The following is a 41738-nucleotide window of genomic DNA, read 5'->3' as shown; positions in this document are numbered from 1 at the left end:
TTCACCCGCTTTATCGTTACTTATGTCAGCATTCGCACTTCTGATACCTCCAGCAAACCTCACGGTTCACCTTCAGCGGCTTACAGAACGCTCCCCTACCCAGCAACATTAATATGTCGCTGCCGCAGCTTCGGTGCCTGGTTTAGCCCCGTTACATCTTCCGCGCAGGCCGACTCGACCAGTGAGCTATTACGCTTTCTTTAAATGATGGCTGCTTCTAAGCCAACATCCTGGCTGTCTGAGCCTTCCCACTTCGTTTCCCACTTAACCAGGACTTGGGGACCTTAGCTGGCGGTCTGGGTTGTTTCCCTCTTCACGACGGACGTTAGCACCCGCCGTGTGTCTCCCGTGATAACATTCTCCGGTATTCGCAGTTTGCATCGGGTTGGTAAGTCGGGATGACCCCCTAGCCGAAACAGTGCTCTACCCCCGGAGATGAGTTCACGAGGCGCTACCTAAATAGCTTTCGGGGAGAACAGCTATCTCCCGGTTTGATTGGCCTTTCACCCCCAGCCACAAGTCATCCGCTAATTTTTCAACATTAGTCGGTTCGGTCCTCCAGTTAGTGTTACCCAACCTTCAACCTGCCCATGGCTAGATCACCGGGTTTCGGGTCTATACCCTGCAACTTCGCGCCCCGTTAAGACTCGGTTTCCCTGCGGCTCCCCTAAACGGTTAACCTTGCTACAGAATATAAGTCGCTGACCCATTATACAAAAGGTACGCAGTCACACCCGAAGGTGCTCCCACTGCTTGTACGTACACGGTTTCAGGTTCTCTTTCACTCCCCTCGCCGGGGTTCTTTTCGCCTTTCCCTCACGGTACTGGTTCACTATCGGTCAGTCAGGAGTATTTAGCCTTGGAGGATGGTCCCCCCCTGTTCAGACAGGATACCACGTGTCCCGCCCTACTCGTCGAGCTCACACTGCCAGCGTCTTCGGATACGGGGCTGTCACCCTTTACTGCCGGCCTTTCCAGACCGTTCCCTGACGCTGACACTGCTGATGCTTCTGGGCTCCTCCCCGTTCGCTCGCCGCTACTGGGGGAATCTCGGTTGATTTCTTTTCCTCGGGGTACTGAGATGTTTCAGTTCCCCCGGTTCGCCTCCTGCCCCTATGAATTCAGGTCAGGATAGTGCAACGGATTGCACTGGGTTGCCCCATTCGGGTATCGCCGGTTATTGCGGTTCCTATCACCTTACCGGCGCTTATCGCAGATTAGCACGCCCTTCATCGCCTCTGACTGCCTAGGCATCCACCGTGTACGCTTAGTCGCTTAACCTCACAACCCGAAGAAGTCTTCGGACTGGAGTTTTGAGAGACTCCTCAATAGTTGTCATTTGACATCTACTGAGTGTTTCAAATTTTCAGCTTGTTCCAGATTGTTAAAGAGCTGGTATTGCTAAACCGGCTTTCAAGCCCGCTTAACAATACCGTTGCTGGCGCCGCTTTTCACCCGGCGCCTGAGCAAAGTGGCGTCCCCTAGGGGATTCGAACCCCTGTTACCGCCGTGAAAGGGCGGTGTCCTAGGCCTCTAGACGAAGGGGACTTCAAGTCGCTTCGCAGACGCTGCTCGTCTTACATTCATCAGACAATCTGTGTGAACACTCACAGTTCACCCTCATAGGTTAAGGAGGTGATCCAACCGCAGGTTCCCCTACGGTTACCTTGTTACGACTTCACCCCAGTCATGAATCACAAAGTGGTCAGCGCCCTCCCGCAGGTTAAGCTACCGACTTCTTTTGCCACCCACTCCCATGGTGTGACGGGCGGTGTGTACAAGGCCCGGGAACGTATTCACCGTAGCATGCTGATCTACGATTACTAGCGATTCCGACTTCATGGAGTCGAGTTGCAGACTCCAATCCGGACTACGACAGACTTTATGAGGTCCGCTTGCTCTCGCGAGGTCGCTTCTCTTTGTATCCGCCATTGTAGCACGTGTGTAGCCCTACTCGTCAGGGCCATGATGACTTGACGTCATCCCCACCTTCCTCCGGTTTATCACCGGCAGTCTCCCTTGAGTTCCCACCCTAACGTGCTGGCAACAAAGGATAAGGGTTGCGCTCGTTGCGGGACTTAACCCAACATTTCACAACACGAGCTGACGACAGCCATGCAGCACCTGTCTCAGCGCTCCCGAAGGCACGCCTCTGTCTCCAAAGGCTTCGCTGGATGTCAAGAGTAGGTAAGGTTCTTCGCGTTGCATCGAATTAAACCACATGCTCCACCGCTTGTGCGGGCCCCCGTCAATTCATTTGAGTTTTAATCTTGCGACCGTACTCCCCAGGCGGTCGATTTAACGCGTTAGCTCCGGAAGCCACACCTCAGGGGCACAACCTCCAAATCGACATCGTTTACGGCGTGGACTACCAGGGTATCTAATCCTGTTTGCTCCCCACGCTTTCGCACCTGAGCGTCAGTCTTCGTCCAGGGGGCCGCCTTCGCCACCGGTATTCCTCCACATCTCTACGCATTTCACCGCTACACGTGGAATTCTACCCCCCTCTACGAGACTCTAGCCCACCAGTCTTAGATGCCATTCCCAGGTTAAGCCCGGGGATTTCACATCTAACTTAATGGACCGCCTGCGTGCGCTTTACGCCCAGTAATTCCGATTAACGCTTGCACCCTCCGTATTACCGCGGCTGCTGGCACGGAGTTAGCCGGTGCTTCTTCTGCGGGTAACGTCAATCGCAAAGTGTATTCAACTTCACGCCTTCCTCCCCGCTGAAAGTACTTTACAACCCGAAGGCCTTCTTCATACACGCGGCATGGCTGCATCAGGCTGCCGCCCATTGTGCAATATTCCCCACTGCTGCCTCCCGTAGGAGTCTGGGCCGTGTCTCAGTCCCAGTGTGGCTGGTCATCCTCTCAGACCAGCTAGGGATCGTCGCCTAGGTGAGCCCTTACCCCACCTACTAGCTAATCCCATCTGGGTTCATCCGATGGCGTGAGGCCCGAAGGTCCCCCACTTTGCTCCCCAGAGGTTATGCGGTATTAGCCACCGTTTCCAGTGGTTATCCCCCTCCATCGGGCAGATCCCCAGACATTACTCACCCGTCCGCCGCTCGCCGGCAGGAAAGCACGCTTTCCCCCGCTGCCGCCCGACTTGCATGTGTTAGGCCTGCCGCCAGCGTTCAATCTGAGCCATGATCAAACTCTTCAATTCAAAGTTTGCTGCTCAAAGAATTAAACTGTTAGTTCGTAATGAATTAACTGTTCAGTCACTCTTCAAGACTTAATCTTTTTGCCTTTCGGCTTTCGACGGTGTCTTGCGAGTGCCCACACAGATTGTCTGATTAATTTGTTAAAGAGCATTGGAACCGAACCTCGGTTCCGAGGTTGCGTATCTTACGCTTTCCTCTCAGCGTGTCAAGCCTTTATTTTCGTGGCCTGTCACTCCTGTCATCCCGACTTATTTGTGTGTTTGTCGTGACAACGGATGCGCATTATAGGGAGCATTCGAATTTACGCAAGCGTTTTTTATAATTTCTTTTCCAAGTGAATAAAATTCAAACAAAAGAGTCATTTTTGCCTATTTTTTATCACATTTGGTAGTTCTGCAAAGCTATTAATGACCACATCGGCAGCCTGTTCTGCTTCTGGTGTTACAGGTTTCCCTGTGCGTACAAGCACCTTAATCCCGACATTAGCGGCACTTGCTGCTTGCATATCTTCTATTTTGTCTCCCACCATATAAGAAGCCGCCATATTAATATGCAGTGCTTTTTGCGCATCAAGTAACATACCTGATTGTGGTTTGCGACAATCACAGTTCTTTTTATAGTGTTCATCACTTGCTTCTGGATGATGTGGACAATAGTAGATACCATCAAGATCAATGCCTCGGTCCGCAAGTGACCAATCCATCCATTCTGTTAATTGTAAGAACTGATCCTCTGTGAACATTTCCCGGGCAATTCCCGATTGATTTGTTACTAATACCAATGCATAGCCCATTTTTTTCAATTCCAACATGGCTTCAATCGTGCCGTCAATAAATTGAAAATTATCTATTTCATGGACATACCCATAATCTATGTTGATCGTGCCGTCACGATCTAAAAATACGGCGGGAATACCTTGAGTCACCTGATTGCTCCAAGAATGTACTGAATAGACAGTATCGCATGATTTGTTAGTGAATGAGAATGCAGCATTCAATTTATTCCTAGTTGACTTAGACGTCTAGACGCCTTAACATCCACTTTAATTCATGACTTGTTGCAAATGCTTTCAAGTTACTCACTTTTATATCTCTAAGAAAAACATAAAAATGATAAGACTGACTCAGATAAATAAAGTATTTCAACAAGGAACGCGCAGTATAAAAGCACTTTCTGATATCAATCTGCATGTCCCACAAGGGCAAATTTATGGTGTGATTGGTTCCTCTGGAGCCGGAAAGAGCACTTTGATTCGCTGTGTGAATATGCTTGAACGCCCTACTTCCGGTCAGGTACTCGTTGATGGGCAGGATTTATCTTCTCTTTCAGAACGTGAACTGACTCGTGCCCGTCGTCATATTGGAATGATTTTTCAGCATTTTAATCTGCTGTCATCCAGAACAGTATTTGACAATGTGGCACTACCTTTAGAATTGAACAACACGCCAAAAGCAGAAATAAAAACGAAAGTTGATGAATTACTGGAATTAGTCGGTCTTTCTGAGAAACGTGATGCTTATCCTGCCAACTTATCTGGTGGTCAGAAGCAGCGCGTCGCCATCGCCCGAGCTCTGGCAAACTCACCAAAAGTACTTTTATGTGATGAAGCTACCAGTGCACTAGATCCAGCAACAACGCGCTCTATTCTGGAATTATTGAAAGATATTAATCGTCGTTTAGGATTAACTATTTTGTTGATTACCCATGAAATGGATGTCGTTAAACGCATTTGCGACCAAGTTGCCGTCATTAGCGGTGGGCAGTTGATTGAACAAGATGTGGTTAGCGAAATATTTTCTCATCCTAAGACGCCTGTCGCTCAAGAGTTTATCAAGTCCACACTACATTTGGATATTCCTGAGGACTATCAGCAAAAATTACAATCTGAATCAACCCCGGATAGCTGCCCATTATTGAAACTAGAATTTACGGGTAAATCTGTTGATGCTCCACTAATTTCCATGGCAGTACGCCGTTTTAATATCGATATCAGTATATTGAGCTCTCAAATGGACTATGCCGGTGGTGTTAAATTTGGCGTTATGCTGGCTGAATTGGATGGCGAAAATAGCAGTATTGAATCAACAATTACGTTCTTAAAAGAGCATCATGTGAAAGTAGAGGTTCTCGGTTATGTCTGAAGGAATGATTTTATTATTGGCTAAAGGAGTCTGGGAAACTCTGGTGATGACTTTTGTTTCCGGTTTTTTTGGTTTTGTGATTGGCTTACCTGCCGGTGTGCTTTTGTATGTTACTCGTCCTGGGCAGATCATAGAAAATGGTACTTTGTACCGCACGCTTTCTGCACTGGTAAACATAACGCGTTCAGTTCCATTTATTATTTTGTTAGTGTGGATGATCCCTTTTACTCGGCTGATTGTGGGAACTTCAATCGGGTTACAGGCAGCGATTGTTCCTTTAACTGTTGGTGCGGCACCTTTTATTGCTCGTATGGTAGAAAATGCATTATTAGAAATTCCATCCGGGTTAATCGAAGCAGCACGAGCAATGGGCGCAACGCCATTCCAGATTGTCAAAAAGATTCTGCTACCAGAAGCATTACCTGGTTTGATCAATGCAGCCACAATTACCTTAATTACATTGGTTGGGTACTCTGCTATGGGTGGCGCTGTTGGTGCTGGAGGATTGGGGCAGATTGGTTATCAATATGGTTATATTGGCTACAATGCAACCGTGATGAACATCGTATTAGCATTATTAGTTGTCTTAGTATTCTTAATCCAATTAGGTGGCGACCGTTTAGTTAAGGCCGTAAATCGTAAATAATTCAACAATTGTGCTGATTAACGGCACCTATACCCGATAGTTTTCAGATAGCAGTAAACAAAACTGCAACTTAAAATCTAAAAGGTATATTACCGGGCTTACATCCAAAAGCCTCATTATAGTAGTACGCAATAACTTGATAAGACAGGTTATAAATCAGTATTCGATAGGGGTAAAAATATGTCAGTGAAATTGAAATCCATTGCTGTAATCGGGACATTATTGGGAACACTCGCACTTGCAGGTTGCGGTCAAGAACAGAGAGACCCAAACCACATTAAAGTGGGGGTCATTGCAGGGCCTGAATTACAAGTTGCTGAAGTTGCAAAACAAGTAGCGAAAGAGAAATATGGCCTTGATGTTGAACTGACAACATTCAATGACTATGTTCTGCCGAATGAATCACTGAGCAAGGGAGACATTGACGTCAATGTTTTCCAGCACAAGCCTTACTTAGACCAGCAAACAAAAGAGCGTAACTATAAACTGGCCATTGTTGGTAATTCTTTTATCTATCCAATGGCAGCTTACTCTAAAAAGATCAAATCACTGGATGAACTACAGAATGGTTCTCAGATTGCTATACCAAACGATCCAACCAACCAGGGGCGTGCTCTGCTGTTATTACAAAAACAAGGTCTAATCAAATTGAAAGATGGTGTCGGCCTGCTGCCAACTGTTCTGAATATTACCAGTAATCCTAAGCAGTTGGATATTGTTCAACTGGAAGCACCACAATTACCACGTTCACTGGATGACCAGAAGATAGCTTTGGCGCTTATCAATAATACCTACGCAGGACAAATTGGTTTAACACCAGAGCAAGATGGGATCTTTGTTGAAGATAAAAATTCACCTTACGTAAATATCATCGTCAGTCGTGAAGATAATAAAGATGCTGAAAATGTTCAAAAATTTGTGAAAGCTTATCAATCACCTGAAGTCGATCAGGAAGCTCAAAAAGTTTTCAAAGGTGGCGCAATAAAAGGTTGGTAACCTTTCATATTTAAGCAATCAAGATTAAAATTCTGGGGCGGATATTTTTATCCGCCCATTTTTATTGGAGAAAGGAGAGCTTTTTATCATCGTTTCACCAATATTCAATCATCCCACATACTGATTCAATCAGAATAAGGATTCATCTCAATGCGTATGTTACCTGTCTGTTTCTTGGTGCTTTTTATGGTTGGGTGTACTTCCCTGCCAACTCAGTTTGATAAAACTGATAAGCCAGATTCAGAGACGGAAAACTATTCAATCAGAAAAAACCAGAGTGCAACTTATGTTCGGTTATATACAAAACCAGACGAACTATTAGGCTCGCCATTTAAAGATCTCGGTATCGTTGCGGGGGAATCCTGCCGAAATACACTACAAGATCCTCCAGCAAGTATTGCTGTTGCACGACAGAAGATGCTGGCAAAAGCCTCTAGCCTGAATGCCAATGCCGTTCTACTGCATCAATGTGCAATCCTGTCTGATCAGGGGTGCTATCAAATTGCTATCTGTGAAGGCTCAGCGCTGAAAACCACTAATTAGACATTATCACGTTATTTATTAATAAAAGTATCCGGTACTGAAAAGGCTTATGGCAGATTTTCATTTTACTCAAATAGGAACGATTCACTCTCCTTACAAAGAGAAGTTTGCCATTCCCCGTCAGCCGGGTTTGGTAGAAGATGGCACAGGTCAACTCGAATTGCTCGCTCCTTATAATCAGGCAGATGCTGTGCGTGGTTTGGAACAATTCAGCCATCTCTGGATTGTTTTCATTTTTCACCAAACGATGAACGGCGGCTGGAACCCGTTGGTTCGTCCTCCCCGCTTAGGTGGCAATGCTAAAATGGGCGTATTTGCTACCCGCTCAACCTTCCGCCCCAATCCGATCGGTATGTCTTTAGTTGAGTTGAAAAGCATTGATTGTCAAAACAATCGTGTACTGCTGCAACTGGGTAGCCTGGATTTAGTGGATGGAACTCCCGTGCTCGATATCAAACCCTATCTACCTTTTGCTGAATCACGCCCTGATGCCAAAGCAGGATTTGCTCAGGATGTACCAGATGCAGATATGGATGTTTGTTTTTCGCCAACCGCAGAACATCAACTTTTATGTCACCAGGCAAGTTATCCTCATTTACGACGTTTTATCAGCCAAGTTTTGGCTCAAGACCCGCGTCCTGCCTACCGTAAGAAAGAGCAGGAAAAGCGAGTATATGCAGCTCATATACTGGATTTCAACGTGCGCTGCTGGTTAACGACACCATAACGGAAGTGGTTTCTATCGAACCGCGCTAAAACTCCTTTTGACATCGCAAACTCACTGGTAGACTAGCGGCTTACTTTATTTTCTGGGCTGGGTGGTCCTATCTTATTTCGCCATCCAGAAGCAACTTGCTATCCAATGGAAACTTACTATGCGTACTAGCCAATATCTGCTCTCTACTTTAAAAGAGACGCCTGCTGATGCAGAAGTAGTCAGTCATAAGCTGATGCTTCGTGCCGGAATGATCCGTAAACTCGCTTCTGGTCTTTACAACTGGATGCCGACCGGTGTCCGCGTGTTGAGAAAAGTTGAAAACATTGTTCGTGAAGAGATGAATAATGCTGGAGCAGTTGAAGTTTCCATGCCGGTAGTTCAGCCAGCAGATTTGTGGCAGGAAAGTGGCCGTTGGGTACAATATGGCCCGGAATTACTACGCTTGGAAGATCGCGGCGCCCGTCCTTTTGTTCTGGGACCAACCCATGAAGAAGTCATTACTGATCTAATCCGGAACGAAGTAACTTCCTATAAGCAACTTCCATTAAATCTGTTCCAGATCCAGACCAAATTCCGTGATGAAGTTCGTCCGCGCTTTGGCGTAATGCGTTCACGGGAATTCATCATGAAAGATGCTTACTCTTTCCACACCAACCAAGAGTCTCTGCAAGAAACTTATGACAAAATGTATGATGCCTACAGCAAGATCTTTACCCGCATCGGGCTGGATTTCCGCGCAGTTCAGGCAGACACGGGTTCTATCGGTGGTAATGCTTCCCATGAGTTTCAGGTTTTAGCAGCCAGTGGTGAAGACGATATCGTTTTCTCTACAGAATCTAACTATGCAGCGAATATCGAACTGGCTGAAGCGGTCATGCCATCTCAGGAACGTTCAGCGCCAACAGAAGATATGCGTCTGGTGGATACACCAAATGCAAAAACCATTGCCGAGTTAGTAGAACAATTCAATCTGCCGATTGAGAAGACGGTCAAAACACTACTCGTCCATGCCACAGAAGAAAGTGGACGCAAACTGGTGGCATTACTGGTTCGTGGTGATCATGAATTAAATGAGATCAAGGCAGGAAAACTGCCATTGGTGGCCAGCCCACTCGTGTTCGCTACCGAGGAAGAAATTCGTGCTATCGTCAACGCTGGCCCTGGCTCTTTAGGCCCGGTGAATCTGCCTATCCCTGTTATCATTGACCGCAGTGTATCCGTTATGAGCGACTTCGGTGCAGGTGCCAACATTGATGATAAACACTATTTTGGCATTAACTGGGAGCGTGACCTGCCTCTGCCAGAAATCGCAGATATTCGTAACGTGGTTGACGGTGATACCAGCCCCGATGGTCAAGGGACATTACAAATCAAACGTGGTATTGAAGTTGGTCATATCTTCCAACTCGGCACAAAATACTCGGATGCCCTGAAAGCAACCGTACAGAACGAAGATGGTCATAACCAAGTTGTTACAATGGGATGTTACGGTATTGGTGTGACCCGTATTGTCGCGGCTGCCATTGAGCAGAATCACGATGATCGCGGTATTATTTGGCCAGATGCAATTGCACCATTCCAGGTAGCAATTTTGCCAATGAACATGCACAAATCCTATCGTGTCAAAGAAGTTGCCGAAAAACTGTATGCTGACTTACGTGCCAGCGGTATTGATGTGATTTTCGATGACCGTAAAGAGCGGCCAGGCGTGATGTTTGCAGATATGGAACTGATTGGTGTGCCACATACTCTGGTTATCGGTGATCGCAATCTCGATAATGACGAAATCGAATATAAATACCGCCGCAATGGTGACAAACAGATGCTGAAACTGGAAAACGTGGTTGAATACCTGAAAAGTAACATTAAACCATCTTAATTCTGATTAAGCATCCAGCCTGCCTTCAGGCAGAATCAGTAACAAAAAACCTGCGTACTCAATGCGCAGGTTTTTTATATGTGACAGAAGAGATCACTTCTTACTTTTTAGTCTGGCAAGAAGAGGATTTATCAAAACGGATTTTACCTGTCTGAATTAATGCATTATCAAATAATCCATCTTCCATTGAAGGACGAAGCGTATAATATCCTTCCACTTCCACATAAACAGGCTTTTCACCTTCCACGCCCGTTGCGCTGTAACCTCGTTCCAGTTCGATATTTTCCGATGCATCATAAAACTTTCCGCTGTGGCATTCGATAAAAGTAGCACTGTCAGCAAAATAGCGATATTCACCTGCCAGTTTCTTCGGAGTCACCTTTGCCAGCTTATAATTTAATTCTGACTGGATCGGTTCGCCTTTGATATCCAGCATAACCAGATCCTCTCCTGTCATCTGGTAATAGGCTTTTTCACCCTCATCACTGGTTAAATTTATCTTTTTACCATTGACGACCCAATGCCCTGTTTCAAAAAAGGGTTTTTCTTGTCCTGATCCCAAATAAGTTTGTCCCAGAATATATGTGCCGTCATTTGAAAGCTGTAAGGTAGTCTCAATACCGGCACAATCGGCGCAAGGTATCACACCGTTAAACACTTTCTCATTGATTCGAAACTGATTCTGAGGTGTCGAATCATTCTGATGAGTAGGATTATTCTGACACCCAATCACTGTAAGCACTCCTGACGCTACAAGAGCAAGTAATATATTTTTATTCATCACCATTCCCATTCAATAAACCTAGCAGATATACCATCTTTATAACATCAGTCTGGTATAAGATATGAAGTTTTCTTAATCAGGTTGACATTACTTTACCGTATCTCAAAATTCACAGTGAAAAGCCAAGTAATAATGGCGTAATTTTGTTGCGTAATGGTAGAGTAAGGATTTAACCTACTGACTTTTTCAATGTAACTCAACAGACTTATCCAGTAATCAAGGAAAAGTTACTATGCTATAGTCGAAGGTAGCATTTTTGCATTTGAGTTTAGTCAATCACGGGCGGCACGATAACCGCCACTAACATAGTGGTGAGCAAATATGTCTATAGATACTGAATATCAACCAATTAACTGTGATGATTACGATAGCCTTGAGCTAGCTTGCCAAAACCAGCTTCACTTACACATCCAGCTACGGGATGGTGAAATATTTGAGGGAAAAGCTAATAAATTGATTTTGAGAAAAAAAGTCGAATATATTCTCGTAGAATCAAATGAAGAAACCCGTGAATTAAGATTAGATCACATTATCAGTTTCAGTAATCCAAAAATTGGAACAATTGTTATTGAACATTCTTCATTATAAGTAGCGCGTAGAACACGTTTACTACACAACAAAGGCTGACTACATAACAAAAAGTCCTCGCACTAAGTGAGGACTTTTATCGTTGAAAAAGTAAATTCCCTTATGTAAATCAAACATAAAAAATTTCTCTTGCCATTTTTCATGGTATTCGCAAGCTCCAACATAACCTAATTATAAAACGAATCATTCAATAGTATCCCAGGAACCTTTTCCTTTTCATAATCACTGGAATAACATAACCCCCAATATTTCCCCCACCCAAGCGTGCCTAACGCATCTCCCTTTCCGTTAAATATCCGATCAGTGCTATTTAAATGGACAGTAATGTATGTTTTAAGTATAAGGCTAGAAATACTAAAAGTTGCTTATAAAGATTATTTGATTCAATCAGAACAAACGCGTGACATATTTCATCAATCTTATTTTGTTCCAACTTATCTTTTATTGCTGTAGAAAACACCTGTAAAATTTACAACTTAATTTCATTCTCATTAATTTCAACACTCATAACAACAACCTTAATAAAAATAAAAAGCCAAATAAATCATATAATTATTTTCATGGCAGAGTTATATATAAAATATTTCTCCCAAAAAATTGGGACATCATCTTATTACCCGATATTCTTTATTATTCACTCATCTGAGAGTAAATTGGGTTAAATTTGTAGTAAGATTTATTTTTATAATAAATAACTCCACAAGATCAAAATTATTTGAATTTATAATTGACCATATCTCTTAAAAATTATCCTATACTTTAAAATTTAGTACACACTCGTATAATTTCAACAAGAGATTACATTATTCCTAATGTAATCTCCTAAAACCGCAATTCAGACTTCTACCGATGAGTAACTAAGTACGAGGTAAGTTAGTACGAGGTAAAATTTTCTGCCACTGAACTGAAAAACCCATATCTTCAGCCAAAGGTTGCCCCTCTTTCGTCACAAAAACCCCCAATGCTGCAATGAGCTTATCATCGTAGTAGAGCAATGGCGTTCTTTCCCTGAGCCAAGGTGCCACACCGAGCTCCTGCCATAACTTTTTACTATGGCGGGAATGCTGCCGCCCCACGATACTGATATTTCCCTGAACCCCAAAGCGGATTGTAACCCGCTCGTTATTCTTAGGTGCTCTGATGTTAACCGTATCTCCTTTACTCTTCCCATTTTCGGAAAGGAAAAGTGTTCCCAGACCATCTGGTAATGGCAATTCCTGTTCTGTATTCCATTCGATAACCATACCAGCAAGTGATTGATATTGAGAAACTAGCCATAACTGTTGTCGATAACGACGGATATCAAACTGCCCTAACCTGAAACAAGGTTCTGCATCCTGTCGGGAAAGTGCGACTTCTGACCAGATCCGTTGAAGCTGTTCACGAGCAGGCATTTTCACTCCATGCCGATTGAGCCACCGACGTAGTAATGCGTTACGTTTAGCCACAGAATATGTTTCCAAAGGGGGAATGGCTATCGCTCCCTCTGGAGTTATCAGCGAATTTAATAAATCATCAAGCAATTCATCCAGCAATTGTTCTTGCCCGCCACACAAACTTGCACTACGGGAAACCGCTTGTGAAAAGTGTGGCCAACGCTGGTTGAGCAATGGCATGATATTCAAACGCAAGAAATTGCGATCATACCGATCATCCTGATTACTATCATCTTCAACCCATTTCAGCCCTTGTTCTTGCGCATAGTTCTCTAAGTCTGCACGGCTGACATTCAGTAATGGGCGCATGAGCGTTGTCCCAGCAAATGACATAGAGGATGGCATGGAAGATAAGCCAGCCGGTCCACTTCCCCGTTTTAACGCCAACAAAAATGTTTCAGCCTGATCATCAAGGTGTTGTGCCGTTACCAGAATCTCACCCTGTTGCAATTTATGCCGAAAAACCTGATAGCGGGCATCACGAGCCGCAGCTTCCACGCCTTTTTTTCGGCTATCCAGGCTCACTCTTTCGGCATGGAAATCAACCTGCCAGTCAGCACATATCTGGCGACAATGAGCAACCCACCCATCCGCTTTTTCGTTTAAGCCATGATGGATGTGGATCGCCCTTAATGTGATAGGATTCTCTTTATCACAGCCCGCTTGTGAAGATTGCTGGCGCAGACGAACCAGCAAATGCAGCAACACGGTAGAATCCAGTCCACCACTAAACCCAACCAAAATTTTTTTATGTGTCCCTATCTGATCCGTCAATGCAATCATCAGAGGCTCATGTGTACTATTCATTGTGGATAAAACTCTTTTTTTAATTCGGAATATCAATCCTTAATCAAATCATCCGACAATTTATTTTTCGTCGAAGTTTCATTCTTTGCACTGATACAAAGTACCCCGGATAGAATAACAAGCCCTAATCCAACCACATAGGCTGGAACGAATTCATCACCAAAAAATGAAATCAACCACATCATCGACAATATTGGTGATAAAAATAGGATCGAGGCAATTTTCGGTGAGTCAGGGCTGCTCATGGCCTTGAACCAGATAATATAGGAGATCCCATTCAATAAGATGCCATTTAGCAGTGTTGGCATCAGTGAATCTCCCACAGGCCATTGGAATCTGCTAAATGCGAATAAAAATACGAGAGATACTATAGTTGAGTTAGCGAAAACCCAAAACGTACTAATATAAGGATCAATAGCAAAGTATTTTGATAAAACAGACAGTAACGCAAAACAGAACGCTCCGCTAAATACCAGTAATAGGGCCTGTGGGTGTTGAACAGAAATTTGAGTGATATTACCTTGAGTAAAGGTGATGATAACTGCGATGAAACCCATTGTCATACCTATCATCTGCTTAATAGATAATTTCTCTTTGAACAGAAGAAATGACAGTCCAATTATCATCAACGGCCAGCTATATTGAATGACCAAAACAGCAACACCATTTTCGATGGAATAACCATAGTAAAGCAGTAAATAAAAGAAACAGTCCAAAGCCCCTAATATGAGGACCTTAATCATTACAGGAAAAGGAATAAATAAAAGTTGCTTCCAGTTTCTCCCCATCATAACCGCAACCAGAAAGACAGCCAAAACAGACAATACATTTGACCAGAATAAAAATTGGAAATGATCCATCTCTTTCTGACCAAAACGCGATATAGATGGAATAAAACTCCAGATGAATACACAGGAAAACGCATAAATAATATATTTATATTTGGCCATCGAAAATCCAACTTATTATTTTTAATTACCCTGTAAATGAGATAATTTATCTCAACATGTGATAAGAATGATAATATCATTCAATATAGTTTCTGCTGTTTTTTTTACCATACTCAATAAAACAGGTGGAAATAATGAAGAATAATCACCCTCCAATACTTCCACCTGTAGAAGACACCTATAAAAGAATTACCTGCAAAAAGGTATATAAAATTATACTCAATCAGGTTATCAGCAATAGCCGTATTGCATTAAACGTTCATAACGACGGTTCACTAATTCTTCACTGCTGAGCTCACTCAATTCAGTAAGATCAGCCAGTAATTGTACTTTCAGCGTATCTGCTATTACTTCGTAGTTACGATGTGCACCACCTAATGGCTCCGGGATCACTGAATCAATCAGTTTCAGCTCTTTCAGGCGAGGAGCTGTATTTCCCATCGCTTCCGCTGCCAAAGGGGCTTTATCAGCACTTTTCCATAAAATGGAAGCACAACCTTCCGGCGAGATGGTGGAAAACGTACTGTATTGCAACATGTTCACTTTATCACCAACACTCAGTGCCAATGCACCACCGGAGCCACCTTCACCGATAATCGTACAGATAACAGGCACAGACAAACGGGACATTTCACGCAGGTTACGAGCGATAGCTTCTGACTGCCCACGCTCTTCTGCTCCCACCCCCGGATACGCGCCCGGAGTATCAATAAACGTGATGATTGGCAATTTGAAACGCTCTGCCATTTCCATCAATCGCAGAGCCTTGCGATACCCTTCTGGCGATGGCATACCAAAGTTACGACGGATCTTTTCTTTTGTCTCACGGCCCTTTTGATGCCCAATCACCATCACCGGACGACCGTTAATACGCGCTAATCCACCGACTATCGCTTTGTCATCTGCATAAGCACGATCACCCGCCAATTCTTCAAAATCAGTAAAAATGCGCTGAATATAATCCAGTGTATAGGGACGAAGAGGATGACGTGAAAGTTGGGAAATCTGCCATGCTCCCAGATCAGAGAAAATTTTGCGGGTCAGCTCTACGCTTTTTTCCCGCAGACGCTGGACTTCTTCATCCAGATTGATATCTAGCTTTTCGTCTTGACGGCTAACTGCGGTGAGCGAATCGATTTTCGCTTCCAGCTCGGCAATCGGCTGTTCAAAATCCAGAAAATTCAGAATCATAACGTTCCTATTTTAGTCAAATTCTAATTCTACCTGCTCGCTACCCAGCAGAGTTCGTAAATCTGTCAAAAGGGTATCCGTTGGAGTTACCCGCCATGTTGCCCCAAATCGTAAACGGGCACGGGCATCCACCCGCTGGTAATAAAGATGAACCGGTATCGTACCTGAACGGTGTGGCTCCAATGTTCCACGGAGGCGGTTCAATAATTGTTCATCAATTTGCCTGTCTGACAACGAGATAGCAAGCCCACGTGCAAATTTTTCACGGGCCTCACTGATATCCATTAATTCCCGGGCTGTCATTTTAAGCCCACCACTGAAGTCATCAAAGCTGACTTGTCCGGTTGTGATTAAAATTTTGTCCTTCTCCAGCAAGTGCTGATATCTTTCCAAGGCATCAGAAAACAACATGACTTCCAGCCGCCCTGAGCGATCATCCAATGTGCAGATACCGATACGATTACCCCGTTTGGTCGTTACAATTTTGGATGCCAGCACCAAACCTACCACCGTTGTAACTTGCCCACGAGGTGTTGGATTCACATCTTTTAGACGTAATCCATTTGTATATCGTTCAATTTCTTTTAAATAACCGGTGATCGGATGACCGGTCAAATATAGCCCCAGAGTCTCCCGTTCACCATCCAACACCACTTGATCCGGCCATTTTGGCGTACTGGCATATGAACTCTCAACCTGTTCAGGTTCTTCTGCCAGCACGCCAAACATATCCGTTTGCCCAATGGCTTCGGCCTTGGCATGTTGATCCGCTGCTTTCAGAGCATCTTCCAATGAGGACATTAAGGCTGCACGGTGTGGCCCTAGCCTATCGAATGCCCCTGACATAATCAGTTTTTCCATCACCCGGCGGTTCAGTTTTTTGATATCAACACGGGCACACAGTTCAAACAGTTCTTTAAAATGTCCACCTTTCTGACGAGATTCAATAATGGCTTCAATCGGTCCTTCACCAACACCTTTGATCGCGCCAATGCCATAAACAATTTCGCCTTCATCATTGACGTGAAAATGGTATAAGCCGCTGTTAATATCAGGAGGCAGAACTTTCAGACCCATACGCCAGCATTCATCCACCAAGCCAACGACTTTCTCTGTATTATCCATATCAGCTGTCATTACAGCAGCCATAAATTCTGCCGGATAATGGGCTTTTAACCATAATGTCTGATAAGAAACCAACGCATAGGCAGCAGAGTGAGATTTGTTGAAGCCATAACCTGCAAATTTCTCCACTAAGTCGAAGATTCTCATTGCAAGTTCGCCATTTATCCCCTGTTTTACCGCGCCATCTTCAAAGACTGAGCGCTGTTTAGCCATTTCCTCCGGTTTTTTCTTACCCATCGCACGGCGTAGCATATCTGCCCCACCGAGGGTATAACCTGCCAATACCTGAGCAATCTGCATCACCTGTTCCTGATACAAGATGATGCCATAGGTTGGCTCCAATACAGGCTTTAAGGACTCATGTTGCCATTCAACATCTGGATAAGAAATTTCTTCCCGCCCATGTTTACGGTCAATAAAGTTATCCACCATGCCTGATTGCAGTGGCCCTGGACGGAACAGTGCTACCAGAGCGATCATGTCTTCAAAACAGTCTGGGCGCAGACGCTTGATCAAATCTTTCATGCCACGGGATTCAAGCTGGAACACAGCCGTTGTTTCAGAACGTTGCAGCATGTCAAAACTTTTCTGGTCATCCAGTGGAATTGCGGCAATATCAATTGGTTCCAGATTTTTCTTGGCGCGACGTGCATTTACCATCTCAAGTGCCCAGTTGATGATGGTTAATGTTCTCAGTCCGAGGAAGTCAAACTTCACCAATCCGGCATATTCCACGTCATTTTTATCAAACTGGGTAACCGGGTTCTGACCCTCTGGATCGCAGTAAATAGGAGCAAAATCAGTGATTTTAGTCGGCGCAATAACTACCCCGCCCGCATGTTTACCTGCGTTACGAGTGACCCCTTCCAATTTACGCGCCATGTCAATCAGCGCTTTGACTTCTTCATCCGCTTCGTAAATTTCAGGTAACTGAGGCTCTGCTACAAATGCCTTTTCCAGCGTCATTCCCGGATCAGGAGGAACCAGCTTTGATATGCGATCAACAAAGCCATAGGGATGCCCAAGTACTCGTCCAACATCACGAATTACCGCTTTTGCCGCCATCGTACCAAAAGTGATGATCTGTGACACTGCATCCCGCCCGTACATATCAGCAACGTGTTCAATAACCTGATCGCGTTTTTCCATGCAGAAATCGACGTCAAAGTCAGGCATGGAAATACGCTCTGGGTTAAGGAAACGTTCGAACAGTAAGTCAAATTCAAGCGGATCGAGATCAGTAATTTTCAAGGCATAAGCGACAAGAGAACCCGCACCAGAACCACGCCCCGGCCCTACTGGTACACCGTTATCTTTCGACCACTGGATAAATTCCATCACGATCAGGAAATAGCCCGGAAAGCCCATCTGGTTGATCACTTTCAACTCAATATCCAGACGCTCATCATATTCTGGGCGCTTTTCTGCCCTGATTACCGGATCAGGATAAAGGAATGCTAAACGCTGCTCTAAACCCTGTTTTGATTTTTCAATCAGATAGTCTTCCGTGCTCATTCCCCCTGTCGGGAACTTTGGCAAGAAATATTCACCAAGACGGATCGTAACATTACAGCGTTTCGCAATTTCTACGCTATTTACTAATGCTTCAGGGATGTCAGAAAAAAGCTCACACATCTCCTGCTCACTACGCAGATATTGCTGGGGACTGTAATTTTTCGGACGCTTGGGATCAGAGAGCGTATAGCCGTCATGAATGGCAACTCGAATTTCATGAGCATCAAAATCTTCACTTTCCAGAAAACAGACATCATTAGTTGCTACAATCGGCAGATTTTTTTCTGCTGCTAATTCAACAGCAGCATGAAGATAAGTCTCTTCATCCTGACGTCCAGTGCGGATGAGTTCCAGATAGTAGCAATCTGGAAAGTGTTCCTGATAAAAATCAAGGCATTGCTCAACTAATACATGGTTGCCACGCAGCAAAAACTTGCCGACATCGCCCATACGTCCGCCAGACAACAATATTAGTCCCGCTTTATGTTTTACCAGCCACTCTTGTTTGATGGTTGGGCCAATTGCGCCATAACCTTTCTGATAGGCTTTGGAAATCAGTAAGGTCAGATTCTGATAACCTTCATTATTACGGGCCAAAATGGTCAGATGGGCATATTCATCGCCCAATTGATCACTTTCCATGTAGAAATCAGCCCCAATAATGGGTTTAATACCTGCACTATGAGCACTGCCATAGAATTTCACCAGGCCACACAGATTAGTAAAATCCGTGATTGCAAGTGCAGGCATACCAAGTTCAGCCACTTTTTTTACCAGTGGTCCTGTTTTGGCTAAGCCATCAATCATTGAATAATCGCTGTGAACACGTAAGTGCACAAAACGTGGTTCTGTCATAGTCTGCCCAGATACTTATTCCAGATTTTATCCAAGAGCCAGCGCACGTTTGACTGGCGCAAAACTTCTACGATGGTGTTCGGTCGCCCCCAACAGAGACAGTTTTTCCAAATGCAGAGCGGTAGGATAACCTTTGTGTTTCGCAAAACCGTACTCAGGGAACTGTTTATCCAGTTCGGTCATTTCCCTATCTCGTGTTACTTTTGCCAAAATAGAAGCGGCACTGATTTCCGCTACCAGACTATCCCCTTTGACTACCGACTGTGCTGACATCGACAATGCAGGGCAACGATTTCCATCAATCAAAACATAATCAGGCTGAATAGCCAGACCTGCAACAGCCCGCTGCATAGCAAGCATTGTGGCATGAAGGATATTGAGCTGGTCAATTTCTTCTGGCTCAGCGCGTCCAAGGCTCCAACATAACGCTTTTTCTTTGATTTCCAGATAAAGCGCTTCACGACGTTTTTCTGTCAGTTTTTTTGAATCCATCAAGCCTGCTATGGGGTTAGCAGGATCAAGAATAACTGCCGCAGTAACCACTGCACCTACCAGCGGGCCACGCCCAACTTCATCAACACCGGCAATCAAATTCGCCTGAGGATAAACAAAATTCATTATCTTCTCGCTAACTCCAGTACCGCCTGTGCCGCCTGCTCATCAGCATCACAACGAATACTTTCATGCAAATGCAGGAAGGTCTGCTTCAACGCTTCCACCTCAGCACCACCACGCAAGAGTGGCAGCAATGCCTCTGACAGCGCTTTGGGCTCGCATTCATCCTGTAGTAACTCTTTGACTAACTCTTCACCTGCCAACAAATTAGGCAGGGAAACATAGGGTGTTTTCACCAAGCGCTTTGCCAACCAGAATGTAAAAGGTTTCATTCTATAGCCCACTACCATTGGGCATTTAGCCAGCATACATTCCAGTGCTGCTGTACCGGATGCCAGTAAGGTCGCATCGCTGGCAATCATCGCTTCGCGGGCTTTACCATCTAATAAATGAATGGATAACTCCGGTGCAATTTCATCTTTTATACGCTGGAATTGCTCACGCCGTTTAGCATTTACCAATGGAACCAATACATGCAAATCAGGCAAATCCTTCCTTAGCAATTGTACAGTTCTGAGAAAATCAGCACTCAGCATTTCTACTTCGGCATGGCGGCTACCCGGCAAAAGCGCCAGGCAATGAGCATCTAACGGGATATCTAACGTTTCCCTGGCGGCAGTTTTATCGGTTTGCAGCGGCATTGCATCTGCCATTGTATGCCCAATAAACCGGCATGGAACATTAAATCGATCATAGAACGCTTTTTCAAACGGCAAAAATGCCAGTACCAGATCTGTCGCACGACCGATTTTGAACACCCGTTTCTGACGCCATGCCCATACCGATGGGCTGACGTAATGGATAGTTCTAATCCCTTGCTGTTTCAGCCAACCTTCCAAGGTGATATTGAAATCAGGAGCATCAATACCAATAAAGACATCTGGTTTCAACTCAGTAAAACGCGTCGTTAAATCTTTACGAATTTCCAACAAACGGGATAAACGCCCCAAAACCTCAACGATCCCCATGACCGCCAGTTCTTCCATCTCATACCAGACTTCACAACCTTCGGCTTGCATAAGAGGACCTGCGACCCCCACAAAACGGGCATCAGGGATTTTGGCTTTCAATGCACGGATCAGTCCCGCACCAAGGATATCACCGGATGTTTCTCCGGCGACTAAACCAATTATCAGTGGACGTTGATTATTGGCAGAAGAAAAGGTAGTCAAAGGAGTGTCCTTCATCTACTTAACGAATGATGCCACGGCTGGATTTTGCTGAACTCGCCAGAAAATCACTGAATACTTTCACATGTGGGTTGTTTGCAGCCTGGATTTCAATCTCTTTTCTGGCTTCTTCCAAGGTTTTTCCACTGCGATAAAGTTCCTTATACGCATTACGGATAGCATGCAGCGATTCTTTATCAAATCCACGACGTTTCAGACCTTCAATATTCAAACCGAAAGGCGTGGCATGATTACCCTGTGCAATAACATAAGGAGGCACGTCCTGAGCAACGCCAGAACAACCACCCACCATAACATGGGAACCAATCTGACAAAATTGATGAACTGCCGTCATTCCACCGATAATCACGTAATCACCAAGAATAACATGCCCCCCCAACGTACCGTTATTAGCGATGATACAACGATCACCGACAATACAGTCATGGGCAATATGGGCATTAATCATTAGCAAATTATCACTGCCAACTTTGGTTACACCGCCACCCTGGACAGTGCCACGGTGAATCGACACACTTTCACGGATACGGTTACGATCACCGATTTCAACACGAGTAGGTTCACCCTGATATTTGAGATCTTGGTTAACTTCACCAATTGAGGCAAATTGATAAATCTGGTTATCACGACCAATTTTAGTTATCCCGTTGATTACAACGTGGGATTTCAATTCAGTCCCTTCACCAATTTCTACCTGCGAACCGATATAACAAAATGGGCCAATGTGAACATTGGCACCAATAACAGCTCCCTTTTCAACAATAGAAGAGGGATGGATAGTAGCAGTCAAATCAATCATGCATTAAGCCTCACGGCGTCGGGCACACATCATTTCAGCTTCGCAAGCCACTTCTCCATCGACTTTTGCTACACCTCTGAAACGCGCAACACCACGGCGTTCTTTAATAAATTCTACTTCCAAAATCATCTGGTCACCCGGCAAAACGGGGCGTTTAAAACGCGCACCATCAATAGTTGCAAAGTAATACAATTCTCCCGGCTTCAGTGTACCAACACTTTTGAATGCCAGAATTCCAGTTGCCTGAGCCATTGCTTCAAGGATCAATACGCCAGGAAAAACCGGCTTACCTGGGAAATGCCCCTGAAAGAATGGCTCATTAAACGTTACATTTTTAACTGCTCGTAGAAACTTGCCTTCTTCAAAATCCAGGACACGGTCTACCAGCAAAAAAGGGTAGCGGTGAGGCAGTAAATCCAAAATTTCTTCAATTTGCAGAGTATGATTATCACTCATCTAAATACTCTTCCTGTCTGTATTCCAATCGTAGTATCAAAAAATGTGTTATTAAACAATATCGTCAAAACATACAGCATTAACGACACGGCCTGCGTCAACTCCCGGAGGAGTTATCAGACAGGCCGTAAAAATAAAAGTACAACCAAAACGTTTGTATGATTACTTGCTGTCACCTTCAAGCTGGCGTTCCACAGATTTAAGCCGCTTATTCATTTCGTTAATATTCATTACCAAAGCAGTAGCCTTACGCCAAACTTTATTCTGCTGTACTGGTATACCAGATGAATATACACCCGGCTCAGTAATAGGGCGTATCACCATGCTCATACCAGTCACAGTTACTTTATCACAGATTTCCATATGTCCGTTTATGACACTGGCTCCACCAATCATACAATAACGACCAATTTTCAGGCTCCCCGCCAGAATGACACCACCCGCTATTGCAGTGTTATCACCAATTGTGACGTTGTGAGCAATTTGGCATTGGTTGTCAATGATAACACCATTACCGATGACAGTGTTATCCAGAGCACCACGATCTATAGTAGTACAGGAACCTATTTCAACACGATCACCAATCATTACCGTGCCTAACTGAGGGATTTTAATCCAATTACCGCGATCATTGGCATAACCAAAACCATCAGAGCCTATAACAGCCCCTGACTGAATGAGGCATTGTTCACCGATTTCAACATTGTGGTACACAGAAACATTGGCCCAAAGGCGAGTTCCTGTACCAATACGCACATTTTTGCCAATAAAACAACCTGCACCAATGATAACGTTATCACCAAGCACAACACCTGATTCGATAACTGCATTTGCCCCAATTGCAACATTTCTGCCCAATGTTGCTTCTGGAGCAATCACTGCTGATGGATGGATATCCTGCGCAGGTCGTGGCGTTGTATCCATGATTTGCGCCATACGTGCATAGGCAAGATAAGGATTATCAACCACCAGCGCTGCAACCTTACAATGAGGTAAATCGGCTTCGCGCAGCACGACAGCAGCGGCCTGACACTCTGTAAGTTTCTCGGTGTAACGGCTATCCGATAAAAATGTAATTTGTTCGCTATTTGCTGAATACATAGGGGCAATACCAGTGATGACGATATTGCCATCACCATGCAATTGCGCATTCAACTGCTGAGCAAGGTCAGCCAATCGAATTGAAACCATTTATTTATTTAACCTGCTTCAATACTTCTGAGGTAATATCTTTGCCAGATGCAGCATATACTGCGGTATTTGCATCAAGAACAAGGTCATAACCTTCTTTACCTGCAACCACTTTGACTGCATCCTGAATTCGGCCCAAGAGCTTGTTACGTTCTTCCATTTGACGACGACGGTTATCATTTTCAAAAGCCTGTGCTTTTTGTGCAAATTCATTACGTTTAGTCAGCACTTCCTTTTCTAATTTTTCGCGCTCACTTGCCTTCATGGTTGAACCATCACGCTGCAATTTTTGGAGCTGAGACTGCAAGTCGGATTCCATGCGCTGTAAATCCGATGCACGGCCTTTAAACTCGTTTTCCAACTGTTTTGCAACAGCTTCATGAGCAGGCAGTTGTTGGAATATTTCACCAACATTCACGATAGCGATTTTTTCTGCCGCCTGAACACCAGCAGAAAAAGCTAATGCGATACCAAGGCTTGCTGCACACAGTACTTTCTTCACGATAAACTCCTTTGACTTACGCTATTGACATGTTGGGATATTTATAATCGCCTTATTTAATAATAAGGCGATTTTCCACTAAGAACGATTGATTTTTACCAGGTTCCACCAATATTAAACTGGAATTGCTCTGTTCTATCCCCTTTATAATCTTTGATTGGCTGAGCATAAGAGAACGTTAAAGGTCCCAATGGTGATAACCATTGCAACGCAATACCCGTAGAAACACGGACATTATTCGGCTTGCTATAATCAGGTAAACCAGCGTAAGCATTGCTCCAATTGGTATCCCATACTGTTCCTGCATCTACAAACAGAGACGTCCGCACAGAGTTAGAATATTTTGCATCCAGGAAAGGCGTTGGTGTAATCAGCTCAAAGCTGGCAACGGCTGTTGCATTACCACCTACTGCATCCTGAGACACTCCCCTGCTATCAACTTCAGGCAGACCATCTTTCCCTTTTTTGAGATAAACTGCTTTTGGACCAATATTATTGGGGCGGAAACCTCGAACACTGGTAGAACCACCCGCATAGAAGTTTTCATAGAATGGCATTTCCTTGCCACCGAAACCACCACCATAGCCCAGACGAGCACGTCCCATTATGACCCATGAATGATCATCATCAATAGGGTAATAACCCGTAGAGTTCAGAGTAACTTTATAGAATTGGTTATCTGAGCCAGGCACCGTGATTCTCGTATCTAGCCCTGCTTTAAGCCCAGAAGTCGGGAAGAAACCACGGTCAAGGCTATTGTAATTCCAGCCAACTGTTAGCATAAAGTCATTGGCATCAAACTTGACCTTATCCGTAAAACCCGGATCTTTGTTCATTTTCTTCATGTAACGCCACATAGCCAACTGAGGACGTATATTAGACAATGAGTTATGAACATAGCCTAATCTGAAGAATAACGAGTTATTTTCATTCAGCGGAATGCCAAAAGAACCATCTGTACCGTATGATTTGTTGGTATAGTTAGAAAGAGAGGCATCATCAGCACGAAAATCATTATAAAACAGCCGACCACCCAGACTCACACCGTTAACAGTGAAGTAAGGGTTCGTAAAGGACAAATCCGCAGACGTTGAGTAATCATTCTTGCTGGCATTGATACCTACGGCATTACCTGTTCCTAGCCAGTTATCCTGCTGAACACCGATCTGAAAACTCATACCACTTTCAGTACCGAAACCAATCCCAAAGTTCATGGAGCCTGTATTACGCTCTTTAACTTTATAAACCACATCAACCTGGTCGGGGCTGCCCGGTACACGTTCGGTTGCAACATCAACCGTTTCAAAATAGCCCAATCGATTGAGGCGTTCTTTTCCGTACTCAACCAGATCATTACCCAGCCATGCCCCTTCCATCTGACGCATTTCACGGCGTAATACTGAATCTTTACTGGTGTCATTACCAGTGAAACGTATATTACGGACGTAGAAACGGTTACCTGCATCTACGTTCACATGGAGTTTTACCGTTTTGTCTGCATCATTGATTTCAGGTTGTGTCATGACCCGAGGGTAGGCGTAACCATAGCGGCCAAGAAGATATTTGATCGCCATTTCCATATGGGTTACCCCGGTTCCATTATACAATGAACCAGGTTTAATATTAGTCAGTTTCGTTATTTCAGATTGGTATCCTGCCAAATTACCATTTACATCAACACCTGAGATTTTATATTGATCCCCTTCCGTGATGTTAATAGTGATATAAATCCCTTTTTTATCAGGTGTCAGATTGACTTGAGTCGAATCAATGTTGAAACGGGCATACCCCCTATCAAGATAGAAACTACGCAGTCTTTCAAGATCGCCTTCTAACTCTTGTTTTTGATATTTCTGATTAGCTGTAAGATTCCACCACGGAACATCGTCTCTGAGTTGGAAATTATCGAGCAATTCATTGGTAGCAAAGCTCTTATTGCCAACAATATTAATCTGCTGAATCTTGGCAGAAATACCTTCGGAAAAGACAAGTTTCAGATCGACACGATTACGGGGAAGGGGGGTGACAACGGCTTTTACTGTGGCATTGTATTTACCGACACTATAGTAGAAATCTTCCAGCCCCTTTTCGATATTTGACAGCATAGTGCGGTCAAGAGCTTCACCGACACGAACACGAGAGGCCTCAAGGTTTTTCTTGAGCATGTCATCTTTCACCGCCTTGTTACCGGAGAAAGTAATGCTGGCGATGGTTGGCCGTTCTTTTACCTGAACAACCAGTGAATTGCCATCACGCAAGACACGAACGTCTTCAAAATTTCCAGTCGCGAACAAGGCGTGGATCGCGCGACTGATATCTCCGTCGCTGACTGTATCACCTACGCGAACAGGCATATTCAATAATGCTGCACCAACGGTGACACGTTGAAGACCCTCAAAATGAATGTCCCGAACTATGAATCCGTCTGAACCGTATGCAGTGGCGCTGCCGAACAGCAGCGACGCTATGAGCAACTTTTTCATCGCCATCGTTGTTATGCGTTTTCCTAACTGGTCTCCCACCTTAAAAGCGGGAGAAATCATTGAAAAGTGCAAGCCCCATTAATAACACCAGCAATATAGCACCAATGCGATAACTGAAGTCTTGTACACGCTCGGAGACCGGCCCTCCCTTGATCTTCTCGATAGCAAGGAAAAGCAGGTGTCCACCATCTAGTACAGGTAATGGGAACAAGTTAATGATCCCAAGATTGACGCTGATTAGCGCCAAAAACATCAAATAATACACCAAGCCAGAATCAGCCGATACACCAGCTCCCTTGGCTATGGAAATAGGGCCGCTGAGATTATTGAGTTTTACATCTCCAACAATCAATTTGCCAATCATATTGACAGTCAGCTTCATCAATTGCCAGGTTTTATCCCCTGCCTCATAAAAAGCATAGAATGGCCCATATTGTTGAACTGTTCTGTACTCATCTGCCAGTGGGATGATTTTAAATTCGATACCAGCAAAACCTATTTCACGCCCATCGGAAAGCTTTTTAGCAGTTGGAGTCAGTGATAAAGTGATCATACTGCCAGCTCTCGCAACGTCTAATTTTAGAGAAATATTTGGATTCTTCCTGACATAAGATGCAAAACTGTGCCAAATATCTATATCCTGATCATTGACTTTAACGATCCTGTCCCCACTTTGTAAACCCGCTTTTTCGGCTGCCGAACCAGGATGGATTTTATCCACCTGTGAACTGGGATGTGGAATAACAGGCATAATTCCTAAAGATAGCAAGATATCCTGTTTGGATGGATCAAATGCCCAATGTCGTAAATCCAGTGTTTTTTGAATGGCATCAGAAGAGTCCATTGGTGCTACACTCACCTCAACGGAGGATTCACCAACTTGACTCACTAACGCCAGCCTTGCTGAGTTCCAATCAGGAGTTTCGATACCGTCAACAGCTTTTAGTTCCATTCCGGGCAAAATATTTGCCTGCGCCGCTATAGAATCGGGTTTGATATCCAAAACCACTGGGCGTACCGAAGGCACACCGATCACAAAAACCAACCAATAAGCGACAACAGCCAGAATAAAGTTTGCGATTGGGCCTGCGCTGACAACTGCCGCACGCTGACCGATGGTTTTGTTGTTGAATGCCATATGACGACGTTCAGGCGCAACAGTTTCAACCCTTTCATCAAGCATTTTGACGTATCCGCCCAAGGGAATAAGGGCAATAACGTATTCGGTTCCCTGTTTATCTGTACGACGCCAAAGTGCTTTACCAAACCCGATGGAAAAACGCTCAACGTAAATACCACATCGTCTGGCCACCCAAAAGTGACCAAACTCATGCACTGTGATAAGCACACCCAATGCAACAATAAATGCAGCCAGATTCCAGAGAATATCCATTAATGTACCTTCAGAGACCAAATCCAGAAGAAATTAACATTACCAGCCCTGCAAAAACAGGAACCGCCGCAGTCAAACTGTCTACCCTATCCATCACACCGCCATGCCCTGGGATCAACTGACTGCTGTCTTTAATTCCTGATTCCCGCTTGAACATACTTTCGGTCAGGTCACCGAAAACAGATGCAATAACAACAACAGCAGAAATCAACAATAAGTTCTCAGGCATAACAGGCACTGGGGCAAATTTACTGAACAGCCATGATATAAGCGCAGCAGTCAACAATCCACCAGCCAGTCCTTCAAGCGTTTTGCCCGGAGATACCTTAGGTGCCATTTTATGTTTACCTAATGTACGACCGAAAATGTAAGCCCCTGAATCAGCGGCCCACACCAGCAACATCACATACAATAGCCACCACGCACCGTGATAAGTATTATTTTCATATCCTTGGGTACGCAATACCATCATTCCACAATAAAATGGCACAATTGTCAGAAAACCAAATGACATACGCAGTGTAACGGAGGATTTCCAAATAGAAGCTGAAGCAGGATAAGCAATAACTAATAAAATAGCCGTAGCCCACCAGAGCATTCCTGCCCACAATAGATATACAATTTGTGGTTTTTCAGTAAGGTGAGTAAGATCTGCCAAAGAGTATTGCAAGGCCAGCAACCCCACAGTACACAACACTGCCAGAGTAACACGTTTAGTCTGTGTCAATAATCCGGCAAATTGCCCCCATTCCCATGCAGCAAGTGCTGAAACTGCAATAACAACCAACCCAAATCCTGAGGGAGGAAGTAAAAACAGAGCTGCAATAACAAGTGGAATTAATACTAACGTAGTTAAAAGACGGTACTTCAGCAAGTTCTCCTCCTATGATCCCACTTCGGCATCGTCTGGTGTTCCGCCAAATCGGCGTTCTCGTTTGGCAAAGGCATGAATAGCACCTTCAAAAGCTGTTTCATCAAAATCAGGCCAAAGTATATCGGTAAAATACAATTCTGCATAAGCGATCTGCCATAACAGGAAATTACTGATACGATGTTCACCTCCTGTCCTGATCACTAAATCAACTTCAGACTGCTGACTCAAGTTCATGAAACGACTGACTGTTGCTTCAGTAATTTCCTCAGGATTAAGCTGATCTGCTCTGACTTTCTCGGCAATCTGCTTGACACTCTGAACCAAGTCCCAACGGCCGCCATAATTGGCGGCGATATTAAGCTGCAATCCGGTATTGTCCGCCGTCAATTCAACTGAACGGCGGATACGTTCCTGTAACCGTGGGCTAAACCGACTGATATCACCAATAACAGACAATTTCACATTGTGCTTATGTAAGCTCTTCACTTCATTATCAAGGGCAAAAACAAACAGTTCCATCAATGAACTGACTTCTTGTTGTGGACGATTCCAGTTCTCACTACTGAAAGCATATAATGTCAGTGATTCGATATTATTCTTAACCGAAAAGCTCACAGCACTTCGTACAGCTTTAATTCCAGCACGATGACCAAAAACTCTTAATTTCCCACGCTTTTTTGCCCAGCGACCATTACCATCCATAATGATAGCAACGTGTCTGGGTAACGTTAGCGATGAGCCACAATCACTAGGCGATATCACTCAAACTAATCCTTAAATAACTAAGCTGGCTTCTTGTGGTTCAAGAACTTTCACACATGAAAAAGCCGTGTTAACGATTACCACGGCTATTTCTGGAATAAACCCGAATGAAAGCCTTTATTTCTGATATACCCTTGAGCTCTTAAGCTACTTATTTCATTGTTGACTGTGCAACAACTCAGAATCTATTGGGTATATACACCCACAAAAACGTATGCCAAATATCAAACTGGCTATTATAACAACTATGATTTACCTGCGAACTATATCATTTGACCAAACGCAAACAAACATATACTTATCCGCAAAATTCGCTATTTAGCAAAGGCTTTAATTTCCTCTTTCGCTAAAGTTCTCGCTATATTATCGATTTCTAAGACCTCTTCGATGCTTTGAGGTTCAGTTAAACTTAATTTTTCAACTACCTGTTGATTCACCATAGCAATATTAGTAAAACAAATTCTATTCTGTAAAAAAGCACTGACGGTTTCTTCATTAGCTGCATTCAATGCTGTTGTTGCAGCCTGACCTTCATGACATGCATCAATTGCCAATTTAAGGCATGGATAGCGGCGATAGTCCAACGTTTCAAAAGTGAGTGTGCTGAGTTTAGTAAAATCCAGCGGTTTCGCACCGGATAGAATGCGATTAGGATAGGCCATGCCATAAGCTATCGGAGTACACATATCCTGTGTTCCCAATTGCGCAATGATACTGCCATCATGGTAACGAACCATTGAGTGGATCACTGATTGCGGATGCAACAGCACTTCCATTTCATCAGCAGAAGCATTAAACAGATTACGGGCTTCAATATATTCCAACCCTTTATTCATCATTGTTGCAGAATCAACGGAAATTTTACGCCCCATTGACCAGATTGGGTGAGCACAAGCCTCATCAGGTGTGACATGGGGTAATTTATCTAAGGAGGTTTTGCGGAATGGTCCACCAGAACCCGTCAAAATAATACTGGAGATACCATGATCTTTTAAATTCGCAGTGCCGAGGTTATGTTGCACTGATGCAGGCAAACTTTGGAAAATAGCGTTATGTTCACTATCAATCGGCAATAATTGCGCTTTATATTGGCTAACCGCCTCCATAAACAGGCGGCCACTAGTAATAAGAGATTCCTTGTTAGCTAGTAGAACTTGCTTACCCTTGCGAATCGCAGCCAGTGTTGGCAATAACCCAGCAACACCAACAATAGCAGACATGACTTGATCAACGTCTTCCAGTTCTGCTAGATCACAAATAGCATCTTTTCCAGACAGGACTTCGACTTGGCTGCCTTGTTCCTGCAATAAACTCCGCAATTTTGTTGCTGAATATTCATCTGCCATTGCGGCATAGAGAGGCCGAAACTCCAGACATTGTTGTGCCATGAGTTCGCTATTTTTCCCGGCAATAAGTGCCACAACTCGGAATTTATCTGGGTTATTTCTGACAACTGAGAGTGTACTTTTCCCGACGGACCCCGTTGAACCGAGGATAGTTAAGCGTTTCATTTTTATACTCTAAGTATTTTACTGACATAAAATCGCAATAGTCTGATCTGTCCTGATCGCCATGTCCATTGCTTAAGAAAGAAATGTGATACAAAATGGAAAATATTAATAATATTTAAACATAAGAACAACGCCGCAGGGCTGCGGCGTTGATTCGAGAAGTGGCAATTAGAAATCCATTAACTCAGCTTCTTTATTCGCCAGCGCTTCATCAATCTTTTTGATGAAACTATCAGTCAGTTTCTGAATGTCGTCCTGTGAACGACGTTCCTCATCTTCACTGATTTCTTTATCTTTCAGCAGTGCTTTAACCTTATCGTTAGCATCACGGCGGATATTACGAATGGATACACGACCTTGTTCTGCATCACCACGAACGACCTTGATCAGATCCTTACGACGCTCTTCAGTCAGTGGTGGCAGAGGGACGCGAATAATGGTTCCAGCGGAAGATGGGTTTAACCCCAGATCAGAAGCCATAATCGCTTTTTCAACAGCTGCGGTCATAGAACGATCAAATACCGTGATCGCTAAAGTACGTGCATCTTCGGCAACAACGTTCGCGATTTGACGCAATGGCGTTGCAGCGCCATAATATTCAACGCTGATACCATCCAACAAGCTAGGAGAAGCACGGCCAGTACGCACCTTGCTGATTTGGTTTTTCAGTGCTTCGACGCTTTTTTCCATGCGGTCTTGTGCGTCTTTTTTGATTTCATTAATCACGTTATAAACCCTTGGGAGCTGGTTATGTTCTAGACCATAAATATTAACATGATATTCTATGGCCCTGTGTCATTAAATTCGGCACATCAGGACACTGATCATACCGTCAAATTTCACCAATGTCTCTGAGTACGGGAAGTGATAAATCGGATTGTGATAAATCAGCCGTGAGAAATCAACGTACCTTCACTTTCCCCCATGACAACACGACGAAGTGCGCCTGGTTTGTTCATATTGAAAACACGAATTGGCAGGTTATGGTCACGGGCCAGTGTAAAGGCTGCAAGATCCATGACTTTCAATTCACGCTCCAATACTTCCTGGTAAGTAAGCTTATTATAGAGAACAGCTTCGGGATCTTTTGTAGGATCAGCAGAATAGACCCCATCAACTTTGGTTGCTTTTAACACAACATCCGCTTCAATTTCAATGCCACGCAAGCAAGCCGCGGAATCTGTCGTAAAGAACGGGTTGCCAGTACCTGCCGAGAAAATAACAACACGACCGTGACGCAGTAAGCTGATAGCTTCAGCCCAACTATAGTTGTCACATACGCCATTCAGCGGGATAGCGGACATCAAACGGGCGTTCACATAGGCGCGATGTAAGGCATCACGCATCGCCAGACCGTTCATCACGGTCGCCAACATGCCCATGTGGTCGCCGACTACACGGTTCATTCCTGCTTCAGCCAACCCGGCCCCACGAAACAGATTACCTCCGCCAATAACGACACCGACCTGAATACCCAGCTCAACCAGTTCTTTGATTTCCTGAGCCATGCGGTCTAAGACGCTGGCATCGATACCAAAACCTTCTGCGCCTTGCAGGGCTTCTCCACTGAGCTTAAGCAGGATTCTCTGATATACGGGTTTTGCATTGGTTGCCATGGTGTTCAGTCCTAAGCAGATAAGGATTATTGGGGATTACTATGATTTATTCAATGACTACACATCCACGCTATGCAGCCAGATGTAAAATTCATCTTGAAATAAAACAGAACCGCCAATCGGCGGCTCCGTTTAAACAATTAAGACTGTTTGCTCATTGCAGCAACTTCTGCTGCAAAATCAGCTTCAACTTTCTCAATGCCTTCACCCACTTCGAAGCGAATAAAGTCGATAACTTTAGCATTGTTTTCTTTCAGCAGAGCACCAACAGTTTTGCTTGGGTCCATCACGAAGTTCTGACCAGTCAGAGAGATTTCGCCAGTGAATTTGTTCATACGGCCAGAAACCATTTTCTCTGCGATTTCGCGTGGCTTGCCAGACTGCATAGCGATGTCTAGCTGGATCTGATGCTCACGCTCAACAACGTCAGCAGGAACGTCAGTTGGGTTTACATATTCTGGCTTGCTTGCAGCAACGTGCATTGCGATGTGTTTGATCAGCTCTTCGTTTGCACCTTCAGCAGCAACCAGAACGCCGATACGAGCACCGTGCAGGTAAGAACCTACCGCTTCACCTTCCAGAATAGCAACGCGACGGATATTGATGTTTTCACCGATTTTCGCTACCAGAGTAGTGCGTTGTTCTTCGAATTTAGCTTTCAGTGCATCAATGTCAGCGTTTTTGTCAGCCATAACAGAAGCAATAACTTCTTTACCGAATGCCAGGAAGCCTGAATCTTTAGCAACGAAGTCGGTTTCACAGTTCAGTTCAACGATACCTGCGAATTTAGCATCAGATGAAACTTCAACCAGGATAACGCCTTCAGCCGCAACACGGCCTGCTTTTTTAGCTGCTTTTGCCTGACCTGATTTACGCATGTTATCGATAGCCAGCTCGATATCACCATTTGCTTCAACCAGTGCTTTTTTACATTCCATCATGCCTGCGCCAGTACGCTCACGCAGTTCTTTTACCAGAGCAGCGGTAATGTCAGCCATTTGTTTTATTCCTCGATGTGTCTCGCGGGAAGATAAGATTCCGCGGGGAAAGTTATCAGATAATAGTTCTATATCAGATAAGTAAAGGGGGCCATAACAGGCCCCCTAACCAATATATTTCAATACCTGGTCAATAAGGGGCTCAAGAACGAGCATGCCTTATTATTCAGCGTCTACAAGACCTTCTTCAGCCTGAACAGCCAGATCTTGTGAACGGCCTTCACGAACAGCAGTAGCCGCAGCGTTCAGATACAGTTTTACTGCACGGATTGCGTCGTCGTTACCAGGGATGATGAAATCAACACCGTCTGGATCAGAGTTAGTATCAACAACAGCAAATACTGGGATACCCAGGTTGTTTGCTTCTTTGATAGCAATGTGTTCGTGTTCAGCATCGATAACAAACAGAGCATCAGGCAGGCCGCCCATGTCTTTGATACCGCCCAGGCTGTTTTCCAGCTTACCAAGTTCACGAGAACGCATCAGCGCTTCTTTCTTGGTCAGCTTGTCAAAAGTACCGTCCTGAGATTGAACTTCCAGATCTTTTAGACGCTTGATTGACTGACGAACAGTTTTCCAGTTGGTCAGCATACCACCTAACCAACGGTGGTTAACAAAGTATTGGTCACAGCTCAGTGCTGCTTCTTTTACTGCTTCGCTTGCAGCACGCTTGGTGCCAACAAACAGAATCTTGCCTTTACGGGAAGCAATTTTGTTCAATTCTGCCAAAGCACCATTGAACATTGGAACAGTTTTTTCCAGGTTGATGATATGAACTTTGTTACGAGCACCAAAGATGAAAGGTTTCATTTTTGGGTTCCAGTAACGAGTCTGGTGACCGAAGTGAACGCCCGCTTGCAGCATATCGCGCATGGAAACAGTTGCCATTTTAGACCTCTATAAAATTAATTGGGGTTATGCCTCCACAGATCCCATGACACCGACTCTTTAACTGTGTGCTATTCATACCATATGAAAGATATTCATACGAATTAGCCACATGAGAGCACCCCGGTGTATGTGCCGATCCGTGTGTGTTATTTACACAAATGAGTTTATTCAGCATTTCTGTAATATTACTTCTACTATAGAAATAATTACACAGAATACCGGCGCGCTTTATACCATAAACCGCCCCCATACACCAACATTTGTTACAGCTTTCTGCTAGTCTTGGCGATCAGCGGTTGTTGTTAGATATACAGTGGGCTGATACCATTACCATCATCATTTTTTTCCTAATTAATATCAAAGAATCGGTAACTCCCCCGATTCTGATGGACTGATTTCATGGCTATTACTATCAAAACAGACGAAGACATTCAGAAAATGCGCATTGCCGGGCGTCTGGCAGCCGAAGTTCTGGAGATGATCGAACCACACGTTAAGGCGGGTGTCACCACTGGTGAACTTGATCGCATTTGCCACGAATACATCACGAATAAACAGCAGGCCATTTCTGCCTGTCTGGGTTATCACGGTTTCCCTAAATCCGTCTGTATCTCTGTCAATGACGTGGTTTGCCACGGTATTCCAAGCGATGACAAGGTACTGAAAGAAGGTGATATCGTTAACATTGATGTGACTGTGATTAAAAATGAATTTCACGGTGATACCTCCAAAATGTTTATTGTCGGTACACCCACTATTCAGGGCGAACGCCTGTGCCGAATCACTCAAGAGAGCCTGTACCTTGCCCTGAGAATGGTTAAACCGGGTATCCGTTTGCGCAGCATCGGCAAAGCCATTCAGCAATACGTGGAAAGTCACAATTACTCTGTAGTTCGCGAATATTGTGGTCACGGTATCGGCAGGGGTTTCCATGAAGAACCTCACGTGCTTCATTACGATGCTGATGACGGTGGCGTTATTCTGCAAAAAGGCATGGCCTTCACTATTGAACCTATGGTTAATACCGGTGATTTTCGTATCCGTACCATGAAAGATGGCTGGACAGTCAAAACTAAAGATCGTGGCTGGTCTGCACAATATGAACATACCATTGTTGTTACCGACAACGGTTGTGAAATCATGACATGGCGCAAAGAAGAAGAGCCACATATTTCAGCCGAATTAGTTAATATATAACCCAAAAAAATAGACCAAGCCAGACCTTAAAAGCCCAATATCAAGTTGGGCTTAAATAACTCATCTATTCCAAACGTCAATCTGTATTAAATATAATATGGCCGCTTTCTCTTCATAAAAATAAGAGCATAACCCATATGCCTAACTAAGTATCTCACGGTTTAATAGATTAATTTAGTTACATAAAGTTAAATTTTTATTCATTCATAAAAGAACTTTACTCTATTTTTCCACATTATCTATAATATGTTTGTTGTATTTATTGGCTAGATTCAGTATTAGCTATTTCAAAGGCATGGTTTTTCATACTATAAAACTGAAAATCTAATGAAATTAGCATAAAAGATACGGAAAAATAGATTAAAATTATAGATCCTAGTCCCAAAGATATCACTAATCCACCTAACATTGCCCCTACTGATCTTCCCAGATAATTAATTGAACTATCAAGAGCGATATCTGTGCTTCCATGCTTAGGTTAATAAGATAATAAAATATGTTGTTGATGTGCTCCTGACGCCCAGCCCATTGCTCCCCATATAAAAAAAGAGATAAGTTATTGCTGGGGGGAGCAGTGATTAGAACGTGAACTAATTGAAAATTTTATTTTAGAAATGTGATTATTAATGAAAACTGGAAATTTAATTATTAAGGGAGTTTATTTATGTTAACGCCCAGTGCACTGGTTCTCAATTTCTCCTCAATGAGATTGTCATAGGCCGTCATTCTGCTCCTTATTCCTAATTTAAAATAATATGGATTTTCACATATTTTGCGTATTTATTGTGACGATGATATTGACGGCTTTTTCAGATATAAACTGATTGAATGTTTAATTGGACGTGGAACATCTGAATAATGATATTCTTGACCATACATTGAATATTTTATATGAGTCTGGTATTTCATAAAATTATCAGGTGATTGCTGAATAGGATATTGATAAATGCAGCCCTTGTACATAAACTGTCCCATCGACCACTAACGCCTGTTCATCCCACAGTTTTCTTATCATAGGTTTCTGAATATGCCAGTTGATATTGCTTTTGCGCACGCCCCCATTCCTCCTCTGTCTCCGGTGGAATTTTCCCATGATGATCTTCGATGTCCCGCGTTGAAACAACATATTGATGAGTTTCAATTGTGGCTTGAGCAAGCGTTCAAAGCTGGCATTTCCCCGACAGCATTGATTTATACCCGCAGTGATTATATTGACAGGCTTCTGATACGGTTATGGCAGCAACAAGGGTTTGATCAGATAGATTCACTTTCCCTGATTGCGGTCGGTGGTTATGGCCGACGGGAGTTGCACCCTCTTTCTGATATTGACCTGCTGGTTCTGAGCGAACATCCACTGACTGAAGAACAATCAACCCGCATCGGGCAATTCATTACGCTGCTCTGGGATATTCGCCTGGAAGTCGGCCACAGTGTCAGAACATTCGAAGAGTGCCTTGAAAAAGGACTTGCTGATCTGACAATCGCCACAAACCTGATCGAATCCCGTTTAATTTGTGGTGACTTACCGCTGTTCCTGCGTTTGCAGAAGCAAGTTTTCAGTGATGATTTCTGGCCATCAGCCCAATTTTTTGCTGCCAAACTGACTGAACAGAAAAAACGTCATCAACGCTATCACAGCACCAGCTACAATTTGGAACCCGATATCAAAAGCAGCCCTGGGGGATTGCGTGATATTCATACTTTACTTTGGGTTGCTCACCGCCATTTCGGGGCAACATCTTTAGATGAAATGGTCGATTTTGGCTTTCTGACCCGCGAAGAGCGTAATGAATTAAACGAATGCCAGAATTTTCTCTGGCATATCCGTTTTGCCCTCCATCTGACGGTTACCCGTTATGACAACCGGCTGCTGTTTGAGCGCCAGTTCAGTGTAGCCCGGCTGCTCGGCTATGAAGGTGAACGCAATCAACCCGTCGAGCAGATGATGAAGGACTTTTACCGCATGACACGCCGTGTCACTGAACTGAATGAGATGCTGCTGCAACTCTTTGATGAAGCCATTCTGACACTACAGCCTGACGAAAAGCCACGCGCTCTGAATGATGCATTTCAGTTACGGGGAGAACTTATTGATGTTATTGATGACACACTGTTTAGCCGTGAACCCGCCGCAATTCTGAAAATGTTTTATCACATGGCAGTCCATCAGGAGATTACAGGGATCTACTCCACGACATTGCGCCAACTTCGCTATGCCCGCAGAAATCTCAGCCAGCCTTTGTGTGAGCTGCCCGAAGCCCGAAAAATATTTATGGAGATCCTGCGCCATCCTCATGCGGTCAAAAACGCTTTGCTTCCAATGCATCGCCATAGTGTTTTAAGCGCCTATACGCCACTTTGGAGTAATATCGTCGGTCAAATGCAGTTTGACTTGTTCCATGCTTATACCGTTGACGAACATACTATCCGGGTATTGCAGAAGCTGGAAAGCTTTGCTGATGAAAATAACCGCATGCTTCACCCCGTATGTGTCGAACTCTATCCTCGTATTCCACAACCTGAATTGTTGCGACTGGCTGCTTTTTTCCATGATATCGCCAAAGGACGTAACGGCGATCATTCCGAACTGGGTGCCAAAGATGCGTTCACCTTTGCTATACAACACGGGTTGACAAATCGTGAAGCAGAATTAGTAGAGTGGCTCGTTCACTATCATTTACTGATGTCAGTCACTGCACAACGGCGAGATATCCAAGATCCCGAAGTCATTCAGCAATTCGCCTGTCAGGTCAAAAATCAAAATCGCCTGAATTACTTGCTCTGCCTGACCGTTGCAGACATCTGCGCCACAAATGCCAAGCTATGGAATAATTGGAAACAGAGCCTGCTGCGTGAACTCTACTTTGCTACCGAAACCCAGTTACTCAAGGGAGTACAGAATACACCTGATTTACGTGATCATATCCGTCACAATCGTTTGCAGGCACTGGCTCTGCTGCGACAGGAGAATATTGACGAACAAAAGCTACACTATATTTGGAGTCGCTGCCATGCAGATTATTTTTTGCGTCATACACCGGATCAATTAGCCTGGCACGCCAGCCATCTGGTTAACCATCAATCACCAGAACCAATGGTATTAATCAGTACTTCATTTTCTCATGGCGGAACGGAAATTTTCATCTGGTGCCAGGATCGGCCTTCTCTTTTCGCTGCTGTTGTTGGAGAGTTAGATCGACGCAACTTAAGCGTCCATAATGCCCAGATCTTTACTAATCGGGATGAAATGGCGATGGATACCTTTGTCATACTGGATCCGAACGATCACTCACTGGCACCAGATCGTCATGAACCCATTCGCCGGGCTTTACTCAAAGCCATTAATGCACCTCATCCCAAAGCTCCTAAAACACGTAATTTGCCCGCTAAATTACGTCATTTTGATGTTCCGCCTAATGTGAACTTTTTACCGACACAAAATCCCCGCCGTAGTTATATGGAACTGGTTGCGTTGGATCAACCAGGGCTATTGGCACGGGTTGGCAGTATTTTCGCTGAATTAGGGGTTTCCCTACATGGTGCCCGCATTACAACTATCGGTGAGCGCGTGGAAGATCTTTTTGTGCTGGCTGATAAAGATCACCAGGCACTGGATAAAAAAATCAGAGAAGAATTATCAGAAAGGTTGACAGAAGCCCTTAACACCAAGGATAAAGTATAACGTTAACTAACCAATATTTGACTAAATATGAGGGACCCCATACCAATGCAGCAATTACAATCCATGACCGAATTAATGGCCATTATTGAAAATGCATTTGAAAACCGCGCCGGCATCTCACCTGCAACCGTTGACCAAGCAACTCGTAACGCCATTAATCAAGTGATTCAAATGCTGGACAGCGGTAATCTACGTGTCGCTGAAAAAATCGCAGGTGAATGGTTCACACATCAATGGCTGAAAAAAGCAGTATTGCTCTCTTTCCGTATTAATAACAATCAAGTTATGGAAGGAGCTGAAAGCCGCTATTTTGACAAAGTGTCTATGAAATTTGCTGATTATGATCAGGCTCGTTTCGAAAAAGAAGGTTTCCGTGTCGTGCCTCCTGCGGCAGTCCGTCAAGGGGCATATATTGCACGTAATACAGTGTTAATGCCATCTTACGTCAATCTCGGTGCCTATGTGGATGAAGGTACAATGGTAGACACTTGGGCAACTGTCGGCTCCTGTGCCCAAATCGGTAAAAACGTTCATTTGTCTGGTGGCGTTGGCATTGGCGGTGTTCTGGAACCATTGCAAGCCAACCCAACCATCATTGAAGACAACTGCTTTATCGGTGCCCGTTCTGAAATCGTAGAAGGGGTTATCGTGGAAGAAGGTTCCGTGATCTCAATGGGTGTTTACATCGGTCAAAGCACTAAGATCTATGATCGTGAAACTGGCGAAATCCACTACGGCCGTGTACCAGCAGGATCTGTCGTCGTATCCGGCAACTTACCTTCCAAAGATGGTAGCTACAGTCTGTATTGCGCTGTTATTGTGAAGAAGGTGGATGCTAAAACTCGCGGCAAAGTTGGCATTAATGAATTGCTACGCACAATAGACTGATTCTTTTAATAGCGGATAATAAATCTACTGTTTTTTTGATATTTTCCATTTCATTTAGGTGAATAGGTGATGCGCTATGTACGATAACTTGAAGAGTTTGGGGATCACACATCCTGAAGATATTGATCGCTATAGCCTCCGTCAGGAAGCGAATAACGACATTCTTAAGATTTATTTTCGTAAGGATAAGGGCGAATTTTTTGCCAAAAGCGTTAAATTCAAATACCCACGCCAACTGAAAACTGTATCTGACAATAATTCAGGGCAAGGTTATAAAGAAGTCAAAGAAATCAACACTAATCTGCGTTATGTGCTTGAAGAGTTAGATCAAATCTGTAAGCGTGACCAGTCAGAAGTAGATTTGAAACACAAAATTCTGGATGACTTACGTCACCTTGAGCATGTTGTTGCCAATAAGATTGCAGAAATCGAAGCGGATTTAGAAAAACTGACTCGTAAGTAACGATATCAGCCGTGTCATACACCGCTTATTTCTCTTCGTAAATTGACCTGATCAAAATGAAGGGGATAAGCGGTGTGACAGACATCCTATAGTAGGGTTCCCCACTCCTCAACCCAATCCTGGGCAAAGACTTCCGGCTCGACCACTTCAGCGGCATCGATCAGCAAAACCTCTCCGATCCGTTTAGCGCCCTGTTCTTGTAACAGTTCATCAAAGGCGTGACCGCCTCCGCAAAATGTATCATAACTACTGTCACCCAATGCAATTAGGCCATAACGTAAATCAGGCTGATAGCCCAATTGATCACTCAACTCGGTATAAAGCGGTTGAATATTATCAGGCAGATCACCTTGTCCGGTCGTTGATGTCACCACCAGAACAATCTGTTGCAAATAGACTTGCCATTGTTCCAAAGTCGCTTCTTCAAAGACCTCGATCTCATGTCCTTGCTGTTCAAGAATTTGCTGCGCTTCTTCCGCAACCGCCAGCGCATTACCATAAACTGTACCAACGAAAATACCAATCTTTGCCATAGATATGATCTCTTTAATGTTTGATACTGCTTTTATTCGTGAGTGGTCGGCCCCTTTATGTTTCAAGCTGCTATTTTTTGGCTACAACTCGAAAGTTATCAGACGTGGACATTCCAACTCTGGTACAACACCTTGCCAGCCAAATTGTTCAAGCAAATGCTGCCACGGTGAATCCCATCGGGCAGTCAACAACAGATTTTCTCCTGTCACCGGATGCTGAAGCTGAAGATGGCTTGCATGCAGCATTAATCTGCCCGTTTGATAATATTTAGCAACTCCTCGATTTTGGCGCAAATCCCCGTGTGTAGTATCCCCGATGATGGGATGACGGATATGCGCCATATGCCGCCG

General features: G+C 44.1%; 33 protein-coding genes, 1 tRNA gene, 2 rRNA genes and 1 pseudogene (1 of these 37 running past the window's edge). 11 read left to right on the top strand and 26 right to left on the bottom strand.

The features are described from left to right. The 4 genes from AAC852_RS10350 to gmhB all read right to left on the bottom strand — a co-directional run. Positions 1 to 1281, bottom strand: a 23S ribosomal RNA gene (locus tag AAC852_RS10350); the annotation flags it as partial. A gap of 191 nt (positions 1282 to 1472) precedes the next feature. Next, positions 1473 to 1548 (bottom strand) — tRNA-Glu (locus AAC852_RS10345). Positions 1549 to 1628: 80 nt separating this feature from the next. Next, a 16S ribosomal RNA gene (locus tag AAC852_RS10340) occupies positions 1629 to 3171 on the bottom strand. A gap of 356 nt (positions 3172 to 3527) precedes the next feature. Continuing rightward, entirely contained in the window at positions 3528 to 4094 is a 567-nt protein-coding gene (gmhB, locus tag AAC852_RS10335) for a D-glycero-beta-D-manno-heptose 1,7-bisphosphate 7-phosphatase (protein ID WP_340620956.1), read from the bottom strand. A 184-nt stretch (positions 4095 to 4278) separates the two neighbouring features. Between gmhB and metN the strand changes: the two genes are divergently transcribed. From metN to proS, 6 genes and pseudogenes are all read left to right on the top strand, one after another. Next, on the top strand, positions 4279 to 5310 hold the full coding sequence (gene metN / locus AAC852_RS10330) for a methionine ABC transporter ATP-binding protein MetN (RefSeq protein WP_340620955.1): 1032 nt from the start codon (positions 4279 to 4281) through the stop codon (positions 5308 to 5310). Beyond that, positions 5303 to 5956: a methionine ABC transporter permease MetI gene (locus tag AAC852_RS10325; protein WP_038259762.1), complete on the top strand. Its 654-nt coding sequence runs from the start codon at positions 5303 to 5305 to the stop codon at positions 5954 to 5956. Before metN ends, AAC852_RS10325 begins: the two co-directional genes overlap by 8 nt. 180 nt (positions 5957 to 6136) lie before the next feature. After that, a complete protein-coding gene (locus AAC852_RS10320; protein WP_340620954.1) occupies positions 6137 to 6952 on the top strand; it encodes a MetQ/NlpA family lipoprotein in 816 nt (271 codons plus the stop codon). 150 nt (positions 6953 to 7102) lie between these two features. Continuing rightward, positions 7103 to 7495 (top strand): Rcs stress response system protein RcsF, encoded by a 393-nt coding sequence (gene rcsF / locus AAC852_RS10315; RefSeq protein ID WP_340620953.1) that lies wholly within the window; start codon positions 7103 to 7105, stop codon positions 7493 to 7495. Between the two features lie 49 nt (positions 7496 to 7544). After that, a pseudogene (tsaA, locus tag AAC852_RS10310) lies at positions 7545 to 8251 on the top strand (tRNA (N6-threonylcarbamoyladenosine(37)-N6)-methyltransferase TrmO). 119 nt (positions 8252 to 8370) lie between these two features. Further along, positions 8371 to 10092 carry a proline--tRNA ligase gene (gene proS, locus AAC852_RS10305; RefSeq protein ID WP_340620952.1) on the top strand — a complete coding sequence of 574 codons (1722 nt, stop codon included), beginning with the start codon at positions 8371 to 8373 and terminating at the stop codon, positions 10090 to 10092. 100 nt (positions 10093 to 10192) lie between these two features. Here the strand turns inward: proS and nlpE are convergent, their stop codons facing one another. Next, complete coding sequence (gene nlpE, locus AAC852_RS10300) at positions 10193 to 10873, bottom strand: envelope stress response activation lipoprotein NlpE (protein WP_340620951.1); 681 nt, start codon at positions 10871 to 10873, stop codon at positions 10193 to 10195. Between the two features lie 324 nt (positions 10874 to 11197). Here nlpE and rof point away from each other — a divergent pair, with 324 nt between their 5' ends. Continuing rightward, positions 11198 to 11464 (top strand): Rho-binding antiterminator, encoded by a 267-nt coding sequence (rof, locus tag AAC852_RS10295; protein ID WP_340620950.1) that lies wholly within the window; start codon positions 11198 to 11200, stop codon positions 11462 to 11464. 857 nt (positions 11465 to 12321) lie between these two features. Here the strand turns inward: rof and tilS are convergent. From tilS to rpsB, 19 genes are all read right to left on the bottom strand, one after another. Next, a complete protein-coding gene (gene tilS / locus AAC852_RS10290) occupies positions 12322 to 13707 on the bottom strand; it encodes a tRNA lysidine(34) synthetase TilS (protein ID WP_340620949.1) in 1386 nt (461 codons plus the stop codon). Between the two features lie 32 nt (positions 13708 to 13739). Beyond that, positions 13740 to 14657: a DMT family transporter gene (locus AAC852_RS10285; protein ID WP_340620948.1), complete on the bottom strand. Its 918-nt coding sequence runs from the start codon at positions 14655 to 14657 to the stop codon at positions 13740 to 13742. 231 nt (positions 14658 to 14888) lie between these two features. Further along, complete coding sequence (gene accA / locus AAC852_RS10280) at positions 14889 to 15848, bottom strand: acetyl-CoA carboxylase carboxyl transferase subunit alpha (RefSeq protein WP_340620947.1); 960 nt, start codon at positions 15846 to 15848, stop codon at positions 14889 to 14891. A 12-nt stretch (positions 15849 to 15860) separates the two neighbouring features. Beyond that, on the bottom strand, positions 15861 to 19343 hold the full coding sequence (gene dnaE, locus AAC852_RS10275) for a DNA polymerase III subunit alpha (RefSeq protein WP_340620946.1): 3483 nt from the start codon (positions 19341 to 19343) through the stop codon (positions 15861 to 15863). A gap of 27 nt (positions 19344 to 19370) precedes the next feature. Continuing rightward, positions 19371 to 19961 (bottom strand): ribonuclease HII, encoded by a 591-nt coding sequence (gene rnhB, locus AAC852_RS10270; RefSeq protein ID WP_340620945.1) that lies wholly within the window; start codon positions 19959 to 19961, stop codon positions 19371 to 19373. Continuing rightward, on the bottom strand, positions 19961 to 21145 hold the full coding sequence (gene lpxB, locus AAC852_RS10265; protein ID WP_340620944.1) for a lipid-A-disaccharide synthase: 1185 nt from the start codon (positions 21143 to 21145) through the stop codon (positions 19961 to 19963). The genes rnhB and lpxB overlap by 1 nt, the downstream gene beginning before the upstream one ends. A gap of 4 nt (positions 21146 to 21149) precedes the next feature. Further along, the gene (lpxA, locus tag AAC852_RS10260) at positions 21150 to 21947 is read right to left on the bottom strand and encodes an acyl-ACP--UDP-N-acetylglucosamine O-acyltransferase (RefSeq protein WP_340620943.1); all 798 of its coding nucleotides are present in this window, start codon (positions 21945 to 21947) and stop codon (positions 21150 to 21152) included. A gap of 3 nt (positions 21948 to 21950) precedes the next feature. Continuing rightward, positions 21951 to 22403 (bottom strand): 3-hydroxyacyl-ACP dehydratase FabZ, encoded by a 453-nt coding sequence (fabZ, locus tag AAC852_RS10255; RefSeq protein ID WP_340620942.1) that lies wholly within the window; start codon positions 22401 to 22403, stop codon positions 21951 to 21953. Positions 22404 to 22565: 162 nt separating this feature from the next. Next, complete coding sequence (gene lpxD, locus AAC852_RS10250) at positions 22566 to 23594, bottom strand: UDP-3-O-(3-hydroxymyristoyl)glucosamine N-acyltransferase (RefSeq protein ID WP_340620941.1); 1029 nt, start codon at positions 23592 to 23594, stop codon at positions 22566 to 22568. A 4-nt stretch (positions 23595 to 23598) separates the two neighbouring features. Beyond that, positions 23599 to 24096, bottom strand: coding sequence for a molecular chaperone Skp (gene skp, locus AAC852_RS10245; RefSeq protein WP_340620940.1), 498 nt, complete (start codon positions 24094 to 24096; stop codon positions 23599 to 23601). 95 nt (positions 24097 to 24191) lie between these two features. Beyond that, entirely contained in the window at positions 24192 to 26585 is a 2394-nt protein-coding gene (gene bamA, locus AAC852_RS10240) for an outer membrane protein assembly factor BamA (protein WP_340620939.1), read from the bottom strand. 34 nt (positions 26586 to 26619) lie between these two features. Then, positions 26620 to 27972 (bottom strand): sigma E protease regulator RseP, encoded by a 1353-nt coding sequence (rseP, locus tag AAC852_RS10235; RefSeq protein ID WP_340620938.1) that lies wholly within the window; start codon positions 27970 to 27972, stop codon positions 26620 to 26622. A gap of 10 nt (positions 27973 to 27982) precedes the next feature. Beyond that, a complete protein-coding gene (gene cdsA / locus AAC852_RS10230) occupies positions 27983 to 28846 on the bottom strand; it encodes a phosphatidate cytidylyltransferase (RefSeq protein ID WP_340620937.1) in 864 nt (287 codons plus the stop codon). A gap of 9 nt (positions 28847 to 28855) precedes the next feature. Beyond that, positions 28856 to 29548, bottom strand: a complete 693-nt coding sequence (gene uppS, locus AAC852_RS10225) for a polyprenyl diphosphate synthase (RefSeq protein ID WP_422824285.1) — start codon at positions 29546 to 29548, stop codon at positions 28856 to 28858. A gap of 374 nt (positions 29549 to 29922) precedes the next feature. Continuing rightward, complete coding sequence (gene ispC, locus AAC852_RS10220) at positions 29923 to 31119, bottom strand: 1-deoxy-D-xylulose-5-phosphate reductoisomerase (RefSeq protein WP_340620935.1); 1197 nt, start codon at positions 31117 to 31119, stop codon at positions 29923 to 29925. A 168-nt stretch (positions 31120 to 31287) separates the two neighbouring features. Continuing rightward, the gene (frr, locus tag AAC852_RS10215) at positions 31288 to 31845 is read right to left on the bottom strand and encodes a ribosome recycling factor (RefSeq protein WP_047679441.1); all 558 of its coding nucleotides are present in this window, start codon (positions 31843 to 31845) and stop codon (positions 31288 to 31290) included. A 161-nt stretch (positions 31846 to 32006) separates the two neighbouring features. After that, entirely contained in the window at positions 32007 to 32735 is a 729-nt protein-coding gene (gene pyrH, locus AAC852_RS10210) for a UMP kinase (protein ID WP_340620934.1), read from the bottom strand. Between the two features lie 140 nt (positions 32736 to 32875). Continuing rightward, a complete protein-coding gene (gene tsf / locus AAC852_RS10205) occupies positions 32876 to 33733 on the bottom strand; it encodes a translation elongation factor Ts (protein WP_047679437.1) in 858 nt (285 codons plus the stop codon). Positions 33734 to 33895: 162 nt separating this feature from the next. Then, positions 33896 to 34621, bottom strand: a complete 726-nt coding sequence (gene rpsB, locus AAC852_RS10200; RefSeq protein WP_047679435.1) for a 30S ribosomal protein S2 — start codon at positions 34619 to 34621, stop codon at positions 33896 to 33898. Positions 34622 to 35023: 402 nt separating this feature from the next. On the opposite strand from rpsB, the gene map reads away from it, so the two are divergent. From map to AAC852_RS10180, 4 genes are all read left to right on the top strand, one after another. Continuing rightward, positions 35024 to 35821 (top strand): type I methionyl aminopeptidase, encoded by a 798-nt coding sequence (map, locus tag AAC852_RS10195; RefSeq protein ID WP_340620933.1) that lies wholly within the window; start codon positions 35024 to 35026, stop codon positions 35819 to 35821. 1027 nt (positions 35822 to 36848) lie between these two features. Continuing rightward, the gene (gene glnD / locus AAC852_RS10190) at positions 36849 to 39503 is read left to right on the top strand and encodes a bifunctional uridylyltransferase/uridylyl-removing protein GlnD (RefSeq protein ID WP_340620932.1); all 2655 of its coding nucleotides are present in this window, start codon (positions 36849 to 36851) and stop codon (positions 39501 to 39503) included. Between the two features lie 63 nt (positions 39504 to 39566). Then, positions 39567 to 40391 carry a 2,3,4,5-tetrahydropyridine-2,6-dicarboxylate N-succinyltransferase gene (gene dapD / locus AAC852_RS10185; RefSeq protein ID WP_422824284.1) on the top strand — a complete coding sequence of 275 codons (825 nt, stop codon included), beginning with the start codon at positions 39567 to 39569 and terminating at the stop codon, positions 40389 to 40391. 76 nt (positions 40392 to 40467) lie between these two features. After that, positions 40468 to 40854 carry a DUF3461 family protein gene (locus AAC852_RS10180; protein WP_340620930.1) on the top strand — a complete coding sequence of 129 codons (387 nt, stop codon included), beginning with the start codon at positions 40468 to 40470 and terminating at the stop codon, positions 40852 to 40854. Between the two features lie 86 nt (positions 40855 to 40940). On the opposite strand, the gene AAC852_RS10175 is transcribed toward AAC852_RS10180, so the two are convergent. Both AAC852_RS10175 and truC read right to left on the bottom strand, forming a co-directional pair. After that, positions 40941 to 41387, bottom strand: coding sequence for a flavodoxin (locus AAC852_RS10175; protein WP_340620929.1), 447 nt, complete (start codon positions 41385 to 41387; stop codon positions 40941 to 40943). Positions 41388 to 41468: 81 nt separating this feature from the next. Next, positions 41469 to 41738: the 3' end of a tRNA pseudouridine(65) synthase TruC gene (truC, locus tag AAC852_RS10170; RefSeq protein WP_340620928.1), read on the bottom strand. 492 nt of this gene lie beyond the right edge of the window; the window shows 270 of its 762 coding nt (coding positions 493–762); its start codon lies off the right edge, out of view; it ends in the stop codon at positions 41469 to 41471.

The sequence above is a fragment of the Xenorhabdus siamensis genome (assembly GCF_037996745.1).
GTDB lineage: Bacteria > Pseudomonadota > Gammaproteobacteria > Enterobacterales > Enterobacteriaceae > Xenorhabdus > Xenorhabdus indica.
The sequence above is the reverse complement of the archived record's forward strand: the minus strand, read 5'-3'. Positions and strand labels throughout refer to the sequence as shown.

Excerpts from the sequence above, each read along its gene's own strand:
- metN (WP_340620955.1), top strand. The coding sequence starts at position 4,279 with ATGATAAGACTGACTCAGATAAATAAAGTATTTCAACAAGGAACGCGC.
- AAC852_RS10325 (WP_038259762.1), top strand. The coding sequence starts at position 5,303 with ATGTCTGAAGGAATGATTTTATTATTGGCTAAAGGAGTCTGGGAAACT.
- AAC852_RS10320 (WP_340620954.1), top strand. The coding sequence starts at position 6,137 with ATGTCAGTGAAATTGAAATCCATTGCTGTAATCGGGACATTATTGGGA.
- rcsF (WP_340620953.1), top strand. The coding sequence starts at position 7,103 with ATGCGTATGTTACCTGTCTGTTTCTTGGTGCTTTTTATGGTTGGGTGT.
- proS (WP_340620952.1), top strand. The coding sequence starts at position 8,371 with ATGCGTACTAGCCAATATCTGCTCTCTACTTTAAAAGAGACGCCTGCT.
- nlpE (WP_340620951.1), bottom strand. The coding sequence starts at position 10,873 with ATGAATAAAAATATATTACTTGCTCTTGTAGCGTCAGGAGTGCTTACA.
- rof (WP_340620950.1), top strand. The coding sequence starts at position 11,198 with ATGTCTATAGATACTGAATATCAACCAATTAACTGTGATGATTACGAT.
- tilS (WP_340620949.1), bottom strand. The coding sequence starts at position 13,707 with ATGAATAGTACACATGAGCCTCTGATGATTGCATTGACGGATCAGATA.
- AAC852_RS10285 (WP_340620948.1), bottom strand. The coding sequence starts at position 14,657 with ATGGCCAAATATAAATATATTATTTATGCGTTTTCCTGTGTATTCATC.
- accA (WP_340620947.1), bottom strand. The coding sequence starts at position 15,848 with ATGATTCTGAATTTTCTGGATTTTGAACAGCCGATTGCCGAGCTGGAA.
- dnaE (WP_340620946.1), bottom strand. The coding sequence starts at position 19,343 with ATGACAGAACCACGTTTTGTGCACTTACGTGTTCACAGCGATTATTCA.
- rnhB (WP_340620945.1), bottom strand. The coding sequence starts at position 19,961 with ATGAATTTTGTTTATCCTCAGGCGAATTTGATTGCCGGTGTTGATGAA.
- lpxB (WP_340620944.1), bottom strand. The coding sequence starts at position 21,145 with ATGAAGGACACTCCTTTGACTACCTTTTCTTCTGCCAATAATCAACGT.
- lpxA (WP_340620943.1), bottom strand. The coding sequence starts at position 21,947 with ATGATTGATTTGACTGCTACTATCCATCCCTCTTCTATTGTTGAAAAG.
- fabZ (WP_340620942.1), bottom strand. The coding sequence starts at position 22,403 with ATGAGTGATAATCATACTCTGCAAATTGAAGAAATTTTGGATTTACTG.
- lpxD (WP_340620941.1), bottom strand. The coding sequence starts at position 23,594 with ATGGTTTCAATTCGATTGGCTGACCTTGCTCAGCAGTTGAATGCGCAA.
- bamA (WP_340620939.1), bottom strand. The coding sequence starts at position 26,585 with ATGGCGATGAAAAAGTTGCTCATAGCGTCGCTGCTGTTCGGCAGCGCC.
- rseP (WP_340620938.1), bottom strand. The coding sequence starts at position 27,972 with ATGGATATTCTCTGGAATCTGGCTGCATTTATTGTTGCATTGGGTGTG.
- uppS (WP_422824285.1), bottom strand. The coding sequence starts at position 29,548 with ATGGATGGTAATGGTCGCTGGGCAAAAAAGCGTGGGAAATTAAGAGTT.
- ispC (WP_340620935.1), bottom strand. The coding sequence starts at position 31,119 with ATGAAACGCTTAACTATCCTCGGTTCAACGGGGTCCGTCGGGAAAAGT.
- pyrH (WP_340620934.1), bottom strand. The coding sequence starts at position 32,735 with ATGGCAACCAATGCAAAACCCGTATATCAGAGAATCCTGCTTAAGCTC.
- tsf (WP_047679437.1), bottom strand. The coding sequence starts at position 33,733 with ATGGCTGACATTACCGCTGCTCTGGTAAAAGAACTGCGTGAGCGTACT.
- rpsB (WP_047679435.1), bottom strand. The coding sequence starts at position 34,621 with ATGGCAACTGTTTCCATGCGCGATATGCTGCAAGCGGGCGTTCACTTC.
- map (WP_340620933.1), top strand. The coding sequence starts at position 35,024 with ATGGCTATTACTATCAAAACAGACGAAGACATTCAGAAAATGCGCATT.
- glnD (WP_340620932.1), top strand. The coding sequence starts at position 36,849 with ATGCCAGTTGATATTGCTTTTGCGCACGCCCCCATTCCTCCTCTGTCT.
- dapD (WP_422824284.1), top strand. The coding sequence starts at position 39,567 with ATGACCGAATTAATGGCCATTATTGAAAATGCATTTGAAAACCGCGCC.
- AAC852_RS10180 (WP_340620930.1), top strand. The coding sequence starts at position 40,468 with ATGTACGATAACTTGAAGAGTTTGGGGATCACACATCCTGAAGATATT.
- AAC852_RS10175 (WP_340620929.1), bottom strand. The coding sequence starts at position 41,387 with ATGGCAAAGATTGGTATTTTCGTTGGTACAGTTTATGGTAATGCGCTG.